71 protein-coding genes, 2 rRNA genes and 2 other annotated features (1 of these 75 cut by a window edge) are annotated in these 55942 nt (G+C 39.1%); of the genes, 72 read left to right on the forward strand and 1 reads right to left on the reverse strand.

Annotated elements, in window-relative coordinates; all coding sequences use genetic code 11:
• From A2U94_RS09785 to salA, 72 genes are all read left to right on the forward strand, one after another.
• A 23S ribosomal RNA gene (locus tag A2U94_RS09785) occupies positions 1 to 249 on the forward strand; the annotation flags it as partial.
• 101 nt (positions 250 to 350) lie between these two features.
• Positions 351 to 466: ribosomal RNA gene (gene rrf, locus A2U94_RS09790) — 5S ribosomal RNA — on the forward strand.
• Positions 467 to 670: 204 nt separating this feature from the next.
• Positions 671 to 1132: a CtsR family transcriptional regulator gene (locus tag A2U94_RS09795; protein WP_025909695.1), complete on the forward strand. Its 462-nt coding sequence runs from the start codon at positions 671 to 673 to the stop codon at positions 1130 to 1132.
• 37 nt (positions 1133 to 1169) lie between these two features.
• The gene (gene mcsA / locus A2U94_RS09800; protein ID WP_025909696.1) at positions 1170 to 1709 is read left to right on the forward strand and encodes a protein-arginine kinase activator protein McsA; all 540 of its coding nucleotides are present in this window, start codon (positions 1170 to 1172) and stop codon (positions 1707 to 1709) included.
• 4 nt (positions 1710 to 1713) lie between these two features.
• On the forward strand, positions 1714 to 2781 hold the full coding sequence (gene mcsB, locus A2U94_RS09805) for a protein-arginine kinase McsB (protein ID WP_025909697.1): 1068 nt from the start codon (positions 1714 to 1716) through the stop codon (positions 2779 to 2781).
• A gap of 20 nt (positions 2782 to 2801) precedes the next feature.
• A complete protein-coding gene (gene clpC, locus A2U94_RS09810) occupies positions 2802 to 5243 on the forward strand; it encodes an ATP-dependent protease ATP-binding subunit ClpC (protein WP_025909698.1) in 2442 nt (813 codons plus the stop codon).
• Between the two features lie 123 nt (positions 5244 to 5366).
• Positions 5367 to 6746 carry a DNA repair protein RadA gene (gene radA, locus A2U94_RS09815; protein WP_025909699.1) on the forward strand — a complete coding sequence of 460 codons (1380 nt, stop codon included), beginning with the start codon at positions 5367 to 5369 and terminating at the stop codon, positions 6744 to 6746.
• 5 nt (positions 6747 to 6751) lie between these two features.
• Complete coding sequence (disA, locus tag A2U94_RS09820; protein ID WP_025909700.1) at positions 6752 to 7828, forward strand: DNA integrity scanning diadenylate cyclase DisA; 1077 nt, start codon at positions 6752 to 6754, stop codon at positions 7826 to 7828.
• Positions 7829 to 7970: 142 nt separating this feature from the next.
• Positions 7971 to 9068 carry a PIN/TRAM domain-containing protein gene (locus A2U94_RS09825; protein ID WP_025909701.1) on the forward strand — a complete coding sequence of 366 codons (1098 nt, stop codon included), beginning with the start codon at positions 7971 to 7973 and terminating at the stop codon, positions 9066 to 9068.
• 25 nt (positions 9069 to 9093) lie between these two features.
• Positions 9094 to 9783, forward strand: coding sequence for a 2-C-methyl-D-erythritol 4-phosphate cytidylyltransferase (gene ispD, locus A2U94_RS09830; protein WP_025909702.1), 690 nt, complete (start codon positions 9094 to 9096; stop codon positions 9781 to 9783).
• Positions 9784 to 9795: 12 nt separating this feature from the next.
• Positions 9796 to 10275 carry a 2-C-methyl-D-erythritol 2,4-cyclodiphosphate synthase gene (ispF, locus tag A2U94_RS09835; protein ID WP_025909703.1) on the forward strand — a complete coding sequence of 160 codons (480 nt, stop codon included), beginning with the start codon at positions 9796 to 9798 and terminating at the stop codon, positions 10273 to 10275.
• Positions 10276 to 10376: 101 nt separating this feature from the next.
• A complete protein-coding gene (gene gltX, locus A2U94_RS09840) occupies positions 10377 to 11834 on the forward strand; it encodes a glutamate--tRNA ligase (RefSeq protein ID WP_025909704.1) in 1458 nt (485 codons plus the stop codon).
• A 34-nt stretch (positions 11835 to 11868) separates the two neighbouring features.
• Positions 11869 to 12092, forward strand: a binding site (T-box leader).
• Positions 12093 to 12150: 58 nt separating this feature from the next.
• Entirely contained in the window at positions 12151 to 12795 is a 645-nt protein-coding gene (gene cysE / locus A2U94_RS09845) for a serine O-acetyltransferase (RefSeq protein WP_169799834.1), read from the forward strand.
• Positions 12785 to 14182: a cysteine--tRNA ligase gene (gene cysS, locus A2U94_RS09850; protein ID WP_025909706.1), complete on the forward strand. Its 1398-nt coding sequence runs from the start codon at positions 12785 to 12787 to the stop codon at positions 14180 to 14182. The genes cysE and cysS overlap by 11 nt, the downstream gene beginning before the upstream one ends.
• Before the next feature lie 7 nt (positions 14183 to 14189).
• The gene (locus tag A2U94_RS09855; RefSeq protein ID WP_025909707.1) at positions 14190 to 14603 is read left to right on the forward strand and encodes a Mini-ribonuclease 3; all 414 of its coding nucleotides are present in this window, start codon (positions 14190 to 14192) and stop codon (positions 14601 to 14603) included.
• 1 nt (position 14604) lies between these two features.
• On the forward strand, positions 14605 to 15351 hold the full coding sequence (gene rlmB / locus A2U94_RS09860) for a 23S rRNA (guanosine(2251)-2'-O)-methyltransferase RlmB (protein ID WP_025909708.1): 747 nt from the start codon (positions 14605 to 14607) through the stop codon (positions 15349 to 15351).
• 1 nt (position 15352) lies between these two features.
• Positions 15353 to 15862 (forward strand): NYN domain-containing protein, encoded by a 510-nt coding sequence (locus tag A2U94_RS09865; protein WP_025909709.1) that lies wholly within the window; start codon positions 15353 to 15355, stop codon positions 15860 to 15862.
• A 68-nt stretch (positions 15863 to 15930) separates the two neighbouring features.
• Positions 15931 to 16581 (forward strand): RNA polymerase sporulation sigma factor SigH, encoded by a 651-nt coding sequence (sigH, locus tag A2U94_RS09870; protein WP_025909710.1) that lies wholly within the window; start codon positions 15931 to 15933, stop codon positions 16579 to 16581.
• A 73-nt stretch (positions 16582 to 16654) separates the two neighbouring features.
• Positions 16655 to 16804 (forward strand): 50S ribosomal protein L33, encoded by a 150-nt coding sequence (gene rpmG, locus A2U94_RS09875; protein WP_025909711.1) that lies wholly within the window; start codon positions 16655 to 16657, stop codon positions 16802 to 16804.
• Between the two features lie 53 nt (positions 16805 to 16857).
• Positions 16858 to 17037 carry a preprotein translocase subunit SecE gene (gene secE / locus A2U94_RS09880; protein ID WP_025909712.1) on the forward strand — a complete coding sequence of 60 codons (180 nt, stop codon included), beginning with the start codon at positions 16858 to 16860 and terminating at the stop codon, positions 17035 to 17037.
• Positions 17038 to 17230: 193 nt separating this feature from the next.
• The gene (nusG, locus tag A2U94_RS09885; RefSeq protein ID WP_025909713.1) at positions 17231 to 17764 is read left to right on the forward strand and encodes a transcription termination/antitermination protein NusG; all 534 of its coding nucleotides are present in this window, start codon (positions 17231 to 17233) and stop codon (positions 17762 to 17764) included.
• A 164-nt stretch (positions 17765 to 17928) separates the two neighbouring features.
• Positions 17929 to 18354, forward strand: a complete 426-nt coding sequence (gene rplK, locus A2U94_RS09890; protein WP_025909714.1) for a 50S ribosomal protein L11 — start codon at positions 17929 to 17931, stop codon at positions 18352 to 18354.
• Positions 18355 to 18462: 108 nt separating this feature from the next.
• Positions 18463 to 19164, forward strand: a complete 702-nt coding sequence (rplA, locus tag A2U94_RS09895; RefSeq protein WP_025909715.1) for a 50S ribosomal protein L1 — start codon at positions 18463 to 18465, stop codon at positions 19162 to 19164.
• Positions 19165 to 19226: 62 nt separating this feature from the next.
• Positions 19227 to 19370, forward strand: a sequence feature (ribosomal protein L10 leader region).
• A 41-nt stretch (positions 19371 to 19411) separates the two neighbouring features.
• Complete coding sequence (rplJ, locus tag A2U94_RS09900) at positions 19412 to 19912, forward strand: 50S ribosomal protein L10 (RefSeq protein ID WP_025909716.1); 501 nt, start codon at positions 19412 to 19414, stop codon at positions 19910 to 19912.
• Between the two features lie 44 nt (positions 19913 to 19956).
• On the forward strand, positions 19957 to 20319 hold the full coding sequence (gene rplL / locus A2U94_RS09905; protein ID WP_013054917.1) for a 50S ribosomal protein L7/L12: 363 nt from the start codon (positions 19957 to 19959) through the stop codon (positions 20317 to 20319).
• Positions 20320 to 20432: 113 nt separating this feature from the next.
• Positions 20433 to 21035, forward strand: a complete 603-nt coding sequence (locus A2U94_RS09910; protein WP_025909717.1) for a class I SAM-dependent methyltransferase — start codon at positions 20433 to 20435, stop codon at positions 21033 to 21035.
• Between the two features lie 242 nt (positions 21036 to 21277).
• Positions 21278 to 24844, forward strand: a complete 3567-nt coding sequence (gene rpoB / locus A2U94_RS09915; protein ID WP_025909718.1) for a DNA-directed RNA polymerase subunit beta — start codon at positions 21278 to 21280, stop codon at positions 24842 to 24844.
• Between the two features lie 72 nt (positions 24845 to 24916).
• The gene (gene rpoC, locus A2U94_RS09920) at positions 24917 to 28510 is read left to right on the forward strand and encodes a DNA-directed RNA polymerase subunit beta' (protein ID WP_025909719.1); all 3594 of its coding nucleotides are present in this window, start codon (positions 24917 to 24919) and stop codon (positions 28508 to 28510) included.
• A 130-nt stretch (positions 28511 to 28640) separates the two neighbouring features.
• Positions 28641 to 28889 (forward strand): 50S ribosomal protein L7ae-like protein, encoded by a 249-nt coding sequence (locus tag A2U94_RS09925; RefSeq protein WP_025909720.1) that lies wholly within the window; start codon positions 28641 to 28643, stop codon positions 28887 to 28889.
• A gap of 96 nt (positions 28890 to 28985) precedes the next feature.
• A complete protein-coding gene (gene rpsL / locus A2U94_RS09930; RefSeq protein WP_025909721.1) occupies positions 28986 to 29408 on the forward strand; it encodes a 30S ribosomal protein S12 in 423 nt (140 codons plus the stop codon).
• A gap of 49 nt (positions 29409 to 29457) precedes the next feature.
• Entirely contained in the window at positions 29458 to 29928 is a 471-nt protein-coding gene (gene rpsG, locus A2U94_RS09935; protein ID WP_013054923.1) for a 30S ribosomal protein S7, read from the forward strand.
• A 63-nt stretch (positions 29929 to 29991) separates the two neighbouring features.
• Entirely contained in the window at positions 29992 to 32070 is a 2079-nt protein-coding gene (gene fusA, locus A2U94_RS09940; protein WP_025909722.1) for an elongation factor G, read from the forward strand.
• A gap of 114 nt (positions 32071 to 32184) precedes the next feature.
• Positions 32185 to 33375 carry an elongation factor Tu gene (tuf, locus tag A2U94_RS09945; RefSeq protein WP_025909723.1) on the forward strand — a complete coding sequence of 397 codons (1191 nt, stop codon included), beginning with the start codon at positions 32185 to 32187 and terminating at the stop codon, positions 33373 to 33375.
• Between the two features lie 323 nt (positions 33376 to 33698).
• A complete protein-coding gene (gene rpsJ / locus A2U94_RS09950; protein WP_025909724.1) occupies positions 33699 to 34007 on the forward strand; it encodes a 30S ribosomal protein S10 in 309 nt (102 codons plus the stop codon).
• Between the two features lie 41 nt (positions 34008 to 34048).
• Complete coding sequence (rplC, locus tag A2U94_RS09955; protein WP_025909725.1) at positions 34049 to 34678, forward strand: 50S ribosomal protein L3; 630 nt, start codon at positions 34049 to 34051, stop codon at positions 34676 to 34678.
• A 28-nt stretch (positions 34679 to 34706) separates the two neighbouring features.
• Positions 34707 to 35330 carry a 50S ribosomal protein L4 gene (gene rplD, locus A2U94_RS09960; protein WP_025909726.1) on the forward strand — a complete coding sequence of 208 codons (624 nt, stop codon included), beginning with the start codon at positions 34707 to 34709 and terminating at the stop codon, positions 35328 to 35330.
• A complete protein-coding gene (gene rplW / locus A2U94_RS09965; protein WP_025909727.1) occupies positions 35330 to 35617 on the forward strand; it encodes a 50S ribosomal protein L23 in 288 nt (95 codons plus the stop codon). Before rplD ends, rplW begins: the two co-directional genes overlap by 1 nt.
• A 27-nt stretch (positions 35618 to 35644) precedes the next feature.
• The gene (gene rplB, locus A2U94_RS09970) at positions 35645 to 36475 is read left to right on the forward strand and encodes a 50S ribosomal protein L2 (protein WP_025909728.1); all 831 of its coding nucleotides are present in this window, start codon (positions 35645 to 35647) and stop codon (positions 36473 to 36475) included.
• Between the two features lie 57 nt (positions 36476 to 36532).
• On the forward strand, positions 36533 to 36811 hold the full coding sequence (rpsS, locus tag A2U94_RS09975; RefSeq protein WP_025909729.1) for a 30S ribosomal protein S19: 279 nt from the start codon (positions 36533 to 36535) through the stop codon (positions 36809 to 36811).
• A gap of 19 nt (positions 36812 to 36830) precedes the next feature.
• Positions 36831 to 37172, forward strand: coding sequence for a 50S ribosomal protein L22 (gene rplV / locus A2U94_RS09980; protein WP_025909730.1), 342 nt, complete (start codon positions 36831 to 36833; stop codon positions 37170 to 37172).
• 3 nt (positions 37173 to 37175) lie between these two features.
• A complete protein-coding gene (gene rpsC, locus A2U94_RS09985) occupies positions 37176 to 37832 on the forward strand; it encodes a 30S ribosomal protein S3 (RefSeq protein ID WP_025909731.1) in 657 nt (218 codons plus the stop codon).
• Between the two features lie 2 nt (positions 37833 to 37834).
• The gene (gene rplP / locus A2U94_RS09990) at positions 37835 to 38269 is read left to right on the forward strand and encodes a 50S ribosomal protein L16 (RefSeq protein WP_025909732.1); all 435 of its coding nucleotides are present in this window, start codon (positions 37835 to 37837) and stop codon (positions 38267 to 38269) included.
• Positions 38259 to 38459, forward strand: coding sequence for a 50S ribosomal protein L29 (gene rpmC, locus A2U94_RS09995; protein WP_025909733.1), 201 nt, complete (start codon positions 38259 to 38261; stop codon positions 38457 to 38459). The genes rplP and rpmC overlap by 11 nt, the downstream gene beginning before the upstream one ends.
• A 24-nt stretch (positions 38460 to 38483) precedes the next feature.
• Entirely contained in the window at positions 38484 to 38747 is a 264-nt protein-coding gene (rpsQ, locus tag A2U94_RS10000) for a 30S ribosomal protein S17 (protein WP_025909734.1), read from the forward strand.
• Between the two features lie 52 nt (positions 38748 to 38799).
• Complete coding sequence (gene rplN / locus A2U94_RS10005; protein WP_025909735.1) at positions 38800 to 39168, forward strand: 50S ribosomal protein L14; 369 nt, start codon at positions 38800 to 38802, stop codon at positions 39166 to 39168.
• Positions 39169 to 39219: 51 nt separating this feature from the next.
• Positions 39220 to 39531, forward strand: coding sequence for a 50S ribosomal protein L24 (gene rplX / locus A2U94_RS10010; protein ID WP_025909736.1), 312 nt, complete (start codon positions 39220 to 39222; stop codon positions 39529 to 39531).
• Positions 39532 to 39562: 31 nt separating this feature from the next.
• Positions 39563 to 40102, forward strand: coding sequence for a 50S ribosomal protein L5 (rplE, locus tag A2U94_RS10015; RefSeq protein ID WP_025909737.1), 540 nt, complete (start codon positions 39563 to 39565; stop codon positions 40100 to 40102).
• Between the two features lie 33 nt (positions 40103 to 40135).
• Entirely contained in the window at positions 40136 to 40321 is a 186-nt protein-coding gene (locus A2U94_RS10020) for a type Z 30S ribosomal protein S14 (protein ID WP_025909738.1), read from the forward strand.
• A gap of 30 nt (positions 40322 to 40351) precedes the next feature.
• Positions 40352 to 40750, forward strand: a complete 399-nt coding sequence (rpsH, locus tag A2U94_RS10025) for a 30S ribosomal protein S8 (RefSeq protein ID WP_025909739.1) — start codon at positions 40352 to 40354, stop codon at positions 40748 to 40750.
• Between the two features lie 31 nt (positions 40751 to 40781).
• Positions 40782 to 41321 carry a 50S ribosomal protein L6 gene (gene rplF, locus A2U94_RS10030; RefSeq protein ID WP_025909740.1) on the forward strand — a complete coding sequence of 180 codons (540 nt, stop codon included), beginning with the start codon at positions 40782 to 40784 and terminating at the stop codon, positions 41319 to 41321.
• Between the two features lie 32 nt (positions 41322 to 41353).
• Positions 41354 to 41716 carry a 50S ribosomal protein L18 gene (gene rplR / locus A2U94_RS10035; RefSeq protein ID WP_025909741.1) on the forward strand — a complete coding sequence of 121 codons (363 nt, stop codon included), beginning with the start codon at positions 41354 to 41356 and terminating at the stop codon, positions 41714 to 41716.
• Positions 41717 to 41736: 20 nt separating this feature from the next.
• Positions 41737 to 42237: a 30S ribosomal protein S5 gene (rpsE, locus tag A2U94_RS10040; RefSeq protein ID WP_025909742.1), complete on the forward strand. Its 501-nt coding sequence runs from the start codon at positions 41737 to 41739 to the stop codon at positions 42235 to 42237.
• 13 nt (positions 42238 to 42250) lie between these two features.
• Positions 42251 to 42433 (forward strand): 50S ribosomal protein L30, encoded by a 183-nt coding sequence (gene rpmD / locus A2U94_RS10045; protein ID WP_025909743.1) that lies wholly within the window; start codon positions 42251 to 42253, stop codon positions 42431 to 42433.
• A gap of 33 nt (positions 42434 to 42466) precedes the next feature.
• A complete protein-coding gene (gene rplO, locus A2U94_RS10050; RefSeq protein WP_025909744.1) occupies positions 42467 to 42907 on the forward strand; it encodes a 50S ribosomal protein L15 in 441 nt (146 codons plus the stop codon).
• A 2-nt stretch (positions 42908 to 42909) separates the two neighbouring features.
• The gene (secY, locus tag A2U94_RS10055) at positions 42910 to 44202 is read left to right on the forward strand and encodes a preprotein translocase subunit SecY (protein ID WP_025909745.1); all 1293 of its coding nucleotides are present in this window, start codon (positions 42910 to 42912) and stop codon (positions 44200 to 44202) included.
• A gap of 64 nt (positions 44203 to 44266) precedes the next feature.
• On the forward strand, positions 44267 to 44920 hold the full coding sequence (locus tag A2U94_RS10060) for an adenylate kinase (RefSeq protein ID WP_025909746.1): 654 nt from the start codon (positions 44267 to 44269) through the stop codon (positions 44918 to 44920).
• Complete coding sequence (gene map, locus A2U94_RS10065) at positions 44917 to 45663, forward strand: type I methionyl aminopeptidase (protein WP_025909747.1); 747 nt, start codon at positions 44917 to 44919, stop codon at positions 45661 to 45663. The genes A2U94_RS10060 and map overlap by 4 nt, the downstream gene beginning before the upstream one ends.
• A 240-nt stretch (positions 45664 to 45903) precedes the next feature.
• Positions 45904 to 46122 carry a translation initiation factor IF-1 gene (infA, locus tag A2U94_RS10070; RefSeq protein WP_025909748.1) on the forward strand — a complete coding sequence of 73 codons (219 nt, stop codon included), beginning with the start codon at positions 45904 to 45906 and terminating at the stop codon, positions 46120 to 46122.
• 37 nt (positions 46123 to 46159) lie between these two features.
• The gene (gene rpmJ / locus A2U94_RS10075; RefSeq protein ID WP_003156543.1) at positions 46160 to 46273 is read left to right on the forward strand and encodes a 50S ribosomal protein L36; all 114 of its coding nucleotides are present in this window, start codon (positions 46160 to 46162) and stop codon (positions 46271 to 46273) included.
• Positions 46274 to 46296: 23 nt separating this feature from the next.
• Entirely contained in the window at positions 46297 to 46662 is a 366-nt protein-coding gene (gene rpsM / locus A2U94_RS10080; RefSeq protein WP_025909749.1) for a 30S ribosomal protein S13, read from the forward strand.
• 23 nt (positions 46663 to 46685) lie between these two features.
• A complete protein-coding gene (rpsK, locus tag A2U94_RS10085) occupies positions 46686 to 47075 on the forward strand; it encodes a 30S ribosomal protein S11 (RefSeq protein WP_025909750.1) in 390 nt (129 codons plus the stop codon).
• A gap of 179 nt (positions 47076 to 47254) precedes the next feature.
• On the forward strand, positions 47255 to 48199 hold the full coding sequence (locus A2U94_RS10090) for a DNA-directed RNA polymerase subunit alpha (RefSeq protein WP_013054952.1): 945 nt from the start codon (positions 47255 to 47257) through the stop codon (positions 48197 to 48199).
• Positions 48200 to 48245: 46 nt separating this feature from the next.
• Positions 48246 to 48608: a 50S ribosomal protein L17 gene (gene rplQ / locus A2U94_RS10095; protein ID WP_025909751.1), complete on the forward strand. Its 363-nt coding sequence runs from the start codon at positions 48246 to 48248 to the stop codon at positions 48606 to 48608.
• 116 nt (positions 48609 to 48724) lie between these two features.
• A complete protein-coding gene (locus A2U94_RS10100) occupies positions 48725 to 49564 on the forward strand; it encodes an energy-coupling factor ABC transporter ATP-binding protein (RefSeq protein ID WP_025909752.1) in 840 nt (279 codons plus the stop codon).
• Positions 49540 to 50409, forward strand: coding sequence for an energy-coupling factor ABC transporter ATP-binding protein (locus tag A2U94_RS10105; protein WP_025909753.1), 870 nt, complete (start codon positions 49540 to 49542; stop codon positions 50407 to 50409). The genes A2U94_RS10100 and A2U94_RS10105 overlap by 25 nt, the downstream gene beginning before the upstream one ends.
• Entirely contained in the window at positions 50406 to 51203 is a 798-nt protein-coding gene (locus A2U94_RS10110; RefSeq protein ID WP_025909754.1) for an energy-coupling factor transporter transmembrane component T family protein, read from the forward strand. Before A2U94_RS10105 ends, A2U94_RS10110 begins: the two co-directional genes overlap by 4 nt.
• Positions 51204 to 51221: 18 nt before the next feature.
• Complete coding sequence (truA, locus tag A2U94_RS10115) at positions 51222 to 51962, forward strand: tRNA pseudouridine(38-40) synthase TruA (protein ID WP_025909755.1); 741 nt, start codon at positions 51222 to 51224, stop codon at positions 51960 to 51962.
• Between the two features lie 153 nt (positions 51963 to 52115).
• Positions 52116 to 52553 (forward strand): 50S ribosomal protein L13, encoded by a 438-nt coding sequence (gene rplM / locus A2U94_RS10120; protein WP_025909756.1) that lies wholly within the window; start codon positions 52116 to 52118, stop codon positions 52551 to 52553.
• A gap of 20 nt (positions 52554 to 52573) precedes the next feature.
• Entirely contained in the window at positions 52574 to 52966 is a 393-nt protein-coding gene (gene rpsI, locus A2U94_RS10125) for a 30S ribosomal protein S9 (protein WP_025909757.1), read from the forward strand.
• Between the two features lie 122 nt (positions 52967 to 53088).
• Positions 53089 to 53520: a DUF2521 family protein gene (locus A2U94_RS10130; RefSeq protein ID WP_025909758.1), complete on the forward strand. Its 432-nt coding sequence runs from the start codon at positions 53089 to 53091 to the stop codon at positions 53518 to 53520.
• Positions 53521 to 53575: 55 nt separating this feature from the next.
• Positions 53576 to 54298, forward strand: coding sequence for an N-acetylmuramoyl-L-alanine amidase CwlD (gene cwlD, locus A2U94_RS10135; protein ID WP_035320656.1), 723 nt, complete (start codon positions 53576 to 53578; stop codon positions 54296 to 54298).
• A gap of 77 nt (positions 54299 to 54375) precedes the next feature.
• Positions 54376 to 55440 carry an iron-sulfur carrier protein/transcriptional regulator SalA gene (salA, locus tag A2U94_RS10140; RefSeq protein ID WP_025909760.1) on the forward strand — a complete coding sequence of 355 codons (1065 nt, stop codon included), beginning with the start codon at positions 54376 to 54378 and terminating at the stop codon, positions 55438 to 55440.
• A 323-nt stretch (positions 55441 to 55763) separates the two neighbouring features.
• On the opposite strand, the gene gerD is transcribed toward salA, so the two are convergent.
• Positions 55764 to 55942, reverse strand: partial view of a spore germination lipoprotein GerD gene (gene gerD / locus A2U94_RS10145; RefSeq protein ID WP_025909761.1) — the end only. The gene runs 469 nt beyond the window's last position; only the last 179 of its 648 coding nucleotides appear in the window; the start codon falls outside the window, past its right edge — the gene reads right to left on this strand; its stop codon occupies positions 55764 to 55766.

The raw sequence follows: 55942 nt of genomic DNA on the forward strand, positions 1-55942 counted from the left end.
CTTAGTACGAGAGGACCGGGATGGACACACCGCTGGTGTACCAGTTGTCTTGCCAAAGGCATCGCTGGGTAGCTATGTGTGGACGGGATAAGTGCTGAAAGCATCTAAGCATGAAGCCCCCCTCAAGATGAGATTTCCCATAGCGCAAGCTAGTAAGATCCCTGAAAGATGATCAGGTTGATAGGTCAGAGGTGGAAGCACGGCGACGTGTGTAGCTGACTGATACTAATCGATCGAGGACTTAACCAAATTAGAAAAGCGAAGGCGACTAATTAGGAGCCATAGCTAGACAGTAAACTTAGTACTCAGTAAAATGTTATCTAGTTTTGAGAGAATAATCTCAAATCATGTCTGGTGGCGATAGCAGAGAGGTCACACCCGTTCCCATGCCGAACACGGAAGTTAAGTTCTCTAGCGCCGATGGTAGTTGGGACTTTGTCCCTGTGAGAGTAGGACGTTGCCAGGCATATTATTTAAAAGGATTAGCTTATAGCTAGTCCTTTTTTTATTTCTCATTAATTTCAATAAATGACGTTTTGAACCTTATTTTAGTGGAAATCATAAAAGTAAGGCAAAACTTATCAAACTACATAGTTGAAATTTTTTTCATTTCCTTTTATATTTAATTTAATAAGGTCAAATATAGTCAAAGTCAGAAGGAGGGTGCAACGTGCCAAATATCTCTGACATCATTGAACAGTATTTAAAAGAAGTGCTCGAATTAAGTGACAGAGAAATTGTTGAGATTAAACGTAGCGAAATTGCAGATAAGTTTCAATGTGTTCCATCTCAAATCAATTACGTTATTAATACGCGCTTTACGATTGAAAGAGGTTATGTGGTTGAAAGTAAGAGAGGTGGAGGTGGCTTTATCAGAATTTCTAAAGTCCGAACTCATAATGCTTCTCATTTATTTCAACAAGTCATCGATCTTATCGAATCTCAAATTTCACAGTCATATGCTGAAAGCGTCATTTTCAGGTTAGTTGGAGAAAAAGTCATTACGGAGCGAGAAGCTAAGATAATGCTTAGCGTTATTCATCGATCTGTTATTGACCTTGAGCTACCATATCGTGATGAACTTCGAGCGAAATTACTAAAAGCTATGTTGAATTCATTAAGGTATCGCTAATTGAATTGATTTTATGTAGACAGGGAGAGATGGTTGCATGATTTGTCAGCAATGTGAGATTCGACCTGCAACACTTCATTTTACGAATGTAGTGAATGGGAATAAGACAGAAGCACACCTTTGCGAACAATGCGCTGCAGAGAGTGGGGATGTATTTTCTATATCATCTCAGCAAGGCTTTTCAATTAATAGTCTATTAGCAGGACTATTAAATTTTGAACCTTCTGCTACAGGTCCGAATACAATTAAAAATGAACCACTACGTTGCCCTACATGCGGAATGACGTATCATCAATTTTCTAAAGTTGGTCGGTTTGGCTGTTCAAACTGCTATGAAACCTTTGAACAACCACTTGTTCCGTTTTTGAAGAGGTTACATGGGGGGAATTATTTACATCATGGTAAAATTCCAAAGAGAATTGGAAGTAATCTTCATTTAAAAAAGGAATTACAGGCTCTGAGATTGAATTTAAAGGAGTATATTGAAAAAGAAGAATTCGAAAAAGCTGCAGAGCTTCGAGATGAAATTCGCTTATTAGAGAAAAAAATCAATAACTCTACGGGAAAGGAGATATAGCCGTATGTCTGAACTATTCTTCACAAATCCCGTAAGCTCTTGGATGAAACAAGAAGCACCGGACTCTGATATTGTACTAAGCAGCAGAATTCGTCTAGCTAGAAATTTAACAAATTTTCTTTTTCCTACAATGTTAGTAAAAGAAAAAGCTGATGAAATTGTAAACAATTTTGATCAAGTGTTTGAAGAAATAAGGAAAATGGAAGAGTGTGAATTATCTTCTCTAAAAATGAGTGAGTTAAAGCCACTGGAGAAACGAGTACTGGTGGAGAAGCATTTAATCAGTCCTCAATTATCTGAATCTAATTCAGGGGCTTGTTATTTATCAAAGCAAGAAGATTTAAGTATTATGGTTAATGAAGAAGATCATTTACGCATACAATGTTTATTTCCAGGTCTTCAATTATCCGAAGCATTAGAACGAGCTAATGAAGTAGATAATTGGATTGAAAATCGCGTGGACTACGCTTTTGATGAACAAAGAGGCTATTTAACGAGTTGCCCAACGAATGTTGGTACAGGGCTTCGTGCCTCGGTTATGATGCATGTACCTGCATTGGTTATGACTCGTCAAATTCATCGAATTATTCCTGCAATTAATCAATTAGGTTTAGTTGTAAGAGGAATTTACGGAGAGGGTAGCGAAGCATTAGGTAATATCTTTCAAGTTTCTAACCAAATTACGTTAGGAAAATCTGAAGCTGATATTGTATCAGACTTGAATAGTGTTGTAACACAATTAATTGCTCAAGAAAGATCTGCCAGAGATGCATTACTTAAAACCTCTCATTTGGAGTTAGAAGATCGCGTTCATCGCTCATATGGAGTATTAGCTCATAGTCGCATAATTGAATCTAAAGAAGCGTCTCAGTGCTTGTCAGATGTTCGATTAGGGATTGACTTAGGTTATATTACAAACATATCCAAAAATATTTTGAATGAACTCATTATTATGACGCAGCCAGGCTTTTTACAACAGTATTCAGGCTCTGCGTTAGATGCCCATGAACGAGATATTAAAAGAGCTACCTTAATTAGAGATCGCCTTAGTAATATTAAAAATATAGATTAAACGTGGAGGGTGACAGCCGTATGATGTTTGGAAGATTTACAGAGCGTGCACAAAAAGTATTAGCGTTAGCACAAGAAGAAGCTTTACGACTTGGACATAACAATATTGGAACTGAACATATTTTATTAGGTATTGTACGTGAAGGTGACGGTATTGCTGCAAAAGCATTATCTGCATTAGGGTTAAGCACAGAAAAAATTCAAAAAGAAGTCGAAGCTCTTATTGGAAGAGGTCAAGAGTTAACTCAAACGATTCATTATACACCTCGCGCTAAAAAAGTAATTGAACTTTCAATGGATGAAGCAAGAAAATTAGGTCATTCGTATGTGGGAACTGAGCATATTTTACTTGGATTAATTCGTGAAGGTGAAGGCGTAGCTGCTCGTGTACTTAATAATTTAGGAGTGAGCTTAAATAAAGCTCGTCAACAAGTATTGCACCTGTTAGGTAGTAACGAAGCTGCTTCTAGTCATCAAGGTGGTGGAACTTCGAATGCAAATACACCAACCCTTGATAGTTTAGCTCGGGATTTAACAGTGGTAGCACGTGAAGGAAGTCTAGATCCAGTTATTGGGCGTAGCAAGGAAATTCAGCGTGTTATTGAAGTGTTGAGTCGTCGTACAAAGAATAACCCAGTTCTTATCGGTGAACCAGGTGTAGGTAAAACAGCAATCGCAGAGGGATTAGCACAGCAAATTGTTAACAACGAAGTGCCGGAGATTCTTCGAGATAAGCGCGTTATGACCCTAGATATGGGAACCGTAGTTGCTGGAACAAAATATCGTGGTGAATTTGAAGATCGTTTGAAAAAAGTAATGGATGAAATTCGTCAAGCCGGTAATATCATTCTATTTATTGATGAGCTGCATACATTAATCGGTGCTGGTGGTGCAGAAGGGGCAATTGATGCTTCAAACATTCTAAAACCATCCTTAGCACGCGGTGAATTACAATGTATTGGTGCTACTACTTTAGATGAATACCGAAAATATATTGAAAAAGATGCAGCTTTAGAGCGTCGTTTCCAGCCAATTCAAGTTGATGAGCCAACCCTAGACGAATCTATCCAAATTTTAAAAGGCTTAAGAGATCGTTATGAAGCTCATCACCGCGTATCAATTTCTGATGAAGCTATTGAACAAGCAGTAAAATTATCTGACCGTTATATCTCAGATCGCTTTTTACCAGATAAAGCAATTGATTTAATTGATGAAGCTGGTTCAAAAGTTCGCTTACGTTCATTTACGACGCCGCCTAATTTGAAAGAGTTAGAGCAGAAGCTAGAGTCAATCCGAAATGAAAAAGATGCTTCTGTCCAAAGTCAGGAGTTTGAAAAGGCTGCATCATTACGTGATACAGAACAACGCTTAAGAGAAGAATTAGAAGAAACTAAAAAAGCTTGGAAACAAGAGCAAGGTAAAGAGAATTCAGCTGTTACAGTAGAAGACATCGCGATGGTTGTATCTAGCTGGACTGGAGTGCCGGTTTCGAAATTGGCTCAGGAAGAATCAGAGCGTTTACTAAACATGGAAGAGATTTTACACTCTCGTGTCATTGGCCAAGAAGAAGCTGTAAAAGCAGTGGCAAAAGCTGTTCGTCGCGCAAGAGCAGGCTTGAAAGATCCAAAACGTCCAATAGGCTCATTTATTTTCTTGGGACCAACTGGTGTAGGTAAAACAGAGCTTGCTCGTGCTTTAGCTGAATCAATGTTTGGTGACGAAGATGCGATGATTCGTATTGATATGTCAGAGTATATGGAAAAACACTCGACTTCTCGCTTAGTAGGTTCTCCTCCAGGCTACGTTGGATATGATGAGGGTGGTCAGTTGACGGAGAAAGTTAGAAGAAAGCCATACTCTGTTGTATTACTAGATGAAATTGAAAAAGCGCATCCGGATGTATTTAACATTTTATTACAAGTTTTAGAAGACGGACGCTTAACTGATTCAAAAGGTCGCACTGTAGATTTCAGAAACACAATTCTAATCATGACTTCAAATGTTGGTGCAGATACGTTAAAACGTAACAAGCATCTTGGATTTACGGTTGAAACAGAGGGTCAGGATTATAAGGATATGAAAGGGAAAGTTATGAGTGAGATGAAGCGTGCTTTCCGTCCAGAGTTCCTAAACCGTATTGATGAGATTATTGTGTTCCATTCGTTAGAGAAACCGCATCTAGCTGAAATTGTAAAGCTAATGGCTGATCAATTAACTAGACGCTTAAAAGAACAAGAAATTGAATTGGAATTAACAAAGGCAGCAATTGATAAGATTGCAGAAGAAGGGTTTGACCCAGAGTATGGGGCGCGTCCTCTACGTCGAGCAATCCAAAAGCATGTTGAGGATCGTTTATCTGAGGAGTTATTAAGAGGCGTCATTCAAAAAGGTCAAAAGGTAACGTTAGATGTAGAAGGTGAAAACTTTACAGTCAAGTCATCTTCACCGAGCAGTATTAGCTAAAGAATTAAGAACATGTGGGGCATACGACAAAATACGTATGCCTCCATTTTTTATTTACAATGTAAAGATAGTGTACAATAGCATCAAGGACTTTTATAAAGAACGAGGAGATTATACTAAATAATGAGTAAAAGAAAAACAAAGTTTTCATGTCAACATTGTGGGTATGAATCGGCTAAATGGATGGGAAAGTGTCCTGGCTGTGGCAGTTGGAATTCAATGGTGGAAGAAATTGAAGAGACAAAGTCTTCAAGGCGAGGAGGAGCTTTTTCTGGCGCAACCTCTACAAAGGTGCAAAAGCCTCAATCCATTACGAATATTGAATCAACGACTGAACCAAGGATATATACAAAGTCACCCGAGCTAAACCGTGTTTTAGGTGGAGGGATTGTTAGAGGATCACTAGTCTTAATTGGGGGAGATCCTGGTATTGGTAAATCAACTTTGTTGCTACAAACTTCAGCTCAGTTAGCTATGAACAAGCATAAGGTGCTTTATATATCTGGTGAGGAATCAACAAAGCAAACAAAGCTAAGAGCAGATCGCTTAGGTATTAAAGCGGAAGATTTGTATGTGCATGCAGAAACAAACTTAGAGTCAATCACAGAAGCTATCTCAAGTATGAATCCAGAACTTGTTATCATTGATTCAATTCAAACAATTTATCACGGTGACGTTACATCAGCGCCCGGAAGTGTTTCTCAAGTACGCGAGTGTACAGCAGAGTTAATGCGAATTGCAAAAACAAACGGCATAGCTATTTTTATTGTAGGTCATGTTACCAAAGAAGGGTCTATTGCAGGTCCAAGGTTACTTGAACATATGGTAGACAGTGTTTTGTATTTTGAAGGAGAACGCCACCATACGTACCGGATTTTAAGAGCAGTAAAAAACCGCTTTGGTTCAACAAACGAAATGGGTATTTTTGAAATGAAGGAAAGTGGTCTAGAGGAAGTGCTCAACCCATCTGAAATCTTTTTAGAAGAACGATCTCAAGGTGCAGCTGGTTCTGTCGTTGTGGCTTCGATGGAGGGTACTCGTCCCGTATTGGTAGAGTTACAAGCACTTATTAGCCCAACAAGCTTTGGAAATCCTAGAAGAATGTCTACAGGACTTGATCATAACCGTGTCTCGCTTATTATGGCAGTGTTAGAAAAGCGAGTAGGATTACTGTTGCAAAATCAAGATGCGTACTTAAAAGTAGCAGGTGGGGTAAAGTTAGATGAGCCAGCTATTGATTTGGCGGTTGCGGTTAGCATTGCATCGAGCTTTAAAGATGCACCTTCAAACCCTACAGACGTAGTAGTAGGAGAAGTTGGATTAACAGGTGAGGTTCGAAGAGTGTCTCGCATTGAACAACGAGTGCAAGAAGCTGTGAAATTAGGATTTAAGCGAATCATTGTTCCTGAAAAAAACTTAGGTGGTTGGAAAATACCAGAAGGCATTGACGTAGTAGGGGTGTCCACTGTGTCAGAAGCGTTACAGTACACATTAGGAGGTTAAAAAGAATGAATGATGAAAAGATAACAGAGCAAAAGCAAATCTCTGATATTCTAGAATTTGTGGCTCCTGGAACCCCTTTTCGCGATGGTATTGAAAATGTATTAAGAGCTAAGACCGGCGGGTTAATTGTAATCGGGTACAATGATCAAGTGAAAAAGATGGTAGATGGAGGGTTTTCAATTAATTGTGCATTTACACCAGCTCACTTATATGAGTTGGCTAAAATGGATGGAGCGCTTATCTTAAATGACAGTGGTAGTAAAATTTTATTTGCAAATGCTCAATTAATGCCGGATCCATCTACTCCTTCTTCGCAAACCGGTATGCGACATCGTACAGCAGAGCGGGTTGCCAAGCAATCAGGAGTACTGGTTATTGCTATTTCACAGCGTCGAAATGTTATTACGCTGTATAAAGACTCTTCTCAATATGTATTAAAAGACATTAGCGTTATTTTAGCAAAAGCGAACCAAGCGCTTGGCACGTTGGAGAAATATAAAGCAGTTTTAGATGATTCCATCAATAGCCTAAGTGCTTTAGAGTTTGAAGAACAAGTAACTCATACAGACGTGTTACAATCTTTGCATCGCATTGAGATGGTATTGCGAATTAAAAACGAAATTTTAAGTTATATTAGTGAGTTAGGAACAGAAGGGCGATTAATTCGTCTGCAGATGAATGAATTGTTGTCTCACTTAGAAGAAGAAGCAATTTTGTTAATGAAAGATTATATGTATGATACAAGCGTAGAGCCAACAAAAGTAATTGAAAAGATGCAACAGCCATCTAATAATGTATTGCTAGATGACCAAACTCTCTTACGGCTAATGGGTTATCCAATTTATACGAGCTTTGAAGAGGGAGTTGTTCCGAGAGGATATCGAATGCTTCATAAAATTCCGCGACTACCGTCTATTATTATCGAGAACTTAATTGAAGAATTAGGCGACCTCAAGGCTATTACAGATGCAACTGTTCAGGAGCTTGATGAAGTAGAGGGTATCGGTGAAATACGTGCTCGTAAAATTCAACAAGGACTAAAGCGACTGAAGGAACAACACTTGCTAAACCGTCAGCTCTAGGATATTAATTGACTTTTTAATCTTGGTTAGGATATTGTGAAAATACTAATAGAGGGACATTTTGTTTACAAATTATGTTTTCAATTAAATAAAAGGTTTCAATCATTGTAAACTGTTTATAATGATAAAAGGAGGTGATGGCGTGTTAAAACGTTTTGTTCAATTGTTTTTTATCATAACAGGTGGTACATTAGGAATCTTTCTTATCCCAGAACTTATTGAATTATTAAGTCTAAAAGATATTGCATTATTAGACAAGTCATACATTCACGCCCCTTTAGGTGCAATTCTCTTTTTTGTCATAACATTCTGGTTAGTAGATTATGTTGTAGGCTTTATTCGCCGCATCGAAGAGTCTCTTGTAAAGGCACCGGTAACAGATGTTTTATTTGGGAGTTTAGGCTTAATATTAGGGTTAATTGTTGCCTATTTAGTTGGTACGTTCCTTTGGAAAATTCAGCTGCAGGTAGTTAGTACAGTTTTACCAATCTTTTTAAGTATTTTATTAGGTTACTTAGGCTTTCAAGTAGGGTTTAAAAAGAGAGATGAGTTGGTCAATGTTTTTTCGATACCTACTCGTATTGGTAAGAAAAAAGGTTCGGAAGAAGAGCAAGAGAATAATCAATCCTTGCAGTCTTTAAAAATTTTAGATACAAGCGTTATTATCGATGGACGCATTGCAGATATATGTCAAACTGGTTTTTTAGATGGAACCATTGTCATTCCTCGATTTGTGTTAGAAGAGCTTCAGCATATCGCAGACTCATCAGATGTTTTAAAGCGCAATAGAGGTCGTCGAGGTCTTGATATCTTAAATCGAATTCAAAAGGAATTGTCTATGAAGGTAGAGATTTACGAAGGTGATTTTGAAGATATTCAAGAAGTAGATAGTAAACTTGTAAAGTTGGCAAAAGTTACTTCGGGTCTCGTCGTGACAAATGATTTTAATTTAAATAAAGTATGCGAACTGCAAAATGTAGGGGTTTTAAATATTAATGACTTAGCAAACGCAGTCAAACCAATTGTTTTACCAGGAGAAGAAATGAATGTACTTGTCATTAAAGACGGTAAGGAACACAATCAAGGTATTGCCTACTTAGACGATGGTACAATGATTGTTGTAGAAGAAGGCCGAAACTATATCGGTAAGCAAATCGATGTACTTGTGACAAGCGTACTTCAAACATCAGCTGGTCGAATGATTTTTGCTAGGCCTAAGCTCTTAGAAAAAGCCCTCTAATTTTCAGCTATAAGGGAGAAGGAACATGCAATACGATGTAATTGTTTTAGCAGCAGGACAAGGTAAGCGAATGAAAGCAGGGCGAAATAAGCAATTTCTATTAATTCGAAATGTACCTCTTCTTGTTCATACACTAAATATATTTGAAACTGATCATACATGTAATAGCATTATTTTAGTTATTAATGATCAAGAACTAGAGGATATTACATCACTTTTAGAGCAATATCCGATGCGTAAAGTTACGGCAGTGGTGTCGGGTGGTCAAGAGCGCCAACATAGCGTGTATAATGGGTTGAAAGCCATTAAGCTGTCTAATGTGGTTCTTATACATGATGGTGCTAGACCATTTGTGAAGCATCACCATATCCACAAACTTGTAGAAGAAGCGGCAGTTAAAGAAGCGGCAACTTTAGGCGTTCCTGTTAAAGAGACGATTAAGAAAGTAGAAAACAACATCGTAGTGGAAACGATTGAACGCTCTAGCTTGTGGTCTATTCAAACCCCACAAGCTTTTCTTTCGTCTACCATTCAAAGAGCTCATAACGTAGCAAAAGAAAACGGTTATCTAGGAACAGATGATGCAAGCTTAGTGGAACAGCTAGGTCAGGAAGTAGCAATTGTACAAGGAGACTACGATAATATAAAATTAACAACACCAGAAGACTTAATTTATGCAGAAGCTATTTTAACAAAGTTGGAACAAAACAACTAAGAGGTGAAGGAAATGAATATACGTGTTGGACAAGGATTTGACGTTCATCAATTTGCAACGGGACGTCCATTAATCATTGGAGGGATTGAAATCCCATATGAGAGAGGATTACTGGGACATTCTGATGCTGATGTACTTCTGCATACGATTGCCGATGCACTGTTAGGAGCAATAGCTCAAGGGGATATTGGAAAGCATTTTCCAGACACGGATCCAGAGTTTAAAGATGCAGATTCAGCTAAGCTTTTACAACATGTGTGGAAGCTAGTGAAAGCAGAAGGTTATGCGCTCAGCAATGTAGATTGTACAATTATTGCACAGAAACCTAAGATGGCACCGTACATCCAGCCAATTCGAGAGCGTATTGCCGAACTATTAGAAGCTGAAGTGTCACAGATTAATGTTAAAGCAACGACGACAGAAAAATTAGGCTTTACTGGTCGTGAAGAAGGAATTGCTTCACAAGCCGCGGTGTTAGTATATCAAAAATAACCCAGAGTCTTTAACAGAATTACATTTGGTGATAAAATTAATAATGTCGAAAAATAATAAATTACATACTTACGTAAAATAAACTGGAGGTTATCCTACTTATGTCAAAAGAAGTACGCGTTCGCTATGCACCGAGTCCAACTGGGCACCTTCATATCGGAAACGCACGAACAGCTTTATTTAATTATTTATTTGCTCGCAATCAAAACGGTAAGTTCATTATTCGTATTGAAGATACAGATCAAAAGCGTAACATTGAAGGTGGAGAAGAAAGCCAGCTTCGCTATCTAAAGTGGTTAGGCATTGATTGGGATGAAAGTATTGATATCGGTGGAGAATACGGCCCGTATCGTCAATCCGAACGTACAGAAATTTACCAAAAATATACGGACGAACTATTAGAAAAAGGTGCAGCTTACTATTGCTACTGTACAGAAGAAGAATTAGAAAAAGAACGTGAAGAACAGACTGAAAATGGTCAAATGCCACGCTACTCAGGCAAATGCCGTAACTTAACAGAAGAGCAGCAAAAAGAATTAGCAGCAGAAGGTCGCAAGCCAAGCATCCGCTTCCGAGTTCCAACGGGTACGGTAGTGAAGTTCAACGATATTGTTAAAGGCGAAGTAGCATTTGAATCCGACGGTATCGGTGACTATGTTATCGTGAAAAAAGATGGCACGCCTACTTATAACTATGCTGTAGCTATTGATGATCATCTAATGGAAATGACGCACGTTTTACGTGGAGATGATCATATTTCAAATACACCAAAGCAAATTATGATTTATAATGCGTTAGGTTGGGAGCCGCCTGTATTTGGACATATGACATTAATTGTAAATGAAAGTCGCCGCAAACTAAGTAAGCGTGACGAGTCCATTATCCAATTTATCGAGCAGTATAAAGAATTAGGTTACTTACCTGAAGCTCTGTTCAATTTTATTGCAATGCTTGGATGGTCACCTGTAGGGGAAGAAGAAATCTTCTCAAAAGAGCAGTTTATTGAAATCTTTGATCCTGCTCGTTTATCTAAATCACCAGCATTATTTGACACGAATAAACTTCGTTGGATGAACAATCAATACATGAAGCAGCTTGATTTAGATGAAGTTGTAGATCTATCTCTTCCTCATCTCGTAAAAGCTGGACGTGTAGAAGAACAAATGACGGAAGAACAAACGAAGTGGGTAAAAGAACTAATTGCCCTTTATCAAGAACAAATGAGCTACGGTGCAGAAATCGTGGAGCTAACAGAAATGTTCTTCAAAACAGAAATTGAGTATAATGAAGAAGCGAAAGCTGTACTTGCAGAAGAGCAGGTGCCAGAGGTATTGCAAGCTTTTGCAACGGAAATTGAAGCAATGGAGACTTTTAGTCCCGAAGAGATTAAAGCAGCAACAAAAGCTGTTCAAAAAGCAACAGGTCATAAAGGTAAGAAGCTATTTATGCCAATTCGTGTAGCTACAACGGGTGAAACACATGGACCAGAATTACCAAAAGCTATTTCGCTACTTGGTAAAGCAACAGTGTTAGCTCGTCTAGCAAAAGTTTCTGGTTAACAAATTGGTTTAAAACCCATATAGTTAATATATATTGAAATCGTTGATAAGGAGAAGTAAATAGGCTATCGCTTTTTTAGAGAGGATTACCATCGGCTGAAAGTAATCTATGCGTATACCTATTGAAATGCACCTTAGAGACTTCTGTTGAAAACTGAGGTTAGTAAGCAGGAGCGGGTATCGCCGTTACACGAGATGAGTTGGAGTGCGTATCTGCACTCAAGCAGAGTGGAACCGCGTATAAGAAACGTCTCTGTGTCAGTTGACACAGAGACGTTTTTTTTATAAAAAATGGGGGGTGAAAAAGGTGATAAAGATGTTAAAAGAGGATATTGAGGTGATATTTGAACAAGATCCTGCTGCTAGGAGCTACATCGAAGTTATTTTAACGTATTCTGGGCTCCATGCTATTTGGTCACATCGTTTAGCTCACGCGTTGTTTAAACGCAAATGGTTCTTTTTAGCACGTGTAATTTCACAGGTTAGTCGCTTCTTTACAGGAATTGAAATTCATCCGGGGGCAAAAATAGGACGACGCTTTTTTATTGACCACGGAATGGGAATCGTAATTGGAGAGACTTGCGAAATAGGAGACAATGTCACAGTTTATCAGGGAGTAACTTTAGGCGGTACGGGAAAAGAAAAAGGAAAACGTCATCCAACGATTAAAGACCACGTTCTTATTGCAACGGGTGCTAAAGTTTTAGGGTCCATTACCATTAACGAAAACTCAAAAATTGGTGCCGGGTCGGTTGTCTTGAATGATGTTCCTGAGAATTCAACAGTTGTGGGAATACCAGGTCGAGTCGTCATTCAAAATGGAGTTCGTATTAAAGATTTAAATCATCAGGATTTACCAGATCCAGATGCAGAGCGATTCAAGCAGCTTGAACATCAATTAAGCGAACTACAACAAGAAATCAAGCAGCTCAAAGAAGGGAAGATTTATCATGACAATTAAGCTATATAACACATTAACTCGTCAAAAAGAAGTGTTTACACCTTTAGAGGAAAATAAGGTTAAAATGTATGTCTGTGGTCCAACTGTTTATAACTATATTCATATTGGAAATGCAAGACCCGCCATTGTATTCGATACAGTGCGTCGCTATCTAGAGTTTAGAGGGTATGAAGTACAATATGTGTCAAACTTCACAGATGTTGATGACAAGCTAATTCGAGCAGCTAAAGAGCTGGGTGAAGATGTACCAACGATTGCAGAACGATTTATTAACGCTTATTTTGAGGATACGACAGCACTTGGCTGCAAACATGCGACTATACATCCTCGCGTAACAGAGAATATGGATATTATTATTGATTTTATTGATGAGCTAGTTAAAAAAGGCTATGCATATGAGTCAGATGGAGACGTTTATTACCGCACAAGAAAGTTCGAAGGTTACGGAAAGCTTTCACATCAATCAATTGATGAGCTGCAATCAGGTGCTCGTATTGAAGTTGGAGAAAAGAAAGAAGATCCGTTAGACTTTACGTTATGGAAAGCGGCAAAAGATGGTGAAATTGCATGGGATAGTCCATGGGGGCAAGGAAGACCAGGTTGGCATATCGAGTGCTCAGCGATGGCTCGTAAATACTTAGGAGATACAATCGACATTCATGCCGGCGGTCAGGACTTATCGTTTCCTCATCATGAAAACGAAATTGCACAGTCTGAAGCATTGACGGGAAAGACATTTGCGAAATATTGGTTGCATAATGGTTATATTAATATTGATAACGAAAAAATGTCGAAGTCATTAGGAAACTTTGTACTTGTACACGACATCATTCAAAAGCACGACCCATCACTATTAAGATTCTTTATTCTATCAGTACATTACCGTCACCCAATTAATTATAACGAAGAAATCCTTGAAAATACTCGAAAAGGCTATGAGCGTTTACAAACAGCTTATGTGAACTTAAAGCACCGTTTAGAGGCAGCAACAGACTTAAACGACGGTAATTCAGAATGGCTAACTAACATTGATGAGCTTCATAACAGTTTTATTAAAGAGATGGATGATGACTTTAATACAGCAAATGCTATTTCAGTGCTATTCGAACTGGCTAAGCAAGCAAATGTATATCTACTCGAAAAGACAACATCAAAAGAAGTAATTGAAGCATTCATTAATGAATTTAACCAATTAGGTGGAGCTTTAGGCTTAACATTTGACGCTCAAGAATTAGTAGATGAGGAAATTGAAAATCTCATTCAACAGCGAATTGATGCTCGTAAAAACCGTGACTTTAAATTAGCTGATCAGATTCGCGATGAATTAAAAGCTAAGAATATTATTTTAGAGGACACGGCTCAAGGAACGCGTTGGAAAAGAGGATGATTGTTTAATGACTGAAAAAAAGTTAGATGTGAAGCAGTTGAATAGCCTAGCATTAGCTTATATGGGTGATGCAGTATTCGACTTGCATGTAAGGAAACATTTGCTTGGGTTAGGGACAGTACGCCCTAACCAGCTTCATAACAAAGCGAAAAAATATGTTTCAGCTAAAGCTCAAGCTCAGATTGTCTATCATTTTAAAGAAATTGAGTTCTTAGATGATCAAGAGCTAGCGGTGCTAAGAAGAGGACGTAATGCAAAATCAGGCACAGTTCCTAAAAACACGGATGTACAAACGTACCGCTATAGCACAGCGTTTGAAGCGTTAGTTGGCTATCATTACTTATTGGGTAACCATGAGCGTTCTCAGGAAATTATTACAAAAGCAATCTCTTTCATTTTTGAAGGAGAGGGAGGAAATTAATATGCAGCAGCAGGATTATATTATCGGACGAAATGCCGTATTAGAAGCATTAAAATCAGAAAGAGAAATTAACAAGTTATGGATTGCAGAGGGCTCTCAGGGGGGATCCATGGGAGAAATTGTGAAATTTGCTAAACGAAACGGCGTATTAGTCCAGTATGTGCCTAAAAAGAAAATTGAACAAATGGTTCAAGGCACGCATCAAGGTGTATTAGCTCTAGTTGCGGCGTATTCATATGCTGAAATTGATGAACTGTTTGAAAAAGCAGCACAAAAAAATGAAGATCCTTTCTTTTTAGTACTAGATGAGTTAGAAGACCCGCACAACTTAGGTTCAATTATGAGAACAGCAGATGCAGTTGGTGCTCACGGGATTATTATTCCAAAGCGCAGATCTGTGGGGTTGACATCAACTGTAGCTAAATCATCAACTGGAGCTATTGAACATATTCCAGTTGCTCGCGTAACGAACTTAGCTCGCACTATTGATGAATTAAAGGAAAGGGGAGTATGGGTAGCTGGTACAGATGCAAAAGAAAGCGATGACTATCGAAACTTAGATGGTACAATGCCACTAGCTTTAGTTATTGGAAGTGAAGGTAAAGGAATGAGTCGCCTTGTTCGAGAAAAGTGTGACTTTTTAGTAAGGCTTCCGATGGTTGGTCACGTAACATCCTTAAATGCATCAGTAGCAGCAAGTTTATTGATGTATGAAGTGTATCGTAAACGTCACCCATTAGGAAGATAAAATGGATATTTTATTAGTAGATGGTTATAACATGATTGGTGCATGGCCTAACTTACGAAATCTACGTGACCATGATTTAGCGGGAGCCCGAGATTTGCTTATTGAAAAGCTTGCTGAGTACCAAGCTTATACAGGCTACCGCGTCATTGTGGTATTTGACGCACATATGGTTCAAGGAATTGAAAAGAAAGCTCATAACTATAAAATTGAAGTCGTTTTTACACGTGAAAATGAAACAGCTGATGAGTATATTGAAAAATTGGCTCAAGATTTAAATAACGTAGCGACACAGGTCCATGTTGCGACATCAGATTTTACTGAACAGTGGGCGATATTTGGTCAAGGAGCATTACGGAAATCCGCCCGGGAATTGTATAATGAAATTCAAGAGATTGAAAGATTTATCAAAATTGAAGTAAAGTCCATTCAAACGCAAAAGCCAGCGGCAAGGATTAAATTGCCTGACGGAGTTGCTGAAATTTTCGAAAAATGGAGACGCGGCGAGAAGTGAGGCTGTTGACGGTGGAGAATTAGCTACTGTATAATATTTCTATCTACTGTGCGGTCAGGGGGATCGATATGGGCGATAACTATGGGAGAAAACTTCATGCTCATTTCGAACAACAAGAAGATGAAGAAGTTGTCGAGCTTGTGCATAAAGGTGACATTGATGCATTAGAGTATTTGATTCACAAGTACAAGAATTTTGTTCGAGCTAAAGCACGGTCGTACTTTTTAATAGGGGCAGATAGAGAAGATATTATTCAAGAAGGCATGATAGGGTTATATAAAGCTATTCGTGACTTTAGAGAAGATAAACTTACTTCATTTAAAGCGTTTGCTGAACTATGTATTACCAGGCAAATCATCACAGCGATTAAAACGGCTACAAGACAAAAGCATATTCCGCTAAATTCTTATGTGTCGTTGGACAAGCCTATTTACGATGAGGAATCTGATCGAACATTGCTAGATGTTATTTCGGGAACCAAGGTCATGAACCCAGAAGAACTCTTGATTAATAGAGAAAAGTTCGATGATATTGAATTAAAGATGGCAGAGCTTTTGAGTGATTTAGAAAGAAAAGTACTCGTATTGTATTTAGACGGTCGCTCTTACCAAGAAATCTCAGAAGATCTAAACCGCCATGTAAAATCAATCGATAATGCGTTGCAGCGAGTTAAACGTAAGCTAGAGCGCTACTTAGAAATCCGTGAAATTACCACGTAGCCTGTATTGACACAGGAAGAAAGTGTGTGATACTTTCTTATAGACATTATCACTTATATAGGTGGCTAACAAAATGCGTAAAAAAGTTGTAATGGCATGTGTAGAATGTGGTAGTCGCAACTATACAACGATGAAAAGTACAGAGCAAAGCAACATTCGTTTAGAGATGAAGAAGTTTTGCAAATCTTGCAACTCACATGTCCAGCATCGTGAAACAAAATAGATTAAAAAGCTGCACAGATTAATACCCCTTTTATTTTAATGGAGGTTACAAACATGAACCGTGTAGGGAAATTTTTGCGTGACGTTGGTCGTGAAATGAAGAAGGTCAGCTGGCCTAAACGAAATGAACTAGTTCGCTATACAATTACAGTTGTTTCTACAGTTATTTTCATGACCGTCTTTTTCGCAGTTGTCGATTATGGAATCTCATCATTGATTCGTTTAATCCCTTGAATAATTTAATGATAATCATGGTATAATGAAACTAAATGATGATTTCTTCTTAAAAAGCCCGGGTACGGGTTTTTTAATTTGTTTTGAGAATGATATGAACTAGAACAGGTGAAGGTTCTAGTTCATCTTCTGTGCAATAGATACTTGAACACTTTATAGGAAGCTGGGAGGGAAGGACATTACGTCCTCAAAAATGGAGAAAAATTGGTATGTTGTTCATACTTATTCAGGGTATGAGAATAAAGTAAAGACGAATTTAGAAAAGCGTGTAGAAACAATGGGCATGCAAGATAAAATCTTCCGCGTGGTGGTACCTGAAGAAGAAGAAAGAGAAATTAAAAACAATAAAGAAAAGATAACAAAGAAGAAAGTATTTCCAGGTTATGTGTTAGTAGAGATTATTATGACAGATGATTCATGGTACGTGGTACGTAACACTCCTGGTGTAACAGGTTTCGTTGGGTCAGCCGGTTCAGGTTCTAAACCGACACCTCTATTACCAGAAGAAGTAGAAATGATTTTAAAGCAAATGGGTATGGATGAAAGTCATGCTGAATTTGACTTTGAGTTAAAAGAAACGGTTCTAGTTAAAGAAGGTCCGTTTGCGAACTTTGAAGGCACAATCGAAGAAATTGATACGGACAAGCGCAAAATTAAAGTTCATGTTGATATGTTCGGACGTCAAACACCTGTTGAGTTAGAGTTTACACAAATTGAAAAAATATAACTTTTAAAACCTTGCATTTCATCTGTTTTAATGTTAATATTTCATAAGTCAGTATGTCTCAATCTTGAGACTAAAACAACTATTTCTTTATTTTATATATAAAGAACTTGGAGTGGGAGGGCATCGCCCTATTACCACATCACGGACTTAAGGAGGTGTGTCTCGTGGCTAAAAAAGTAATTAAACTTGTAAAATTACAAATTCCTGCTGGTAAAGCAAACCCAGCACCACCAGTTGGTCCTGCATTAGGTCAAGCCGGTGTTAACATCATGGGATTCTGTAAAGAATTTAACGCTCGCACAGCTGATCAAGCTGGTTTAATCATTCCTGTTGAAATTACGGTATTTGAAGACCGTTCATTTACATTTATTACGAAAACTCCACCTGCTGCTGTATTACTTAAGAAAGCGGCTGGTATTGAGTCAGGTTCTGGTGAACCAAACCGTAATAAAGTTGCAACAGTCAAGCGTGACAAAGTACGTGAGATTGCTGAAACAAAAATGCCTGACCTAAACGCTGCTAACGTTGAGTCTGCAATGCGTATGGTAGAAGGTACAGCACGTAGCATGGGAATCGTAGTTGAAGACTAATCCCAAATGATTAGGTGTTAGAAGGTTGCGAGATAGGGATAGCTTCCGTTTCGCAACCTTTATTAGTGGGAGGTTATTCCGTTAATACCACATAAGGAGGAAAACAAAATGGCTAAAAAAGGTAAAAAGTACGTTGAAGCTGCGAAGCTTGTAGATCGTACACAAGCTTACTCAGTTCAAGAAGCAATTGAATTAGTAAAGAAAACAAACACAACTAAATTTGATGCAACTGTTGAAGTAGCATTCCGTTTAGGCGTTGACCCTAAGAAAGCTGACCAACAAATTCGTGGTGCAGTAGTACTTCCAAATGGTACTGGTAAAACTCAACGTGTATTAGTATTTGCTAAAGGTGAGAAAGCGAAAGAAGCAGAAGCTGCTGGAGCTGACTACGTTGGCGATTCTGATTACATCAACAAAATCCAACAAGGTTGGTTTGAATTTGACGTAATCGTTGCTACACCAGACATGATGGGTGAAGTTGGTAAACTTGGTCGTGTATTAGGACCAAAAGGCTTAATGCCAAACCCTAAAACTGGTACTGTAACATTCGATGTTGAGAAAGCTGTTAATGAAATCAAAGCTGGTAAAGTAGAATACCGCGTTGATAAAGCTGGTAACATCCACGTACCAATCGGTAAAGTATCATTCGAAGATAGCAAGTTAATTGAAAACTTCACTACAATCTTCGAAACTATGCAAAAAGCTAAGCCTGCAGCTGCAAAAGGAACATATATGAAGAACTTAGCTGTATCTTCAACTATGGGCCCTGGTATCAAAGTTGATATCGCAACTTTCAGCGCAGCTAACTAATTATTGGAAATAAATTGGTGTTGACTTTCTGAGTCCAACTGATTACAATAGATAATGTTGTTAAAAAAATAACATTTGTACCGTAGACAGTAGGTGCCTGTAAGGCTTAATTTCCTACCGAGGTGTGTGTGATAAATTAGTGAACGTTCTGATTCGCTTATAACACCTCCATGTCTTAGTTGTCATGGAGGTGTTTTATTTGCACCTTGTATGAGTGTACGGAAGGAAATCTACAGGAGGTGTAAAAATGAGCAACGTAATTGAACAAAAGAAACAAGTTGTTGATGAAATTGCTGACAAGCTTAAAGCAAGTGGATCAGCAATCGTAGTTGACTACCGTGGGTTAAATGTTGCTGAAGTAACTGAACTTCGTAAGCAATTACGTGACGCGGGAATTGAGTTCAAAGTATACAAAAACACTTTAACTCGCCGTGCTGTAGAAAAGGTTGAACTAAACAGCCTTAACGAAGCGCTAGTTGGTCCAAACGCAATTGCATTTGGTGGAGAAGACGTTATTGCTCCAGCTAAAATTCTTAACAGCTTCGCTAAAGAACACGAAGCGTTAGAAATTAAAGCTGGTGTTATCGAAGGTAATGTAGCAACTGTTGATGAAATTAAAGCTATTGCTGAACTTCCATCTCGCGAAGGCTTACTTTCTATGTTACTTAGCGTTCTTCAAGCTCCAATCCGCAACCTTGCTCTTGCTACAAAAGCTGTGGCAGATCAAAAAGAAGAACAAGGTGCATAATTTAGTCTGTTATATATAACACAATCACAAGGAGGAAATTAACAATGACTCAAGAACAAATCATTGAAGCAGTTAAAAATATGACTGTTTTAGAACTTAACGATTTAGTAAAAGCAATTGAAGAAGAATTTGGCGTAACTGCTGCTGCTCCTGTAGCTGTAGCTGGCGGTGCTGCTGGTGAAGCTGCTGCTGAGAAAACTGAATTTGACCTAGTACTTGAAAGTGCTGGCGGCCAAAAAATCAAAGTTATCAAAGTAGTACGTGAAATCACTGGTCTTGGCTTAAAAGAAGCTAAAGAAATCGTTGATAACGCTCCAAAAGCTCTTAAAGAAGGTATTTCTAAAGAAGAAGCTGAAGAAGCAAAAGCTAAACTTGAAGAAGTTGGCGCTTCTGTAGAAGTTAAGTAATTATTACTTAACATTTGATATGAAAAAGCTCGCTTATTCAAGCGAGCTTTTTTGCTTCTGTTTCTCTATTCGTTTATAGTATTAGAGGATGCCTTTTAGAAGGAGGAGTTCAGTTGACAGAACACTATTTTTCAAACACACCATCGGCTAGCAGTAATGAAGAGACATTTTCGTTTGAACTTCGAGGACAATCTTTTCGTTTCACTAGCGATCATGGTGTTTTCTCTAAAAAAGAAGTTGATTTTGGTTCTCGAGTGCTAATTGACAGCTTTGAGGTTAATAACGTAAAAGGTCCTATTCTAGACGTCGGCTGTGGATATGGTCCTATCGGTTTAGCGATGGCTAAACTTCATCCGGATGAGCAAGTGCATATGGTTGATGTTAACGAGCGCGCATTAGCTTTATCAGAAAAGAATGCAAAAGCTAATGGGATTGATAATGTTCAAATTTATCAGAGCTTTTGCTATAGTAATGTGAAAATTGATCATTTCTCTACTATTCTTACGAACCCACCAATTCGTGCTGGTAAAAAAATTGTACACGAAATTCTTGAAGGGGCATATAGCCATCTCGTTGAACAAGGTGAATTATGGGTCGTGATTCAAAAGAAACAGGGAGCTCCTTCCGCTTTAACGAAACTAGAGTCTCTATTTGAAGAAGTAGAGGTAGTAGAAAAGAAAAAAGGCTATTATATCATACGTGCTAAAAAATGTTGACTAATATTTTTTAGTATGTTAGCATTATAAAATGCCAATATATAAATATTCCATATAGACCTCTGTTATACATAAAATTGCACGTATAATTTGAGAATGTATGGGAAAACTAATAAAATCAATAGTACGTTTTATGAAATTGTGGTTTTCTATTTAAAGAAACCATTTTTCTTTTGTTCAATAATAAACAATAGTTTATTATATGTCTTGAATAATAACGCTTGATTTGAGGGGTGAATCAGTTGACAGGTCAACTAGTTCAGTATGGACGCCACCGCCAGCGCAGAAGTTATGCTCGTATCAGTGAGGTTCTAGAATTACCAAACTTAATCGAGATTCAAACGGCTTCATACCAATGGTTTTTAGATGAAGGATTACGAGAAATGTTCCAGGATATTTCTCCAATCGATGATTTTACTGGTAATTTATCACTAGAATTTATTGACTACAGCTTAGGTGAGCCAAAGTATTCAGTAGAAGAGTCTAAAGAACGTGATGTAACTTATGCAGCACCTCTTCGTGTTAAGGTGCGTTTAATTAATAAAGAAACAGGTGAAGTAAAAGACCAAGATGTGTTTATGGGTGATTTCCCATTGATGACGGAAACTGGTACGTTTGTTATTAACGGTGCTGAGCGCGTTATCGTATCACAATTGGTACGTTCACCAAGCGTCTACTACAGTGGAAAAGTAGATAAAAATGGTAAAAAGGGATATACAGCTACTGTTATTCCAAACCGTGGAGCATGGTTAGAATATGAAACTGATGCAAAAGACGTCGTTTATGTGCGTATTGATCGTACTCGTAAACTTCCAGTATCAGTACTGTTACGTGCGTTAGGTTTTGGTTCAGACCAAGAGATTATTGATCTAATTGGAGATAATGAGTACATCCGTAACACGCTTGAAAAAGATAACACGGAAAGTACAGAAAAAGCGCTACTAGAAATCTATGAGCGCTTACGTCCAGGTGAGCCACCAACTGTAGAAAATGCAAAATCATTGCTTGTATCTCGATTTTTTGATCCAAAGCGCTATGATTTAGCAAACGTTGGTCGTTACAAGATTAATAAAAAGCTTCATATTAAACATCGTTTGTTTAATCAAAAATTAGCAGAAACATTAGTTGATCATGAAACGGGTGAAATTATTGCTGAAAAAGGTGCAATGATTGATCGTCGTACATTAGATCGCTTAATTCCAATGCTTGAAAGTGGAGTAAACTTCAAAACTTATAGCCCGGTTGGCGGAGTTTTAGAAGACAATGTCACGTTACAATCTATCAAGATTTATGCTCCAAACGATCCGGATGGAGAGAAAGTTATTACAGTTTCCGGTAATGCTTACGTGACAGAAGAAGTAAAGAATATTACACCGGCTGATATTCTAGCATCAATTAGCTACTTCTTTAATTTACTTCACCAAGTAGGGGATACAGATGATATCGACCATTTAGGAAATCGTCGTCTTCGTTCTGTAGGGGAATTGTTGCAAAACCAATTCCGTATTGGTTTATCTCGTATGGAGCGTGTTGTGCGTGAGAGAATGTCTATTCAAGACACGAACACAATTACTCCTCAACAGTTAATCAATATTCGCCCTGTAATTGCTGCTATTAAAGAATTCTTTGGTAGCTCTCAGCTTTCTCAGTTCATGGACCAAACAAACCCGTTAGCTGAATTGACACATAAGCGCCGTCTGTCTGCATTAGGACCAGGTGGTTTGACTCGTGAGCGTGCTGGATTCGAAGTTCGTGACGTTCACTACTCTCACTATGGTCGTATGTGTCCAATCGAAACGCCTGAGGGACCAAACATTGGGTTAATTAACTCATTATCTTCTTATGCAAAAGTAAATAAATTCGGCTTTATTGAAACGCCATATCGTCGTATTGATCCTGAAACAGGTAAAGTTACGTCGAGAATTGATTACTTAACTGCTGATGAAGAAGATAACTATGTAGTTGCTCAAGCGAATGCGCGCTTAGGTGAAGATGGTTCTTTCTTAGATGAAAATGTTGTAGCCCGTTTCCGTGGTGAAAATACAGTTATCCGTCGTGATCGTTTAGATTACATGGACGTATCACCAAAGCAAGTAGTATCCGCGGCAACAGCTTGTATTCCATTCTTAGAGAATGATGACTCAAACCGTGCATTAATGGGTGCCAACATGCAACGTCAAGCAGTACCGTTGTTAAACCCAGAAGCGCCACTTGTTGGAACAGGTATGGAATATGTATCTGGTAAAGACTCAGGAGCTGCAGTTATCTGTAAGCACCCTGGTGTTGTTGAGCGCGTGGAAGCAAAACAAGTTTTTGTTCGTCGTTATGAAGAGGTAGACGGGCAAAAAGTTAAAGGTAACTTAGATAAATACAAGCTTCTTAAGTTTGTTCGTTCGAACCAAGGTACTTGCTACAACCAGCGTCCAATTGTTTCAGTTGGCGATGAAGTTGTAAAAGGTGAAATCCTAGCTGACGGCCCTTCTATGGAAAAAGGAGAGCTTGCATTAGGACGTAACGTTTTAGTAGGTTTCATGACTTGGGACGGATATAACTATGAGGATGCTATTATCATGAGTGAACGTCTTGTAAAAGACGATGTATATACTTCTGTTCATATTGAAGAATATGAGTCTGAGTCTCGTGATACGAAACTAGGACCAGAAGAAATTACACGTGATATTCCAAACGTGGGTGAAGATGCTCTTCGTAACCTAGATGAGCGTGGTATCATTCGCATTGGTGCCGAAGTTAAAGATGGTGATCTTTTAGTTGGTAAAGTAACGCCTAAAGGTGTTACGGAACTAACAGCTGAAGAGCGCTTATTACATGCAATCTTTGGTGAAAAAGCACGTGAGGTTCGCGATACTTCATTACGTGTACCACATGGTGGAGGCGGAATTATCCTTGATGTTAAAGTCTTCAATCGTGAAGATGGCGATGAGTTACCACCAGGTGTAAACCAACTTGTTCGCGTGTATATCGTTCAGAAGCGTAAAATTTCTGAAGGTGACAAAATGGCCGGTCGTCACGGTAACAAAGGTGTAATCTCGCGTATTTTACCAGAGGAAGATATGCCTTACTTACCAGATGGAACTCCAATCGATATCATGTTAAACCCACTAGGGGTACCTTCTCGTATGAACATCGGGCAAGTATTAGAGCTTCATTTAGGTATGGCGGCTCGTAAACTTGGAATTCATGTTGCATCTCCAGTATTTGATGGTGCTCGTGAAGAAGATGTTTGGGCGACGATTGAAGAGGCAGGCATGTCACGTGATGCGAAAACTGTATTATACGATGGTCGTACAGGTGAACCTTTCGATAATCGTGTATCAGTAGGTATTATGTACATGATTAAACTTGCTCACATGGTAGACGATAAGCTTCACGCACGTTCTACTGGACCATATTCACTTGTTACCCAACAGCCATTAGGTGGTAAAGCGCAATTTGGTGGACAACGTTTTGGAGAGATGGAAGTATGGGCGCTGGAAGCATACGGTGCTGCTTATACGCTACAAGAGATTCTAACTGTGAAGTCGGATGATGTTGTTGGTCGTGTGAAAACATATGAAGCCATCGTAAAAGGCGAAAATATTCCAGAGCCAGGTATACCTGAATCATTCAAAGTATTAATTAAAGAATTACAAAGTTTAGGTATGGATGTAAAAATGCTTTCAGCTGATGAGCAAGAGATTGACATTGTAGATTCAGAGGATGATCAAGAACAACAATCCGAATCTATTATGTCTGATATAGAACCAGAAGGAATTTCTGAAGGTCAAAAAGACCCTGTTATCAAAGAGTAAGGAATTACTTTCATATAAAAGTATACGCACGTTAAGGGAAAAAACCTGTAGATTAAAAGGGAGGTAGGCTCCTTGCTAGATGTAAATAACTTTGAGTATATGAAAATTGGTCTAGCTTCGCCAGATAAAATTCGCTCTTGGTCATACGGTGAGGTAAAAAAACCGGAAACGATCAACTATCGTACATTAAAACCTGAAAAAGATGGTTTGTTTTGTGAGCGCATCTTTGGTCCACAAAAGGACTGGGAGTGCCACTGTGGTAAATACAAACGCGTTCGTTACAAAGGCGTAGTATGTGACCGTTGTGGAGTAGAAGTAACAAGAGCAAAAGTACGTCGTGAACGTATGGGACATATTGAACTAGCTGCACCTGTTTCACATATTTGGTACTTCAAAGGTATCCCTAGCCGCATGGGACTTGTCTTAGACATGTCCCCTCGTGCGCTAGAGGAAATTATCTATTTTGCTTCATATGTTGTAACAGATGCTGGTGATACACCGCTTGAAAAGAAACAGCTATTATCTGAAAAAGAATATCGTGCATATCGTGAAAAGTATGGAAAAACTTTCCATGCAGCGATGGGTGCGGAAGCTGTTAAGAAATTATTACAAGACATCGATCTTGACAAAGAAGTAGATGCTCTAAAAGAAGAGCTTAAAACTGCTCAAGGTCAACGTCGTACACGTGCAATTAAGCGTTTAGAAGTGTTGGAAGCTTTCCGTCACTCTGGTAATGAACCTTCTTGGATGATCTTAGATGTTTTACCGGTTATCCCACCGGAACTTCGTCCAATGGTTCAATTAGATGGTGGACGTTTTGCAACTTCTGACCTAAATGATTTATATCGTCGTGTAATTAACCGTAACAACCGCTTAAAACGTTTACTAGATCTTGGAGCTCCTAGCATTATCGTTCAAAACGAAAAGCGTATGCTTCAAGAAGCTGTAGATGCTTTAATCGATAACGGTCGTCGTGGGCGCCCTGTAACAGGTCCTGGTAACCGTCCGTTAAAATCTCTTTCACATATGTTAAAAGGTAAGCAAGGACGCTTCCGTCAAAACTTACTTGGTAAACGTGTTGACTACTCTGGGCGTTCTGTAATCGTTGTAGGACCGAACTTAAAGATGTACCAATGTGGTTTACCAAAAGAAATGGCGTTAGAACTATTTAAGCCGTTTGTTATGAAAGAGTTAGTTGAGCGTGGTTTAGCTCATAACATCAAGAGTGCGAAACGTAAAATCGAGCGCGTTCAACCTGAAGTATGGGACGTATTAGAATCGGTTATTAAAGAGCATCCAGTTCTGTTAAACCGTGCACCTACACTTCACAGACTTGGTATCCAAGCGTTTGAACCTACATTAGTAGAAGGTCGTGCAATCCGTCTACATCCACTTGTATGTACAGCATACAATGCGGACTTTGATGGTGACCAAATGGCCGTTCACGTACCGTTATCTGCAGAAGCACAAGCAGAAGCGCGCATCTTAATGTTAGCAGCGCAAAACATCCTGAATCCAAAAGATGGTAAACCAGTTGTTACACCATCTCAAGATATGGTATTAGGTAACTACTACTTAACACTTGAGCGTGAAGACGCAGTGGGTGAAGGTATGGTATTTAAAGATACAAATGAGGCGTTGCTGGCATACCAAAACGGATATGTACATTTACATACTCGTGTTGGTGTATACGCTGGTTCTTTAAATAACCAAACATTTACTGAAGCACAAAATCAACAATTGTTAGTGACGACTGTAGGTAAGCTTGTATTTAACGAAATCTTACCGGAATCATTCCCGTATATTAACGAACCAACAAGAGAAAACCTTGAAGTTAAGACACCGGATAAATACTTTGTTGAAAAAGGTGCTGACGTAAAAGAATTCATTAAAAATCAACCTGCAATTGCACCATTTAAGAAAAAAATCTTAGGTAATATCATTGCTGAAGTATTCAAACGCTTTAAGATTACTGAAACGTCTAAAATGCTTGATCGCATGAAAGACTTAGGTTTCAAATATTCTACTAAAGCTGGTATTACAGTTGGTGTAGCAGATATCGTTGTATTAGGTGAAAAAGAAGTTATCTTACAAGAAGCGCAAGCTAAAGTAGATAATGTTCTAAAACAATTCCGTCGTGGTTTAATTACTGAAGATGAGCGTTATGATCGCGTAATCTCAATTTGGAGTAGTGCGAAAGACGTTATCCAAGGTAAGCTGATGGAATCCTTAGATAAACGAAATCCAATCTTTATGATGAGTGACTCTGGTGCCCGTGGTAACGCATCTAACTTCACGCAGCTTGCTGGTATGCGTGGTCTGATGGCTAACCCGTCTGGACGTATCATCGAGTTACCAATCAAATCAAGTTTCCGTGAAGGTTTAACAGTATTAGAATACTTTATCTCTACTCACGGCGCGCGTAAAGGTCTTGCTGATACAGCCCTTAAAACAGCTGACTCAGGTTATCTTACTCGCCGTCTTGTTGATGTGGCTCAAGATGTTATCGTTCGTGATGATGATTGCGGTACAGACCGAGGAATCTTGGCTGTTGCAATCAAAGAAGGCACGGAGGAAATCGAAAAGCTGGATGAGCGTCTAATTGGACGTTATGCACGTAAAACTGTTGTTCATCCAGAAACAAACGAAGTACTTGTAGCAGAAAATGAATTAATTACAGAAGATCTAGCTGAAGAAATTGTAAATGCTGGTGTTGAAGAAGTATGGATTCGTTCTGCGTTTACTTGTAACACTCGTCATGGAGTATGTAAAAAATGTTACGGACGTAACTTGGCAACTGGTTCAGAAGTTGAAGTTGGTGAAGCAGTTGGTATTATCGCTGCTCAATCAATCGGTGAGCCAGGTACACAGTTAACGATGCGTACATTCCATACTGGTGGGGTTGCCGGAGATGACATCACTCAAGGTTTACCTCGTATCCAAGAGATCTTTGAAGCTCGTAACCCTAAAGGCCAAGCTGTTATTTCAGAAATCGAAGGTACCGTTACTTCAATTACTGAAGGACGTGACCGTCAGCATGAAATTACAGTTCAAGGTGACATTGAAACACGCTCTTACACAGCTCCTTACAGTGCACGCTTGAAGGTAGCTGAAGGCCAAGAGATTGCTCGTGGTCAAGAGTTAACAGAAGGTTCAATTGATCCGAAAGAGTTATTAAAAGTAAAAGATATCACTGCTGTTCAAGAATACCTGCTACGTGAAGTACAAAAAGTATACCGTATGCAAGGGGTAGAAATTGGTGATAAGCACGTTGAAGTAATGGTACGCCAAATGCTTCGTAAAGTGAGAGTAATGGATTCTGGAGATACAGATGTATTACCAGGTTCACTATTAGATATTCACCAATTCACTGATGCTAACGAAAAAGTGTTACTAGAGGGCAATCGTCCAGCTACTGGTCGACCTGTACTACTTGGTATCACAAAAGCATCTCTTGAAACGGATTCCTTCTTATCAGCAGCATCATTCCAAGAAACTACTCGTGTTCTTACAGATGCAGCTATTAAAGGAAAACGTGATGAACTATTAGGTCTTAAAGAGAACGTTATTATTGGTAAACTTGTTCCTGCTGGTACTGGTATGAATAGATATCGTAATGCTGAACCAGTTAAAAATCAGGTTGAAGAGCCAGTAACAATCGATTAATAAGTAGTCATTTTTCTAGAATGGATGTTTTTTTAAAAAAACTGCATCGTGCAGTTGACATCCATTCTAGGGAATGATACTATATCAAAGGTGCTCCTATAAACTACCTGTTGCTTTGGAGGATATGATAATGTCTTATGAAAAAGTATCACAGGCTGATCATATTATTGTAGGAACTAAGCAGACAGTGAAAGCTTTAAAAAAAGGAATTGTAAAGGAAGTTATACTTGCGGATAATGCAGACACCTACATTACCGACTTGGTAGTGAAAGTTGCTGTGCAAGAAAACACCCCTTACAGTTTTGTTAACTCTATGAAAGAGCTTGGAAAAGCTTGTGGAATAGAAGTAGATGCGGCAGCTGTTGCAATTATTAGTTAACACGTTTTTGGACTAGTGTTCAAAAACTTTGTTTTTTGCTAAAAAATGAACCACCTGGATGTGTGGTCTTACAAAAGCTGAAAGGAGGAAATTCAAATGCCTACTATTAATCAACTAATCCGTAAAGGTCGTGTGAGCAAGGTTCAAAAATCTGACTCACCTGCTTTAAACAAAGGTTACAACAGCTTTAAAAAAGCTCAAACTAACCAATCTTCTCCACAAAAACGTGGTGTATGTACACGTGTGGGTACTATGACACCGAAGAAACCGAACTCGGCTCTTCGTAAATATGCTCGTGTACGTTTAACTAACGGTATCGAGGTTACTGCTTATATCCCAGGTATTGGTCACAACTTACAAGAACACAGCGTGGTACTTATCCGCGGTGGACGTGTAAAAGATTTACCAGGGGTACGTTACCATATCGTACGTGGTGCGTTAGATACTGCTGGTGTGGATGGCCGTATGCAAGGTCGTTCTAAATATGGTACTAAGCGACCAAAAGCAGCTAAAAAATAATATAAACAACAAATAGAATTATTCTCATAAGTGAAAGGAGGAAATTAGAATGCCACGTAAGGGTCCTGTTGCAAAGAGAGACGTATTACCAGATCCAATTTACAATTCAAAGCTTGTATCACGCTTAATCAACAAAATGATGCTTGATGGAAAGCGCGGTAAATCACAAGCTATTCTTTATAGAGCATTCGATCTAGTACAAGAGCGCAGTGGTAAAGAAGCTATGGAAGTATTCGACCAAGCTCTTAAAAACATCATGCCTGTATTAGAAGTTAGAGCACGCCGTGTAGGGGGTTCTAACTACCAAGTTCCTGTAGAAGTACGTCCAGAGCGTCGTACAACTCTAGGTCTTCGTTGGTTAGTAAACTATGCTCGTCTTCGTGGAGAAAAAACGATGGAAGAGCGTTTAGCTAACGAAATCCTTGACGCAGCTAACAACACTGGTGCTGCAGTTAAGAAACGTGAAGATACTCATAAAATGGCAGAAGCGAACAAAGCGTTTGCTCACTACCGTTGGTAATCTTTTAACGAATCAACTTAAAAAACTAATTATAATTATAATATGGAAGGAGAAATACCTAACATGGCAAGAGAGTTCTCCTTAGAAAACACTCGTAATATTGGTATCATGGCTCATATTGATGCTGGTAAAACAACAACAACTGAGCGTGTTCTTTATTATACTGGTCGTATCCATAAAATTGGTGAAACTCATGAAGGAGCTTCACAAATGGACTGGATGGAGCAGGAGCAAGAGCGTGGTATTACAATCACGTCTGCTGCAACAACTGCTTCTTGGAAAGGTCACCGTGTTAACATCATCGATACTCCTGGACACGTAGACTTCACTGTAGAAGTTGAACGTTCACTTCGTGTACTTGATGGTGCGGTGGCAGTTCTTGATGCTCAATCTGGTGTTGAGCCTCAAACAGAAACTGTATGGCGTCAGGCTACTACATACGGTGTACCGCGTGTAGTATTCGTAAACAAAATGGATAAAATCGGTGCTGACTTCTTGTACTCTGTTAAAACGATTCATGATCGTTTAGGTGCAAATGCTCACCCAATCCAATTGCCAATCGGTGCTGAAGATCAATTCACAGGAATCATTGACTTAGTGGAAATGAAAGCTTACCACTACGGTAATGACCTAGGAACTGATATTCAAGAAATTGAGATTCCAGAAGAATACAAAGAATTAGCTGAAGAATATAATGCTAAACTTGTAGAAGCTGCTGCAGAACTTGATGAAGAATTAATGATGAAGTATCTTGAAGAAGGCGAGCTTAGCGTTGAAGAACTAAAAGCTGCTATCCGTAAAGGTACTTGTGACGTTGAATTCTTCCCAGTTCTTTGTGGATCAGCGTTCAAAAACAAAGGTGTACAATTAATGTTGAACTCGGTAATTGATTACTTACCAGCTCCAACAGATGTACCAGCAATCAAAGGTATCACTCCTGATACTGATGAAGAAGTTGTACGTCCATCTAGCGACGACGCTCCATTCTCAGCTTTAGCGTTTAAAGTAATGACAGATCCATACGTAGGGAAATTAACATTCTTCCGCGTATATTCTGGAATTCTTAACTCTGGTTCTTATGTACAGAACTCTACAAAAGGTAAGCGTGAGCGTGTAGGACGTATCCTACAAATGCATGCTAACTCTCGTGAAGAGATTTCAGCTGTATATGCTGGAGATATCGCTGCTGCTGTAGGTTTGAAAGATACTACTACTGGTGACACTTTATGTGATGAAAAGAATCTTGTTATTCTTGAGTCTATGGAGTTCCCAGAGCCAGTTATTTCATTATCTGTTGAGCCTAAGTCAAAAGCTGACCAAGATAAGATGACAACTGCTCTTCAAAAACTACAAGAAGAAGATCCAACTTTCCGTGCGGAAACTAACACAGAGACTGGTCAAATCATCATCTCTGGTATGGGTGAACTTCACTTAGATATCATCGTTGACCGTATGCGTCGCGAGTTCAAAGTAGAAGCTAACGTTGGTGCTCCTCAAGTAGCATACCGTGAAACTTTCCGCGGTTCTGCGAAAGTTGAAGGTAAATTTGCACGTCAATCTGGTGGTCGTGGACAATTCGGTCACGTTTGGATTGAGTTTGAACCGAACGAAGAAGGTAAAGGCTTCGAATTCGAAAACAAAATTGTTGGTGGTGTAGTTCCACGTGAATACATCCCTGCAGTTCAAGCTGGTCTTGAAGATGCACTTCAAAACGGTGTATTAGCAGGTTACCCAGTAATCGATGTTAAAGCTGCTTTAGTAGACGGTTCTTACCATGACGTTGACTCAAGTGAGATGGCGTTTAAAATTGCTGCTTCTATGGCACTTAAAAACGCAGTTTCAAAATGTAACCCAGTTATTCTTGAGCCAATGATGAAAGTTGAAGTTGTAATTCCTGATGAGTACTTAGGTGACATCATGGGTGACATCACTTCTCGTCGTGGACGTGTAGAAGGTATGGAAGCTCGCGGAAACGCTCAAGTAGTACGCGCATTCGTACCACTTTCTGAAATGTTTGGTTATGCAACTGCATTACGTTCTAATACTCAAGGTCGTGGAAACTACTCAATGCACTTTGATCATTATGAAGAAGTACCAAAGTCTATTTCAGAAGAAATTATTAAAAAAAATAAAGGTGAATAATTGATTTTCACTCTTTATTAAAGTATAACTACTTATGTACGCTGTGAAAGTGGAGTTGATTCCTTTTCACGGCCTCATAAATTTACATTATAAGAAATTAAGGAGGCGTTACGAATGGGTAAAGAAAAATTCGACCGTTCAAAAACACATGCCAATATTGGTACAATTGGTCACGTTGACCATGGTAAAACAACTTTAACAGCTGCTATCACTACTGTACTTGCTAAGAAAAGCGGTAAAGGTGCAGCTATGGCTTATGACATGATCGACGCTGCTCCAGAAGAGCGCGAGCGTGGAATCACAATCTCAACTGCACACGTTGAGTATGAAACTGACACTCGTCACTATGCACACGTTGACTGCCCAGGACATGCTGACTACGTTAAAAACATGATCACTGGTGCTGCACAAATGGATGGCGGTATCTTAGTAGTATCTGCTGCTGATGGCCCAATGCCACAAACTCGTGAGCACATCCTTCTTTCTCGTCAAGTAGGTGTTCCATACCTAGTTGTATTCTTAAACAAATGTGACATGGTAGACGATGAAGAGTTACTTGAATTAGTAGAAATGGAAGTACGTGACCTTCTTTCTGAATACGACTTCCCAGGTGACGATGTACCGGTAATCAAAGGTTCTGCTCTTAAAGCTCTTGAAGGAGATGCTGATTGGGAAGCTAAAATCATCGAGCTTATGGACGCTGTTGATGAGTACATCCCAACTCCAGAGCGTGACACTGAAAAACCATTCATGATGCCAGTTGAGGACGTATTCTCAATCACTGGTCGTGGTACAGTTGCTACTGGTCGTGTTGAGCGTGGACAAGTTAAAGTTGGTGACGTTGTAGACATCATCGGTTTAGCTGAAGAATCAAAATCTACTACTGTAACTGGTGTAGAAATGTTCCGTAAGCTTCTTGACTATGCTGAAGCTGGTGACAACATCGGTGCTTTACTTCGCGGTGTTTCTCGTGAAGATATCCAACGTGGACAAGTACTAGCTAAACCAGGTACAATCACTCCACACACTAAATTCAAAGCTGAAGTATACGTTCTTTCTAAAGAAGAAGGTGGACGTCACACTCCATTCTTCAGCAACTACCGTCCTCAGTTCTACTTCCGTACAACTGATGTAACTGGTATTTGTAACTTACCAGAAGGCGTAGAAATGGTAATGCCTGGCGACAACATCGAAATGACTGTTGAACTTATTGCTCCAATCGCGATTGAAGAAGGTACTAAATTCTCAATCCGTGAAGGTGGACGTACAGTAGGCGCTGGCGTTGTAGCTACAATCACTGAGTAATCTTTTACTCTTTAAAAAAGAAGCAGGAAATCCTGCTTCTTTTTTTTTGGTCATAAAAGGTAAATAGAGAATTTATGATTACACTTGCATTGTGTATTTGTTTTATATATAATGAAAAAAGTGCGCAACAGAAAAAAGTTTTATATTTTATATAAAAGACTGTTGCAATACCGACCCATTTTTAGTACAATAAGAATGTTGGTCTTTGACTGCGATGATGCGGAAGGTTGCCGACACACCCGGCCGCTTTGCCATGGCGAGTGTGGGGAAATTTCCGCGGAGAATGTCTATTTAGAAAGATAGGCGAAAAAGGAGGGAAAATAATGGCAAAAGAAAAAATTCGCATTCGTTTAAAAGCATACGATCACAGAATTCTTGATCAATCAGCTGAGAAAATCGTAGAAACTGCTAAACGCTCTGGCGCTACAGTATCTGGTCCGATTCCGTTACCAACTGAGAAATCAGTTTATACAATTCTACGTGCTGTGCACAAATATAAAGATTCTCGTGAGCAATTCGAAATGCGCACGCATAAACGCTTAGTTGATATCGTGAATCCAACACCACAAACTGTTGATTCATTAATGCGTTTAGATTTACCATCTGGTGTAGATATCGAAATTAAACTTTAATTTAAAATAAAGAATGAAGACATACTTAGGAGGTGTGACTAATGGCCAAAGGAATCTTAGGAAGAAAGATCGGTATGACTCAAGTATTCGCTGAAAACGGTGATTTAATCCCTGTAACAGTAATTGAAGCTACTCCAAACGTAGTTCTTCAAGTTAAAAACGCTGAGACAGACAGTTACGAAGCAATCCAATTAGGTTTTGAAGATATTCGTGAGAAATTATCTAACAAACCTGCTAAAGGACACGCTTCTAAAGCTAATACTGCTCCTAAGCGCTTCATCCGTGAGTTACGCGGAGTGAACGCTTCAGAATATGAAGTTGGTCAAGAAGTCAAGGTTGATATTTTCGCAGAAGGCGATGTAATCGATGTAACAGGAGTTTCAAAAGGTAAAGGTTTCCAAGGTGCTATTAAACGCCACGGACAATCTCGTGGACCAATGTCTCACGGTTCTCGTTACCACCGTCGCCCAGGTTCAATGGGTCCTGTTGCTCCAAACCGCGTATTCAAAGGTAAATTATTACCAGGACGCATGGGTGGAGAGCGCATTACAGTTCAAAACTTATCAATCGTAAAAGTTGACGTAGAACGCAACCTTTTATTAGTAAAAGGTAACGTGCCAGGAGCTAGAAAATCTCTAGTAACTGTGAAATCTGCGGTTAAATCTAAATAATAATTCTTCGAGAAAGGAGGAATAACCAATGCCAAAAGTAGCATTGTTTAACCAAGACGGTAAAAACGTTGGTGAAATCGAATTACAAGATGCCGTATTCGGTATCGAACCTAATAACAAAGTACTTTTTGATGCAATCATCATGCAACGTGCAGCGATGCGTCAAGGTACTTCTAAAGTAAAAAATCGTTCTGAAGTACGTGGTGGTGGTCGTAAGCCATGGCGTCAAAAAGGTACTGGTCGTGCACGTCAAGGATCTATCCGTTCTCCACAATGGCGTGGTGGTGGCGTAGTATTTGGTCCAGTTCCAAGAAGCTATAGCTACAAATTACCTAAAAAAGTTCGTCGTTTAGCTATTAAGTCTGCTTTATCTACAAAAGTTCAAGATAACAGCATTGTTGTACTTGAAGCTTTATCTTTTGATGCTCCAAAAACAAAAGAGATGGTAGCAGTTCTTAAAAACCTAACAGTAGAGCGCAAAGCATTAGTAGTAACTGCTGATCTTAACGAAAATGTTGCACTTTCAGCACGTAACATTCCTGGTGTAACAGTTGTTACAGCTAACGGATTAAGCGTATTAGACGTTGTTAATCACGATAAGCTTGTAATCACTAAAGACGCAGTTGAAAAAGTAGAGGAGGTGCTTGCATAATGAAAGATCCTCGTGATATTATTAAGCGCCCCGTAATTACAGAACGTTCAACAGACTTAATGACTGAGAAGAAATACACTTTTGAAGTTGATGTAAAAGCTAATAAAACTGAAGTTAAAGATGCGATCGAAAGAATCTTTGACGTAAAAGTTGAAAAAGTAAATGTCATGAACTACAAAGGTAAATTCAAACGTGTAGGTCGTTATAGCGGTCTTACAAACCGTCGTCGTAAAGCGGTAGTAACGCTAACTCAAGAAAGCAACGAAATCGAATTCTTCGAAGCTTAAGATTAATAGAGAAGGAGGGAAATTGAGATGGCGATTAAAAAGTACAAACCAACCTCAAATGGTCGTCGTGGTATGTCGGTTTCAGATTTCGCTGAAATCACTACTGACAAACCAGAAAAATCGTTACTTGCACCTGTTACACGCAAAGGTGGTCGTAACAACCAAGGTAAAATCACTGTTCGTCACCAAGGTGGTGGGCACAAACGTCAATACCGTATCATCGACTTTAAACGTGATAAAGATGGAATACCTGGACGCGTTGCTACAGTCGAGTATGATCCAAACCGTTCAGCAAACATCGCATTAATCAATTATGCTGATGGTGAAAAACGTTACATTCTTGCTCCTAAAAACCTTAAAGTAGGTATGGAAGTTATGTCAGGTACTGAAGCTGACATTAAAGTAGGTAACGCTCTTCCACTAGCAAACATTCCTGTTGGTACAGTAGTACACAACATCGAATTAAAACCAGGTAAAGGTGGACAATTAGTACGTTCAGCGGGTGCTTCTGCACAAGTACTTGGTAAAGAAGGTAAATACGTATTAGTACGTTTAACTTCTGGTGAAGTTCGCATGATTCTAGCTACTTGCCGCGCTACTGTAGGTCAAGTAGGTAATGAACAACACGAACTAATCAACATTGGTAAAGCTGGTCGTTCTCGTTGGTTAGGTATCCGTCCAACTGTTCGTGGTTCTGTAATGAACCCTAATGATCACCCACACGGTGGTGGTGAAGGACGTTCACCTATCGGACGTAAGTCTCCAATGAGTCCATGGGGCAAACCAACACTTGGATTTAAAACTCGTAAGAAGAAAAATAAATCCGATAAATTTATCGTTCGTCGTCGTAAAAAATAACGGGATTGAGCTACGGTTCAAGCGAACCGTAGAACAATCACGAAGGGAGGTTCACTTATGGGTCGCAGCTTAAAAAAAGGACCTTTTGTTGATGGACACTTAATTAATAAAATTGAGAAGTTAAATGAAACAGACAGCAAACAAGTTGTTAAGACTTGGTCTCGTCGTTCAACTATTTTCCCTCAATTCATCGGTCACACTATTGCTGTATATGACGGTCGTAAACATGTACCTGTTTATGTAACTGAAGATATGGTAGGTCATAAACTTGGTGAATTCGCACCAACTCGTACTTATAAAGGTCACGCAAGTGACGATAAGAAAACAAGACGCTAATATGAGAGGAGGCTTTTAAATGCAAGCTAAAGCTGTTGCGAGAACAGTACGTATTGCTCCTCGTAAAGTTCGTTTAGTTGTAGATTTAATTCGAGGTAAGCAAGTGGGTGAAGCATTAGCAGTGCTACTTCACACGCCTAAGGCTGCTTCTCCGGTTGTTGAGAAACTATTAAAATCTGCTATTGCCAATGCAGAACACAATTATGAAATGGACGCTAACAACTTAGTTGTTTCTGAAGTTTTTGTTGACGAAGGTCCAACTTTAAAACGTTTCCGTCCACGTGCTCAAGGTCGTGCAAGCCAAATTAACAAACGCACAAGCCACATTACAATCGTGGTATCAGAAAAGAAGGAGGGATAATTCATGGGTCAAAAGGTAAATCCAGTTGGTCTACGCGTCGGCATCATCCGTGATTGGGAATCAAGATGGTTCGCTGGTAAAGACTATGCTGACTTATTACATGAAGACTTAAAAGTACGTGAATATATCGCTAAACGTCTTAACGATGCAGCTGTTTCTAAAGTAGAAATCGAACGTGCTGCTAACCGTTTAAACGTAACGATCCACACTGCAAAACCTGGTATGGTAATTGGTAAAGGTGGTACTGAAGTTGAAGCACTTCGTAAAGCTCTTAACCAATTAACAGGCAAGCGTGTACACATCAACATTTTAGAAATTAAAAGAGCTGACTTAGATGCTAAGCTTGTTGCTGAAAACATCGCTCGTCAACTTGAAAATCGTGTATCATTCCGTCGTGCGCAAAAGCAATCAATTCAACGCACAATGCGTGCTGGTGCACAAGGTATCAAAACAATGGTATCTGGTCGTCTAGGCGGAGCTGACATTGCTCGCTCTGAATACTATAGTGAAGGTACAGTTCCACTTCATACACTTCGCGCTGATATCGATTATGCTCATGCTGAAGCAGATACAACTTACGGTAAGCTTGGCGTGAAAGTATGGATCTATCGTGGAGAAGTCCTTCCTACTAAAAAGAAATCTGAGGAAGGAGGAAAATAATAATGTTATTGCCAAAACGCGTTAAATATCGTCGCGAACACCGCGGAAAAATGCGAGGACGTGCAAAAGGTGGTACTGAAGTACACTTCGGTGAGTTCGGTTTACAAGCTTTAGAAGCTTCTTGGATTACAAACCGTCAAATCGAATCTGCTCGTATCGCTATGACTCGTTACATGAAACGTGGCGGTAAAGTATGGATTAAAATTTTCCCTTCTAAACCTTATACTGCTAAACCACTAGAAGTGCGCATGGGTTCTGGTAAAGGTGCACCTGAAGGTTGGGTAGCTGTTGTTAAGCCTGGTAAAGTAATGTTTGAAATCTCAGGCGTATCTGAAGAAGTTGCTCGTGAAGCATTACGTTTAGCAGCTCACAAGCTACCAGTAAAGTGTAAGTTTGTAAAACGTGAAGAAATTGGTGGTGAATCTAATGAAAGCTAATGAAATTCGTGACCTTACCACTGCCGAAATTGAACAAAAAGTTAAAGCTTTAAAAGAAGAGTTATTCAACCTTCGTTTCCAATTAGCGACTGGACAATTAGAGAATACTACTCGTATTCGCGAAGTACGCAAAGCGATTGCTCGCATGAAGACTGTAGTTCGTGAAAGAGAGATCGCTGCTAATAAATAATAAGTCTGAGAGGAGGCTTTCAGAATGAGTGAACGCAATCAACGTAAAGTTTACACTGGCCGCGTAGTTTCTGACAAAATGGATAAGACTGTTACTGTTCTTGTAGAAACATACAAAAAGCATTCGCTTTACGGTAAACGTGTAAAGTACTCAAAAAAGTTCAAAGCTCACGATGAGAATAACACAGCTAAAGTGGGCGATATCGTGAAAATCATGGAAACTCGTCCGTTATCAGCTACTAAACGTTTCCGTCTAGTAGAAGTTGTAGAAGAAGCTGTTATTATCTAATAGTGAAAGACAGATCGGATAAGAATGATTCATCCGAAGGGAGGTTTCGTACATGATTCAACAAGAATCTCGTTTAAAAGTTGCAGACAACTCTGGTGCGCGTGAAGTACTTACTATCAAAGTATTAGGTGGTTCTGGTCGTAAGACAGCTAATATTGGTGATGTTATCGTTTGTACGGTGAAACAAGCAACACCAGGAGGCGTTGTTAAAAAAGGTGACGTTGTTAGAGCAGTAGTAGTACGTACAAAACGCGGTGTTCGTCGTAACGACGGTTCATATATCCGTTTTGACGAAAATGCTTGCGTAATCATCCGTGACGATAAGAGTCCACGTGGTACTCGTATCTTTGGACCAGTTGCTCGTGAATTACGTGACAACAACTTCATGAAGATCGTATCTTTAGCTCCAGAAGTTATCTAATTATATATTAATGAATAAAAACAAAATGCCTTTTAAGGAGGTGCGAATAGGATGCATGTAAAAAAGGGCGACAAAGTAGTGGTTATCTCTGGTAAAGATAAAGGCAAACAAGGCGAAGTACTTGCTGCTTTTCCAAAGAAAAACCGTGTACTTGTAGAAGGCGTAAACGTAGTGAAAAAACACTCTAAACCTTCTCAAGTAAATCCACAAGGTGGAATCGTTAGCCAAGAGGCACCTATCCACGTATCTAACGTAATGCCATTAGATCCGAAATCTGGTGAGCCAACACGTGTTGGTTACAAAGTAATCGACGGCAAAAAGGTACGTGTAGCAAAAAAATCTGGTGAAACTTTAGATAAATAATTATTGAAATGTGAAGGGAGGTATAGTTCACATGAACCGTCTTAAAGAGAAATTTACAAAAGAAATTACACCTGCTCTAGTGAGCAAGTTTAATTATGAATCTGTAATGCAAGTGCCAAAGATCGAAAAGATCGTTATTAACATGGGTATCGGTGAGGCTGTTTCTAACTCAAAAGCTTTAGATAACGCTGTTGAAGAATTAGCTGACATCACTGGTCAAAAACCTATCGTAACTCGTGCTAAGAAATCTATTGCAGGTTTCCGTCTGCGTGAAGGTATGCCAATCGGTGCTAAAGTAACTTTACGCGGCGAGCGCATGTATGAGTTCTTCGATAAATTAGTTTCAGTTTCACTTCCACGTGTACGTGATTTCCGTGGAGTATCTAAAAAAGCATTTGATGGTCGTGGAAACTACACATTAGGTGTTAAAGAGCAATTGATCTTCCCAGAGATCGATTATGATAAAGTGAGCAAAGTTCGTGGTATGGATATCGTTATTGTTACAACAGCAAACACTGATGAAGAAGCTCGTGAGCTTTTAACTCAGTTCGGTATGCCATTCCAGAAGTAATAACTGCCAACGTTAAGCAGAGGAGGCGAAAATGTGGCTAAAAAATCAATGATTGCGAAGCAAAAACGCCAGCAGAAGTTCAAAGTACAAGAGTACACACGTTGCGAACGTTGTGGACGTCCACACTCAGTACTACGTAAATTCAAGCTTTGCCGTATTTGTTTCCGTGAGCTTGCTTATAAAGGTCAAATTCCTGGTGTTAAAAAAGCTAGTTGGTAAAACCCAAGTTTGGGAAGGAGGTAAATTAATATGGTAATGACTGATCCTATTGCAGATTTACTAACTCGTATCCGCAATGCGAACATGGTTCGTCATGAAAAAATCGAAGTTCCTGCTTCTAACATTAAGAAGCAAATTGCAGAAATCCTTAAGCGTGAGGGTTTTGTGCGTGATGTAGAATACATCGAAGATAACAAACAAGGTATCATCCGTATCTTCTTAAAATACGGTGCAAACAATGAGCGTGTAATTACAGGCTTAAAACGTATCAGTAAACCTGGTCTACGTGTATATGCAAAAACAAACGAAGTACCTCGTGTACTTAACGGTTTAGGAATTGCAATCGTTTCTACTTCTCAAGGTGTTTTAACTGACAAAGAAGCTCGTCAAAAACAAACAGGTGGAGAAGTATTAGCATACGTTTGGTAATAAGTTTTTAAAGTGAATGGAGGTGTAAGTTATGTCACGTGTTGGTAAAAAGCCTTTAGAACTTCCTGCAAGTGTTACAGTTACAAACGAAAACAACACTGTAACTGTAAAAGGGCCAAAGGGTGAATTGACTCGTACATTCCACCCTGAGATTGAAATCAAAGTTGAAGATAACGTATTAGTTGTAACTCGTCCTAGCGACAACAAGGAGCACCGTGCTCTTCACGGAACTACTCGTAGCCTATTAGGTAACATGGTTGAAGGTGTTACAAATGGTTTCGAACGTGGTTTAGAATTAGTCGGTGTTGGTTACCGTGCGCAAAAATCTGGTAGCAAATTAGTATTGAGTGTTGGATACTCTCATCCAGTTGAGATCACTCCAGAGCAAGGTATCGAAGTTGAGGTTCCTTCTCAAACTAAAATTGTTATTAAAGGTATCGATAAAGAGCGTGTAGGTGCATTAGCTGCAAATATCCGTGACGTTCGCCCACCAGAGCCTTACAAAGGTAAAGGTATTCGTTATGAAGGTGAATATGTTCGTCGTAAAGAAGGTAAAACTGCTAAGAAGTAATGCCAGTTAGGTAAAAGAAAGGAGTGACCGAAATGATCACGAAGCAAGATAAGAACAAAGTTCGTAAGAAAAGACATGCTCGTGTTCGTGCTAAATTGTCTGGTACTGCAACTCGTCCACGTTTAAACGTGTACCGTTCTAACCAACATATTTATGCACAAGTCATTGACGATTTAAATTCAGTAACAATCGCTAGTGCGTCTACTTTAGATAAAGATCTTTCTTTAGAAAGTACTAGTAACGTTGAAGCTGCTACAAAAGTTGGCGAATTAGTTGCTAAACGCGCAGTAGAAAATGGCGTGAAAGAAGTAGTATTCGATCGTGGCGGTTATTTATATCATGGTCGCGTAAAAGCTTTAGCTGACGCTGCTCGTGAAGCTGGATTACAATTCTAATTGTAAAAGGAGGGAAAATCATGCGTCGTATTGATCCAAATAAATTAGAGCTTGAAGAACGTGTTGTTACCGTTAACCGCGTAGCTAAAGTTGTTAAAGGTGGACGTCGTTTCCGCTTTGCTGCTTTAGTAGTAGTTGGTGACAAAAACGGTCATGTTGGATTTGGTACTGGTAAAGCACAAGAGGTACCAGATGCAATCCGTAAAGCAATTGAAGATGCGAAGAAAAACTTAATCACTGTACCTATGGTTGGTACTACAATTCCACACGAAATCCTTGGACAATTTGGTGCAGGTCAAATTTTCTTGAAACCTGCTTCTGAAGGTACGGGAGTTATCGCTGGTGGTCCAGTTCGTGCGGTATTAGAATTAGCTGGCGTAAGTGATATTCTATCTAAATCTTTAGGTTCAAATACTCCAATTAACATGGTACGTGCAACTCTTAACGGTTTAGCTAACCTAAAACGTGCAGAAGAAGTTGCAAAACTACGTGGTAAGTCTGTAGAAGAACTGTTAGGATAAGGAGGGACACAGAATGGCAAACAAATTAGCAATTACCCTCACTCGTAGCGTAATTGGTCGTCCAGAAGATCAACGTGTAACTGTTCGTACACTTGGCTTACGTAAAGTAAACCAAACTGTCGTTCAAGACGATAATCCTGCAATTCGCGGTATGATTAACAAAGTAGCTCACCTTGTTACAGTAAAAGAGCAATAATTATAAATTGTCACTCTAAGGAGGTGCTCCGGAATGAAACTTCATGAATTACAACCAGCTGCAGGTTCACGTAAAGTGCGTAACCGTGTAGGTCGTGGTACTGGTTCAGGTAACGGAAAGACTTCAGGTAAAGGTCACAAAGGGCAAAACGCTCGTTCTGGCGGTGGCGTAAGACCTGGATTCGAAGGTGGTCAAACGCCTTTATTTCGTCGTCTTCCAAAACGTGGCTTCACTAACATCAATCGCAAAGAGTATGCGATCGTTAACCTTGAAGCTTTAAATCGTTTTGAAGATGGAACTGAAGTAACACCAGAACTATTAATTGAAACTGGTTTAGTAAGCAAAGAGAAGGCTGGTATTAAAGTGCTTGGTAACGGTACATTATCTACTAAGCTAACTGTTAAAGCTGCTAAGTTCTCCTCATCTGCTAAAGAAGCTATTGAAGCTGCTGGCGGAACTGCAGAGGTGATCTAATAATGTTTCAAACAATCTCCAATTTAATGCGCGTACGTGAAATTAGACAAAAAATCTTTTTCACATTGTTAATGTTAGTTATTTTCCGAATTGGTACTTTTATTCCTGTACCTAGTGTTAATACGGATGTACTGAAGTTGCAAGACGAGTTAAATGTATTTGGAGTTCTAAATACATTTGGCGGTGGGGCTCTTCAAAACTTCTCTATACTTGCAATGGGCATTATGCCTTATATTACAGCATCCATCATCGTTCAATTATTGCAGATGGATGTTGTACCTAAGTTTACAGAATGGTCAAAGCAAGGAGAGGTTGGGCGTCGTAAACTTGCCCAAGTAACTCGTTACGGAACAATTGTGCTTGGATTTATCCAGGCATTAGGTATGTCTATAGGATTTAACAATATGTCGGGTGGGCAATTAATTGCTAATCCCGGAGTCGCTACTTATCTTTTAATTGCTGTCGTACTAACGGCAGGAACAGCGTTCTTAATGTGGTTAGGCGAACAGATTACAGCGAAAGGCGTCGGTAATGGTATTTCCATCATTATCTTTGCTGGTATCGCTGCTGGGATCCCTACAACACTCAACCAGATCTACGCTCAGCAATTCGAAGATGTTGGGGATCAGTTATTTATTCGTATTGTGACAGTTGTTTTAATTGCACTTGCTGTATTAGCTATTGTAGTTGGTGTTATTTATTTCCAACAAGCTTTACGAAAAATACCTATTCAATATGCAAAGGGTTCAGCCGGTCGTAATCCTACGGGTGGTCAGTCCACACATTTACCGTTAAAAGTAAATGCTGCTGGGGTTATTCCTGTTATCTTTGCAGTTTCATTCATTATTACTCCACCAACGATTGCATCATTCTTCGGTCCGAATGATGTGACAGATTGGATTCAAAAGACGTTTGACTATACTCAGCCAATTGGTATGATAGTATATGTTGCGTTAATCATTGCTTTCTCATATTTCTACACATTTGTTCAGGTTAACCCAGAGCAAGTAGCAGAAAACTTGAAGAAGCAAGGTGGATACATTCCAGGTATTCGCCCTGGTAAAAGCACACAAGAATATTTAACAAAAGTGTTGTACCGCTTAACATTAATCGGTTCAATTTTCCTTGCGTTAATTGCTGTACTACCAGTGATTTTTATCCAGGTTGCAAATTTACCTCAGTCTGCACAGATTGGTGGTACTAGTTTGTTAATCGTTGTCGGTGTAGCTCTTGAGACAATGAAACAGCTTGAGAGTCAATTAGTGAAACGACATTATAAAGGGTTTATTAAATAAAGGGTTTAGTGGGAAGCAGCTTGCTTTCCCATTAAACAGATAGATACTGAGGGGGAAGCAAAAAATGAATTTAGTGTTAATGGGCCTTCCTGGTGCTGGGAAAGGTACTCAAGCAGAACAGATCGTTGAGCATTACGATATCCCTCATATCTCAACAGGAGATATGTTCCGAGCTGCAATTAAAGAAGGAACGCCTCTAGGCTTAAAAGCTAAATCATTTATGGATCAAGGTAATCTTGTACCAGATGAAGTAACAATCGGTATTGTTCGTGAACGTTTAAACAAACAAGATTGTGAAAATGGCTTTTTACTTGATGGATTCCCAAGAACAGTAGCACAGGCAGACGCTCTTGAAACAATCTTAGAAGAATTAAACAAAAAGATTGATTATGTTATTAATATTGATGTAGATGAAAGTATCCTTATGGAACGCCTTACAGGGCGTCGCATTTGTAAAGACTGTGGAGCTACTTACCACCTTGTATTCAACCCTCCTGCTAAAGAAGGCGTTTGTGACAAGTGTGAGGGAGAGCTGTACCAGCGTGCAGATGATAATGAGGAAACTGTTTCAACTAGACTCTCAGTTAACGTTGAACAATCAAAACCATTACTTCATTTCTATGAAGAAAAAGGTTATTTACGCAATATTAATGGTAATCAAGACATTAACGTTGTATTTGACGACATCCGTAATTTACTCGGGGGAGTCAAGCAATGATCATTTGCAAGACGCCGCGTGAAATTGCAATCATGCGTGAAGCAGGGAAAATTGTAGCTTTAACTCATCAAGAGTTAAAAAAACATATTCAACCTGGTATTACGACGGAAGAATTGGATGCAATTGCTGAAAAATTTATTCGTCAACATGATGCAATTCCGTCTTTTAAAGGGTATAATGGTTTTCGCGGTAGTATTTGTGCTTCTGTAAACGAAGAATTAGTTCATGGTATTCCAGGAAACAGAAAGCTGCAAGAAGGAGATATCATCAGCATTGATATTGGTGCTAAATACAATGGCTATCACGGTGATTCTGCTTGGACGTACGGAGTTGGAAAGATTTCAGAAGAAAATCAACGGCTTCTAGATGTCACAGAGCAATCTCTTTATAAAGGCTTAGAGCAAGCTAAGCCCGGCGATCGATTATCGAATATTTCACATGCTATTCAAACGTATGCAGAATCTCAAAACTTTTCAATTGTAAGAGAATATGTTGGTCATGGTGTTGGCCAAGATTTACATGAGGATCCGCAGATTCCACATTATGGTCCACCAAATAAAGGACCGCGTCTACGTCCAGGCATGGTGTTGGCAGTAGAGCCAATGGTGAACGCTGGAACTCGATATGTCAAAACATTATCTGATAACTGGACTGTTGTAACAGTCGACGGAAAGATGTGTGCGCATTTCGAACATACAATTGCAATCACTGAGACGGGATATGAAATTCTAACAACGCTGTAGTTGGTAGTTAAGGTTATCTCTATCCATTCCTCGCTAGATGCACTGGACAGTTAAACAGTAATTATCTAAATTCACGATGCTCGTTTTTCGTCTGAATTGCTGTTAAAATGGTAAAGATGTATATTACAAACGTGATCCATCTTGAATTTAATGATTACGATCTCCGGATGTTCAGAACAGGTTCTTTTTAAGTCAATTAATGATAGCTTGTTACTGTTGCAAAGAAAGGAGAGCACTTTAATGGCAAAAGACGATGTAATTGAAGTAGAAGGTACAGTCCTAGAGACTTTACCTAATGCAATGTTCAAGGTAGAATTAGAAAATGGTCATACAGTACTTGCTCATGTATCTGGTAAGATTCGTATGCACTTCATTCGCATTTTACCTGGTGACAAAGTAACTGTAGAATTATCACCATACGATTTAACTCGCGGTAGAATTACGTACCGTTTCAAATAAAACCTATGCACTCCGTACTATCAAGGAGGTATGAAACATGAAAGTCAGACCATCGGTAAAGCCGATCTGCGAAAAATGTAAAGTAATCCGCAGAAAAGGGAAAGTAATGGTAATTTGTGAAAACCCTAAGCATAAACAAAAACAAGGTTAATCATAAGGAGGTGCACTGTTCACATGGCACGTATTGCTGGTGTTGATATTCCTCGTGACAAACGCGTAGTCGTTTCTTTAACATACATTTTCGGTATTGGTCGTCCAACTGCTGAAAAAGTTCTAGCTGAAGCTGGAGTTTCTGAAGATACTCGCGTTCGTGACTTAACAGAAGAAGAATTAGGTAAAATTCGTGATATTTTAGATAGCTATAAAGTAGAAGGCGATCTTCGTCGTGAAGTTTCTTTAAACATCAAACGTTTAATTGAGATTGGTTCATACCGTGGTATCCGCCACCGTCGTAGTTTACCAGTTCGTGGTCAAAACAGTAAAAACAATGCTCGTACACGTAAAGGCCCACGCCGTACTGTAGCGAACAAGAAGAAATAATTAGTAAGGGAGGTCATTAACAGATGGCACGTAAAACTAATACACGTAAACGTCGCGTGAAAAAGAATATTGAATCTGGTGTTGCTCACATTCGTTCTACGTTCAACAACACTATCGTAACTATTACAGATGTTCACGGTAATGCGATCGCTTGGTCTAGTGCAGGTGCACTTGGCTTCAGAGGTTCTCGTAAATCTACTCCATTTGCTGCTCAAATGGCTGCTGAAACAGCTGCTAAAGTATCAATGGACAATGGTATGAAAACTTTAGAAGTAACAGTAAAAGGACCTGGTGCAGGTCGTGAAGCTGCTATCCGTGCTCTTCAAGCTGCAGGTTTAGAAGTAACAGCTATTAAAGATGTTACTCCTGTTCCTCATAACGGATGCCGTCCGCCAAAACGTCGTCGTGTATAATTAATATGTATAGATTCTGTACAATTGTCGATAATGATGATGGTATAGAATTTATTCATGCAACGAAATGTTTTTTCATTTGTTGTGCACATTCGGGAACTGTCTAATAGGGAATTTCGGTTAGGCCTTGAGAAGACTCAGTCTAGCCGAGGTTTCGACGTTTTGAAGGAGGGTTTATTATGATAGAGATTGAAAAGCCAAAAATCGAAACGGTAGAAATCAGCGATGATAGAAAGTACGGTAAATTCGTCGTCGAACCACTTGAGCGTGGATATGGTACTACTTTGGGTAACTCCTTACGTCGTATCCTATTATCCTCACTCCCTGGTGCAGCTGTAACATCTATTCAAATTGAAGGTGTATTACATGAATTCTCAACAGTCCCTGGGGTTGTTGAAGATGTAACAAACATCATTTTAAACGTTAAGAAATTGGCGTTAAAGATTTACTCTGATGAAGAGAAAACTCTTGAGATTGATGTTAAAGGTCCTGGTACTGTCACGGCTGCTGATATTCAAGCAGATAGTGATATTGAAGTTCTAAATCCAGATCTTCATATTGCTACACTTGAATCAGATGCTCATTTCCGTATGAGACTAACTGCTCGCACTGGTCGAGGTTATAATCCTGCCGATGCAAACAAGCGTGAAGACCAACCAATTGGAGTTCTTCCAATTGATTCTATTTATACTCCTGTTACGCGTGTTTCGTATTATGTAGAAAATACTCGTGTGGGGCAAATGACGAATTATGATAAGTTAACACTTGATGTATGGACTGATGGAAGCATCGAGCCAGAAAAAGCAGTAGCTTTAGGTGCAAAGATCTTAACTGAGCACTTAAACATCTTTGTTAACTTAACTGATGAAGCCCAAAAAGCAGAGATTATGGTAGAAAAAGAAGAAGATCAGAAAGAAAAAGTTCTTGAGATGACTATCGAGGAACTAGATTTATCTGTTCGATCTTATAACTGCTTAAAACGTGCAGGCATTAACACTGTACAAGAGCTTGCTAACAAAACAGAAGAAGATATGATGAAAGTTCGTAACTTAGGCCGCAAATCTTTAGAAGAAGTGAAAGCTAAACTTGAAGAGCTGGGCTTAGGCTTACGTAAAGACGATTGATATCTTATTAATCTGTTTAACTACTTAACAAAGGAGGGGACCTCACATGTCTTACCGTAAATTAGGTCGTACAAGCGCACAACGTAAGGCGCTTCTTCGTGATTTAACAACTGATTTAATCATCAACGAGCGTATCCAAACTACTGAAGCTCGCGCTAAAGAGTTACGTTCAACTGTTGAAAAAATGATTACTTTAGGTAAACGTGGAGATTTACATGCTCGTCGTCAAGCTGCAGCTTACATCCGTAATGAAGTAGCTAACGAAGAAGCTAACCAAAGCGCATTACAAAAACTATTCAGCGATATCGCTACTCGATATGAAGATCGCCAAGGCGGTTACACTCGTATCTTAAAAGTTGGACCACGCCGTGGTGACGGTGCTCCAGTCGTTATCATTGAATTAGTTTAATAATTTATACATGTGGAAAAGGGCGAGACAGTTTGAAACTAGTCGTTGCCCTTTTTTTATACCATTAACTCTTCAACCTTTTTATATGAAGAGTAAAGATTAGAGGGATCGTTACGTTGAAAGAGACATCACTTGAAGTAAAGAATTTATGTTTTCGCTATGAGTCAAATGATGATCTAACACTCGATCAAATTAGTTTCTCTGCTTATAAAGGTGAATGGTTGGCAATTGCGGGGCATAATGGCTCGGGTAAATCAACGCTGGCAAAAATTTTAAATGGTTTGATTCTTCCGGAATCTGGATGTGTTAAAGTGATGGATACGTTTCTTGATGCTGATACTATCTGGGAAATTCGTAAACAGATTGGAATGGTGTTTCAAAACCCTGATAACCAATTTGTAGGCTCTACTGTACAAGACGATATTGCATTTGGCTTAGAGAATAACGGTATTCCATACGAGGTAATGGCTCAGCGTATTCCTGAAGCTCTTCAGCTCGTCAATATGAGCGATTATGTTAATCAAGAGCCACATTCCTTATCTGGAGGCCAAAAGCAGCGTGTGGCTATTGCAGGTATTATAGCAGTCCAGCCAGATATTATTGTTTTAGATGAAGCTACTTCAATGTTAGATCCGATAGGTAGAACCGAAGTACTTGAAACTGTTCGAAAATTAAAAGAAGAAAAAAAACTCACGGTTATTTCCATTACTCATGATTTAGATGAGGTAGCTATGGCTGATCGTGTAATTGTTTTAAACAAAGGAAAAGTTTTTGCGAGTGGAGAACCTAGGGAAATTTTTGCTTTAGGCTCTGAGTTAACGAGAATTGGCTTGGACTTACCATTTTCAGTGAAGCTAAGTGAAAAGATTGCATCTTTAGGCATTCCGCTATCAAAAATTCATTTAACGGATGAGGACTTGGTGAACGAACTATGGACATTATATTCAAAGACGTAGAGCATCGTTATCAACTAAATACTCCTTTTGAACGCATGGCGCTCCATGATTTAAACCTCACTATTAAATCTGGGACGTTTCTAGCAGTAATCGGGCATACGGGTTCTGGTAAATCAACGGTTATTCAGCATCTAAATGCTCTCTTAAAGCCTACGTCTGGCTCCATTACAATCGGAGCTCGTACCATAGAATCTAACCGTAAGGAAAAGCAATTAAAGCCGATTCGTCAAAAGGTAGGAGTCGTTTTTCAGTTTCCAGAGCATCAGCTGTTTGAAGAAACAATTGAGAAGGATATATGCTTTGGGCCAATGAATTACGGAGCAAGCTTGGAAGATTCACAGAAAAAAGCAAGAGAGCTAATTGAATTAGTAGGCTTATCACAAGATATGTTGCAGCGTTCTCCATTTGATTTGAGTGGAGGGCAAATGAGAAGGGTAGCTATTGCTGGAATTTTAGCAATGGAACCTGAAGTTCTTGTTTTAGATGAACCAACAGCAGGTTTAGATCCAAGAGGTCGAAAAGAGATTATGGATATGCTTTATACGCTTCATAAAGAAAAGGGCCTTACAACAATTCTGGTTACTCATAGCATGGAAGATGCTGCAATGTATGCAGATGAAGTCTTGGTTATGAATAAAGGAACTATTGCTATTAAAGGTACGCCTAAAGAAGTATTCAGTCAATATGAGAAATTAAATGAATACGGACTACAAGTTCCCGAGACGCTTCGTTTCTCCTTAAAGCTACAAGAAAAATTCAAGCGTAGAGATAATCAGGTTCCCCTCACTTTTCAAGAGGTTATTCAGCAGGTACAAGGATTAATGTTAAAGGGTGAGAAGCCATGATGAATTCCATGATTATAGGGAAGTATGTCCCAGGGGAGTCAGTTGTTCATAGAATGGACCCTCGAGCTAAGCTTTTACTCGTATTTGCTTATATCCTAATCGTTTTCCTGGCTAATAATGCAGGTGGTTATGTGTTACTAGGAGCCTATACAGCCCTGTTGGTCTTTATGAGCAAGGTTCCATTTTCATTTATCCTACGAGGCTTAAAGCCGGTTATATGGATTATTATTATTACGTTTATCTTGCATATCATTATGACTAAAGAAGGACCTGTCTTGCTTGAATTAGGCTTCTTATCTGTCCATCAAGGTGGAGTTATTCAAGGTTTATTAATATCTCTGCGCTTTTTATTTTTAATCTTAATTACCACTTTGCTGACGTTAACAACAACGCCAATTCAAGTAACAGATGGTATTGAGAGTTTACTAGGCCCTTTAAAGAAGCTAAAATTCCCTGTTCATGAACTAGCATTAATGATGTCTATATCATTACGCTTTATTCCTACTTTAATGGATGAAACAGATAAAATTATTAAGGCTCAAACAGCTCGTGGTGTCGACTTTAGTAGCGGACCTATTATGGATCGACTAAAAGCAGTAGTTCCGTTGCTTGTCCCACTTTTTATTGGCTCGTTTAAGCGAGCTGAAGAGCTAGCCATTGCAATGGAGGCTAGAGGATATAGAGGGGGAGAAGGGCGTACAAAGTATCGACAGCTAACCTGGGGAGCAGCTGATACCATTATGCTGATTACGCTCGTTTGTTTAGCTGTGGGTCTATTATTTATTCGAAATTAAACTGGTTTGGTGAAAAAAATGAAACGCTTAAAATGTATCGTGGCGTATGATGGTTCTCTTTTTGCTGGGTATCAGGTACAGCCGGAGAAACGAACAGTTCAAAGTGAAATAGAGAAGGTTTTAACACAGATGCATAAAAGGAAAATAACCATTTATGCATCTGGTCGAACGGATGCACAGGTTCATGCTGAAGGTCAAGTTATTCACTTTGATACAGACCTAAATATTCCACTCAATAAGTGGAAAAAAGCATTGAATTCAATGCTCCCAGATGATATTGTAATTAAGTATGTAAGTGAAGTCGATTCTGAGTTTCACGCTCGTTTCAATGTGAAGGCGAAAGAGTATCGTTATTATATTGATAGGCAGGAAAATCGCAATCCTTTCACTCGTTATTATGCATACCACTATCCTTATAAGCTTGATTACATGAAGATGAAAGAAGCAAGTCATTATCTCATCGGCACTCATGATTTTACGAGTTTTTGTTCTGCAAAAACAGAAGTGGAAGATAAGGTGCGGACAATCTATAATATAGATTTGGTCGAAGAGGGTAACCAACTTGTACTTACGTTTAAGGGAAATGGCTTCTTATACAATATGGTACGTATTCTTGTTGGTACATTGTTAGATGTAGGACAAGGTAAAATAGATCCTGTTGATATAAAAGCAGTATTAGAGAGCAAATCACGGCCTTTAGCGGGGAAAACAGCTCCGGCGGAAGGGCTCTATTTGTGGCAAGTTTTCTATGACAACTAAACCTGGTGTAACATTTTCTTGACATTAGTAGTGTAAACATATAATATATCATATGGTATGTATTTTAACCCCACGGTTAGCCCCGGAAATTAATCGTGTTGAAATATAAGGTTGAAATAATTTTATTATTGATGAAAATTAGGAGGGAAACTCATGCGTACAACTTTCATGGCGAAAGCAAACGAAGTAGAGCGTAAATGGTATGTTGTTGATGCTGAAGGTAAAACTTTAGGTCGTCTTGCTAGTGAAGTAGCATCTATCTTACGCGGTAAACATAAACCAACTTTTACACCACACGTTGATACTGGTGATAACGTTATCCTTATCAATGCTGAGAAAATCGAATTAACAGGTAAGAAATTAACTGACAAGATTTACTACCGTCACAGCATGCACCCAGGTGGTTTAAAGCAACGTACAGCATTAGAAATGCGTACTAACTACTCTGAAAAAATGCTTGAATTAGCAATCAAAGGCATGCTTCCAAAAGGTAGCTTAGGTCGTCAAATGTTCAAAAAACTTCATGTATATGCTGGTAACACACATCCACATGAAGCTCAAAAACCAGAAGTTTACGAACTTCGCGGATAATTAATAAGGAGGTTATTATCTTGGCACAGGTACAATATTATGGAACTGGTCGTCGTAAAAGCTCTGTTGCTCGTGTACGTTTAGTACCAGGTAACGGTCGCGTTGTAATTAACGGTCGTGAAATCGAAGAGTACATCCCATTCGCTGCACTACGTGAAGTAGTAAAGCAACCACTTGCTTTAACTGAAACTGTAGGTAACTATGACGTATTTGTAAACGTTGATGGTGGAGGTTACGCAGGTCAAGCTGGTGCTATCCGTCACGGTATTTCTCGTGCTTTATTAGAAGCTGATCCAGAATACCGCGTAACATTAAAACGCGCTGGCCTATTAACTCGTGACGCTCGTATGAAAGAACGTAAAAAATACGGTCTTAAAGGCGCTCGTCGTGCACCTCAGTTCTCAAAACGTTAATTTCTATTATCGTTTCAACCCTTGGTCTCAAAGACCGAGGGTTTTTTTATATTGTCTTAGCTTTTAATGAATGAGATTACAGGTTGTGTAGACAATATGAGAAAAAGGAGTCTTGCATATTTATGTATGAAGCGAACACGTTTAAAGAGAAGCGATACGAAAAAGAAATGAAGTATGAGCGCAAAATCTTACGAGATTTGTCCATTGAGGAACTACACAGAAAAGCTGATAAAACATTCCGACCTATTTTTCAGTGGCATGTGATGAGCGAATACCACGTTGAAGAGTACTGTATGGATATTGCTATCGAATCGTTTTTGCTAGGAGCAAGAACAAGTAAGTTTTTCACTTGGGGAGAAACAGCAGAACAATCAAAGCTGCGCAGTGTAAATGAAGAGAAACTGTTAGCAGACACGCTATTTGAAGTACTATGTTCCGCTTCAAATGAAGTTTCTAAGGACAGCCTTTATTATCTGTGCCAGTCTTATGTAGAAGAGTGGTGGAATGAAGGATACGAAACGGGTATTCGTAGACATCGTCTTCGCCTTAGTTGAAAAATAATCATAAATTGCCCCCTTGTCCCATATAGAAGTAAATAGGTATGTGGGAATGGGAGGGGATTTTTTGTCTAAAGTAAAAATTATAAGCGGGCTATTAGCGTTTGTTGTTATTGCATTTATCATTCAATATCAATTTGGTACCAAGATATCGTCAGGCTCTTTCTCTTTGCCTCTAAGCGGGAAAATCATTGTAATTGACCCTGGTCATGGAGGTCCTGACGGTGGAGCTGTTGGTGGAAAAGAAACGTTGGAAAAAGATATTACGTTAAAAATGTCACTTGAACTCAGAGATTACCTTCAAGAACAAGGTGCTTTAGTGATATTGACGCGAGAAACAGACAAGGATTTAGCTAAAAAAGAAACAAAAGGATATAGCAGGCGTAAGGTTGAAGATTTAAAAAAGCGACTTGATATCATTAATGAATCAAATGCAGATTTGTATTTAACCATACATCTTAATGCTATTCCATCTCCAGCTTGGAGAGGTGCTCAAACGTTTTACCATGGTTCTTTAAAAGAGAATGAACAAGTAGCGAAGTTAATTCAAAATGAACTAAAAGCAAACCTAGAGAACACAACAAGAGAAGCTAAAGTCATGCAAACTCTCTACTTATTAAAGCATGCAGATCCACCGGGTGCCTTAGTTGAAGTCGGGTTTTTATCCAATCCTTCTGAACGTGAGCTGTTAGAAACTGAAAAGTATCAGCAAAAGGTATCAGAATCTATCTATGAAGGAGTAAGTCGCTATTTTGCAGGTGAAAAAGCAAAATAGGGTAACATGTAACCTTGTATGTATTAGAGTATGGTATACTAAAAGTGGAAAATGACTTTTAACATGGTGGTGGGAATATGCTTACGGAACAACAGGTAAAAGATGCAGTAGGGGAAATTGTAGATCCATTTTTAAACAGATCATTAAACGAAACAGATGCAATTAAAGAAATTTCAATCAAAGAAGAGAAAAAGCATATTAGTGTAAAAGTTGCTGTAGCTAAAACAGGTACGAGCGAACAACTTTCATTACAATCAACTATCGTTGAAAAACTAAAAGAAATTGGTGCTGCAACAGTAGGAATTCGCTTTATTGAATTTACTCCTGAAGAATTAGCACCATTTCGCGCTGAGCAAAAGAACGATGGTAACTTACTTACGAGTCTTAACCCTCCGCAATTTATCGCAGTTGCGAGTGGTAAGGGTGGCGTGGGGAAATCAACGGTTTCTGTAAATTTAGCGATATCTCTAGCACGTTTAGGAAAAAAAGTAGGTTTAATTGACGCTGATATTTACGGATTTAGCGTTCCGGATATGATGGGGATTACACAGCGTCCTACGGTACAAGGAGAACGTATTATTCCTGTAGAAAGATTAGGGGTTAAAGTAATCTCAATGGGATTCTTTGTTGAGGATAATTCACCAGTTATCTGGCGTGGCCCCATGCTTGGTAAAATGTTGACAAGCTTCTTTACAGAAGTTGAATGGGGAGAATTAGATTATTTATTATTAGATTTACCTCCAGGGACAGGTGACATTGCATTAGATATTCATTCAATGCTTCCATCTTGTAAAGAGGTTATTATTACGACTCCACATCCAACTGCAGCATTCGTTGCAGCAAGAGCCGGCGCAATGGCATTGAAGACGGATCATGAAGTAATTGGAGTGGTTGAAAACATGTCCTTTTTTGAGAGTAAGTTGACTGGTGAGAAGGAATATGTATTTGGAAAAGGTGGCGGTCAAAAATTAGCTGAAGAACTTCAAACCAAGCTATTAGGCCAGCTTCCTTTAAGTCAACCAGATTGGAATGAAGAAGACTTTGCTCCATCTGTGTATGACAAGTCTCATCGTTTAGGGAAAGTGTATAAAGAAATCGCTCAAAAAGTCGCGGATATTTGCGAACAAAACGTCTATAATTAAAAAGAGGCTGGGACATCAGTAATTCAGCCAATGTTAAACCTGAACGGTTGAGAGCTCCTCACTTTCAATCGTTCAGGTTTTTTGTTGATTGTGCAAACAATGTTGGAAACAGGGTGGAATGGATCGTAGGACACTCGACTCCTGCGGGAAAGAGAGGGAAAACTGAGATCCCGCAGCGCAGCGAGGAAGCTCAGGTTCCTCCCTGCGGAAAGCGAGTGGCCGTAGCGCAATGGAACGAACGTGTTCTGACAAACCAAAGAGATGAGAACAGCGAGTGTTCGTCTTTTAGAAGCAATCATTTTGTTATGTCTCAAACTCTTTTTTTAATCTTGTTCTTGTTCTTGTTCTTGTTCTTCAGCGTCAACGGATGCTTCTTCAGAAGAGCCTTCGTCACTATTTTCACCTTTTTGACCTTGTTGTTCAGAATTTTCTGCAGCAGCTTTTAATAAGATATCCTGAATTTTTGATTGGTAAAGAGGACTTTCGAATGTTTCATTCATTA

Origin of the sequence: Bacillus sp. VT 712 (assembly GCF_001614195.1) — a bacterium.
Taxonomy (GTDB): Bacteria; Bacillota; Bacilli; order Bacillales; family Bacillaceae_H; genus Priestia; species Priestia flexa.

Coding starts and splice junctions, on each gene's coding strand:
- rplB (WP_025909728.1), top strand. CDS start 35,645: ATGGCGATTAAAAAGTACAAACCAACCTCAAATGGTCGTCGTGGTATG.
- rplD (WP_025909726.1), top strand. CDS start 34,707: ATGCCAAAAGTAGCATTGTTTAACCAAGACGGTAAAAACGTTGGTGAA.
- rpsL (WP_025909721.1), top strand. CDS start 28,986: ATGCCTACTATTAATCAACTAATCCGTAAAGGTCGTGTGAGCAAGGTT.
- rplF (WP_025909740.1), top strand. CDS start 40,782: ATGTCACGTGTTGGTAAAAAGCCTTTAGAACTTCCTGCAAGTGTTACA.
- rplX (WP_025909736.1), top strand. CDS start 39,220: ATGCATGTAAAAAAGGGCGACAAAGTAGTGGTTATCTCTGGTAAAGAT.
- nusG (WP_025909713.1), top strand. CDS start 17,231: ATGGAGAAAAATTGGTATGTTGTTCATACTTATTCAGGGTATGAGAAT.
- rpsK (WP_025909750.1), top strand. CDS start 46,686: ATGGCACGTAAAACTAATACACGTAAACGTCGCGTGAAAAAGAATATT.
- truA (WP_025909755.1), top strand. CDS start 51,222: ATGAAACGCTTAAAATGTATCGTGGCGTATGATGGTTCTCTTTTTGCT.
- A2U94_RS09925 (WP_025909720.1), top strand. CDS start 28,641: ATGTCTTATGAAAAAGTATCACAGGCTGATCATATTATTGTAGGAACT.
- A2U94_RS10130 (WP_025909758.1), top strand. CDS start 53,089: ATGTATGAAGCGAACACGTTTAAAGAGAAGCGATACGAAAAAGAAATG.
- fusA (WP_025909722.1), top strand. CDS start 29,992: ATGGCAAGAGAGTTCTCCTTAGAAAACACTCGTAATATTGGTATCATG.
- A2U94_RS09855 (WP_025909707.1), top strand. CDS start 14,190: ATGACTGAAAAAAAGTTAGATGTGAAGCAGTTGAATAGCCTAGCATTA.
- salA (WP_025909760.1), top strand. CDS start 54,376: ATGCTTACGGAACAACAGGTAAAAGATGCAGTAGGGGAAATTGTAGAT.
- rplC (WP_025909725.1), top strand. CDS start 34,049: ATGGCCAAAGGAATCTTAGGAAGAAAGATCGGTATGACTCAAGTATTC.
- rplR (WP_025909741.1), top strand. CDS start 41,354: ATGATCACGAAGCAAGATAAGAACAAAGTTCGTAAGAAAAGACATGCT.
- tuf (WP_025909723.1), top strand. CDS start 32,185: ATGGGTAAAGAAAAATTCGACCGTTCAAAAACACATGCCAATATTGGT.
- rpmG (WP_025909711.1), top strand. CDS start 16,655: ATGCGTAAAAAAGTTGTAATGGCATGTGTAGAATGTGGTAGTCGCAAC.
- ispD (WP_025909702.1), top strand. CDS start 9,094: ATGCAATACGATGTAATTGTTTTAGCAGCAGGACAAGGTAAGCGAATG.
- rplM (WP_025909756.1), top strand. CDS start 52,116: ATGCGTACAACTTTCATGGCGAAAGCAAACGAAGTAGAGCGTAAATGG.
- map (WP_025909747.1), top strand. CDS start 44,917: ATGATCATTTGCAAGACGCCGCGTGAAATTGCAATCATGCGTGAAGCA.
- infA (WP_025909748.1), top strand. CDS start 45,904: ATGGCAAAAGACGATGTAATTGAAGTAGAAGGTACAGTCCTAGAGACT.
- rplQ (WP_025909751.1), top strand. CDS start 48,246: ATGTCTTACCGTAAATTAGGTCGTACAAGCGCACAACGTAAGGCGCTT.
- rlmB (WP_025909708.1), top strand. CDS start 14,605: ATGCAGCAGCAGGATTATATTATCGGACGAAATGCCGTATTAGAAGCA.
- rpsJ (WP_025909724.1), top strand. CDS start 33,699: ATGGCAAAAGAAAAAATTCGCATTCGTTTAAAAGCATACGATCACAGA.
- rplP (WP_025909732.1), top strand. CDS start 37,835: ATGTTATTGCCAAAACGCGTTAAATATCGTCGCGAACACCGCGGAAAA.
- rplV (WP_025909730.1), top strand. CDS start 36,831: ATGCAAGCTAAAGCTGTTGCGAGAACAGTACGTATTGCTCCTCGTAAA.
- ispF (WP_025909703.1), top strand. CDS start 9,796: ATGAATATACGTGTTGGACAAGGATTTGACGTTCATCAATTTGCAACG.
- A2U94_RS09865 (WP_025909709.1), top strand. CDS start 15,353: ATGGATATTTTATTAGTAGATGGTTATAACATGATTGGTGCATGGCCT.
- rplN (WP_025909735.1), top strand. CDS start 38,800: ATGATTCAACAAGAATCTCGTTTAAAAGTTGCAGACAACTCTGGTGCG.
- sigH (WP_025909710.1), top strand. CDS start 15,931: ATGGGCGATAACTATGGGAGAAAACTTCATGCTCATTTCGAACAACAA.
- rpsQ (WP_025909734.1), top strand. CDS start 38,484: ATGAGTGAACGCAATCAACGTAAAGTTTACACTGGCCGCGTAGTTTCT.
- A2U94_RS10090 (WP_013054952.1), top strand. CDS start 47,255: ATGATAGAGATTGAAAAGCCAAAAATCGAAACGGTAGAAATCAGCGAT.
- rpmJ (WP_003156543.1), top strand. CDS start 46,160: ATGAAAGTCAGACCATCGGTAAAGCCGATCTGCGAAAAATGTAAAGTA.
- A2U94_RS10105 (WP_025909753.1), top strand. CDS start 49,540: ATGGACATTATATTCAAAGACGTAGAGCATCGTTATCAACTAAATACT.
- rplA (WP_025909715.1), top strand. CDS start 18,463: ATGGCTAAAAAAGGTAAAAAGTACGTTGAAGCTGCGAAGCTTGTAGAT.
- rpsS (WP_025909729.1), top strand. CDS start 36,533: ATGGGTCGCAGCTTAAAAAAAGGACCTTTTGTTGATGGACACTTAATT.
- secY (WP_025909745.1), top strand. CDS start 42,910: ATGTTTCAAACAATCTCCAATTTAATGCGCGTACGTGAAATTAGACAA.
- rpsC (WP_025909731.1), top strand. CDS start 37,176: ATGGGTCAAAAGGTAAATCCAGTTGGTCTACGCGTCGGCATCATCCGT.
- A2U94_RS10060 (WP_025909746.1), top strand. CDS start 44,267: ATGAATTTAGTGTTAATGGGCCTTCCTGGTGCTGGGAAAGGTACTCAA.
- mcsB (WP_025909697.1), top strand. CDS start 1,714: ATGTCTGAACTATTCTTCACAAATCCCGTAAGCTCTTGGATGAAACAA.
- rpsE (WP_025909742.1), top strand. CDS start 41,737: ATGCGTCGTATTGATCCAAATAAATTAGAGCTTGAAGAACGTGTTGTT.
- rpsH (WP_025909739.1), top strand. CDS start 40,352: ATGGTAATGACTGATCCTATTGCAGATTTACTAACTCGTATCCGCAAT.
- rpmC (WP_025909733.1), top strand. CDS start 38,259: ATGAAAGCTAATGAAATTCGTGACCTTACCACTGCCGAAATTGAACAA.
- cysS (WP_025909706.1), top strand. CDS start 12,785: ATGACAATTAAGCTATATAACACATTAACTCGTCAAAAAGAAGTGTTT.
- rplW (WP_025909727.1), top strand. CDS start 35,330: ATGAAAGATCCTCGTGATATTATTAAGCGCCCCGTAATTACAGAACGT.
- rplE (WP_025909737.1), top strand. CDS start 39,563: ATGAACCGTCTTAAAGAGAAATTTACAAAAGAAATTACACCTGCTCTA.
- gltX (WP_025909704.1), top strand. CDS start 10,377: ATGTCAAAAGAAGTACGCGTTCGCTATGCACCGAGTCCAACTGGGCAC.
- secE (WP_025909712.1), top strand. CDS start 16,858: ATGAACCGTGTAGGGAAATTTTTGCGTGACGTTGGTCGTGAAATGAAG.
- rpsG (WP_013054923.1), top strand. CDS start 29,458: ATGCCACGTAAGGGTCCTGTTGCAAAGAGAGACGTATTACCAGATCCA.
- rpmD (WP_025909743.1), top strand. CDS start 42,251: ATGGCAAACAAATTAGCAATTACCCTCACTCGTAGCGTAATTGGTCGT.
- disA (WP_025909700.1), top strand. CDS start 6,752: ATGAATGATGAAAAGATAACAGAGCAAAAGCAAATCTCTGATATTCTA.
- rplO (WP_025909744.1), top strand. CDS start 42,467: ATGAAACTTCATGAATTACAACCAGCTGCAGGTTCACGTAAAGTGCGT.
- rplL (WP_013054917.1), top strand. CDS start 19,957: ATGACTCAAGAACAAATCATTGAAGCAGTTAAAAATATGACTGTTTTA.
- cwlD (WP_035320656.1), top strand. CDS start 53,576: ATGGGAGGGGATTTTTTGTCTAAAGTAAAAATTATAAGCGGGCTATTA.
- mcsA (WP_025909696.1), top strand. CDS start 1,170: ATGATTTGTCAGCAATGTGAGATTCGACCTGCAACACTTCATTTTACG.
- rpsM (WP_025909749.1), top strand. CDS start 46,297: ATGGCACGTATTGCTGGTGTTGATATTCCTCGTGACAAACGCGTAGTC.
- cysE (WP_169799834.1), top strand. CDS start 12,151: ATGTTAAAAGAGGATATTGAGGTGATATTTGAACAAGATCCTGCTGCT.
- clpC (WP_025909698.1), top strand. CDS start 2,802: ATGATGTTTGGAAGATTTACAGAGCGTGCACAAAAAGTATTAGCGTTA.
- radA (WP_025909699.1), top strand. CDS start 5,367: ATGAGTAAAAGAAAAACAAAGTTTTCATGTCAACATTGTGGGTATGAA.
- rplJ (WP_025909716.1), top strand. CDS start 19,412: ATGAGCAACGTAATTGAACAAAAGAAACAAGTTGTTGATGAAATTGCT.
- A2U94_RS10110 (WP_025909754.1), top strand. CDS start 50,406: ATGATGAATTCCATGATTATAGGGAAGTATGTCCCAGGGGAGTCAGTT.